The organism is Castellaniella sp. (genome assembly GCF_049651205.1).
In the GTDB taxonomy this organism is placed as follows: Bacteria; Pseudomonadota; Gammaproteobacteria; order Burkholderiales; family Burkholderiaceae_B; genus Castellaniella.
Genome location: NZ_JBASBR010000002.1, coordinates 1 through 57,671 on the forward strand (window position 1 = coordinate 1; position 57,671 = coordinate 57,671).

Annotated in this window: 48 protein-coding genes (1 of these 48 running past the window's edge); 20 read left to right on the forward strand and 28 right to left on the reverse strand. The window is 60.5% G+C overall.

Translation table 11 applies throughout. The features are described from left to right. Positions 1–93: 93 nt before the first annotated feature. A complete protein-coding gene (locus WA928_RS00220) occupies positions 94–873 on the reverse strand; it encodes a Nif3-like dinuclear metal center hexameric protein (protein WP_424298132.1) in 780 nt (259 codons plus the stop codon). A gap of 44 nt (positions 874–917) precedes the next feature. Here WA928_RS00220 and WA928_RS00225 point away from each other — a divergent pair, with 44 nt between their 5' ends. Beyond that, positions 918–2,072 (forward strand): trypsin-like peptidase domain-containing protein, encoded by a 1,155-nt coding sequence (locus tag WA928_RS00225; protein ID WP_424298134.1) that lies wholly within the window; start codon positions 918–920, stop codon positions 2,070–2,072. A 95-nt stretch (positions 2,073–2,167) separates the two neighbouring features. Here WA928_RS00225 and hemB read toward each other — a convergent pair whose 3' ends face one another. Together hemB and yihA are read right to left on the reverse strand one after the other, a co-directional pair. Continuing rightward, positions 2,168–3,181, reverse strand: coding sequence for a porphobilinogen synthase (gene hemB, locus WA928_RS00230; RefSeq protein ID WP_424298136.1), 1,014 nt, complete (start codon positions 3,179–3,181; stop codon positions 2,168–2,170). An 83-nt stretch (positions 3,182–3,264) separates the two neighbouring features. Continuing rightward, entirely contained in the window at positions 3,265–3,888 is a 624-nt protein-coding gene (gene yihA / locus WA928_RS00235) for a ribosome biogenesis GTP-binding protein YihA/YsxC (protein WP_417277179.1), read from the reverse strand. A gap of 156 nt (positions 3,889–4,044) precedes the next feature. Between yihA and WA928_RS00240 the strand changes: the two genes are divergently transcribed. The 3 genes from WA928_RS00240 (at position 4,045) to ccsB (ending at position 8,256) form a co-directional block, all read left to right on the forward strand. Next, a complete protein-coding gene (locus WA928_RS00240; RefSeq protein ID WP_424298139.1) occupies positions 4,045–4,734 on the forward strand; it encodes a c-type cytochrome in 690 nt (229 codons plus the stop codon). Positions 4,735–4,919: 185 nt separating this feature from the next. Beyond that, entirely contained in the window at positions 4,920–6,905 is a 1,986-nt protein-coding gene (locus WA928_RS00245; protein ID WP_424298230.1) for a cytochrome c biogenesis protein ResB, read from the forward strand. Beyond that, complete coding sequence (ccsB, locus tag WA928_RS00250; RefSeq protein ID WP_417277177.1) at positions 6,895–8,256, forward strand: c-type cytochrome biogenesis protein CcsB; 1,362 nt, start codon at positions 6,895–6,897, stop codon at positions 8,254–8,256. Before WA928_RS00245 ends, ccsB begins: the two co-directional genes overlap by 11 nt. Before the next feature lie 138 nt (positions 8,257–8,394). On the opposite strand, the gene WA928_RS00255 is transcribed toward ccsB, so the two are convergent. The 4 genes from WA928_RS00255 to WA928_RS00270 all read right to left on the reverse strand — a co-directional run bounded on the left by WA928_RS00255 (position 8,395) and on the right by WA928_RS00270 (position 15,368). Further along, positions 8,395–11,283, reverse strand: coding sequence for a putative bifunctional diguanylate cyclase/phosphodiesterase (locus WA928_RS00255; protein WP_424298141.1), 2,889 nt, complete (start codon positions 11,281–11,283; stop codon positions 8,395–8,397). A gap of 155 nt (positions 11,284–11,438) precedes the next feature. Then, a complete protein-coding gene (lysA, locus tag WA928_RS00260; protein WP_424298143.1) occupies positions 11,439–12,710 on the reverse strand; it encodes a diaminopimelate decarboxylase in 1,272 nt (423 codons plus the stop codon). A 7-nt stretch (positions 12,711–12,717) separates the two neighbouring features. Then, entirely contained in the window at positions 12,718–12,921 is a 204-nt protein-coding gene (locus WA928_RS00265; protein ID WP_424298145.1) for a lipoprotein, read from the reverse strand. Then, positions 12,921–15,368, reverse strand: coding sequence for a penicillin-binding protein 1A (locus WA928_RS00270; protein WP_424298147.1), 2,448 nt, complete (start codon positions 15,366–15,368; stop codon positions 12,921–12,923). The genes WA928_RS00265 and WA928_RS00270 overlap by 1 nt, the downstream gene beginning before the upstream one ends. 177 nt (positions 15,369–15,545) lie before the next feature. Here WA928_RS00270 and WA928_RS00275 point away from each other — a divergent pair, with 177 nt between their 5' ends. The 4 genes from WA928_RS00275 to WA928_RS00290 are packed head-to-tail and all read left to right on the forward strand — an operon-like array spanning position 15,546 to position 19,878. Beyond that, on the forward strand, positions 15,546–16,124 hold the full coding sequence (locus WA928_RS00275) for a shikimate kinase (RefSeq protein ID WP_424298149.1): 579 nt from the start codon (positions 15,546–15,548) through the stop codon (positions 16,122–16,124). 12 nt (positions 16,125–16,136) lie between these two features. Continuing rightward, a complete protein-coding gene (gene aroB / locus WA928_RS00280) occupies positions 16,137–17,216 on the forward strand; it encodes a 3-dehydroquinate synthase (protein ID WP_424298151.1) in 1,080 nt (359 codons plus the stop codon). 2 nt (positions 17,217–17,218) lie between these two features. Further along, positions 17,219–18,346: a deoxyguanosinetriphosphate triphosphohydrolase gene (locus WA928_RS00285; protein WP_424298153.1), complete on the forward strand. Its 1,128-nt coding sequence runs from the start codon at positions 17,219–17,221 to the stop codon at positions 18,344–18,346. Positions 18,347–18,348: 2 nt separating this feature from the next. Further along, positions 18,349–19,878, forward strand: coding sequence for a CoA transferase (locus WA928_RS00290; protein WP_424298155.1), 1,530 nt, complete (start codon positions 18,349–18,351; stop codon positions 19,876–19,878). On the opposite strand, the gene WA928_RS00295 is transcribed toward WA928_RS00290, so the two are convergent. The 6 genes from WA928_RS00295 to uvrA all read right to left on the reverse strand — a co-directional run bounded on the left by WA928_RS00295 (position 19,879) and on the right by uvrA (position 28,115). Further along, complete coding sequence (locus tag WA928_RS00295) at positions 19,879–21,423, reverse strand: tripartite tricarboxylate transporter permease (RefSeq protein WP_424298157.1); 1,545 nt, start codon at positions 21,421–21,423, stop codon at positions 19,879–19,881. After that, positions 21,420–21,857: a tripartite tricarboxylate transporter TctB family protein gene (locus tag WA928_RS00300; protein WP_424298159.1), complete on the reverse strand. Its 438-nt coding sequence runs from the start codon at positions 21,855–21,857 to the stop codon at positions 21,420–21,422. Before WA928_RS00300 ends, WA928_RS00295 begins: the two co-directional genes overlap by 4 nt. Positions 21,858–21,879: 22 nt before the next feature. After that, positions 21,880–22,860, reverse strand: coding sequence for a Bug family tripartite tricarboxylate transporter substrate binding protein (locus WA928_RS00305; protein ID WP_424298161.1), 981 nt, complete (start codon positions 22,858–22,860; stop codon positions 21,880–21,882). Positions 22,861–23,068: 208 nt separating this feature from the next. Then, positions 23,069–24,490, reverse strand: a complete 1,422-nt coding sequence (locus tag WA928_RS00310) for a sensor histidine kinase (protein WP_424298163.1) — start codon at positions 24,488–24,490, stop codon at positions 23,069–23,071. Continuing rightward, complete coding sequence (locus WA928_RS00315; protein WP_424298165.1) at positions 24,477–25,160, reverse strand: response regulator; 684 nt, start codon at positions 25,158–25,160, stop codon at positions 24,477–24,479. The genes WA928_RS00310 and WA928_RS00315 overlap by 14 nt, the downstream gene beginning before the upstream one ends. 33 nt (positions 25,161–25,193) lie before the next feature. After that, positions 25,194–28,115, reverse strand: coding sequence for an excinuclease ABC subunit UvrA (gene uvrA / locus WA928_RS00320; protein WP_424298167.1), 2,922 nt, complete (start codon positions 28,113–28,115; stop codon positions 25,194–25,196). Positions 28,116–28,193: 78 nt separating this feature from the next. Here uvrA and WA928_RS00325 point away from each other — a divergent pair, with 78 nt between their 5' ends. After that, positions 28,194–29,399 carry an MFS transporter gene (locus tag WA928_RS00325; RefSeq protein WP_424298169.1) on the forward strand — a complete coding sequence of 402 codons (1,206 nt, stop codon included), beginning with the start codon at positions 28,194–28,196 and terminating at the stop codon, positions 29,397–29,399. A 36-nt stretch (positions 29,400–29,435) separates the two neighbouring features. On the opposite strand, the gene WA928_RS00330 is transcribed toward WA928_RS00325, so the two are convergent. From WA928_RS00330 to WA928_RS00375, 10 genes are read right to left on the reverse strand one after another with little or no spacing between them, the layout of a single operon-like run. Then, on the reverse strand, positions 29,436–30,161 hold the full coding sequence (locus WA928_RS00330) for a 2-phosphosulfolactate phosphatase (protein ID WP_424298171.1): 726 nt from the start codon (positions 30,159–30,161) through the stop codon (positions 29,436–29,438). Beyond that, on the reverse strand, positions 30,158–31,648 hold the full coding sequence (locus tag WA928_RS00335) for a phosphotransferase (protein ID WP_424298173.1): 1,491 nt from the start codon (positions 31,646–31,648) through the stop codon (positions 30,158–30,160). The genes WA928_RS00330 and WA928_RS00335 overlap by 4 nt, the downstream gene beginning before the upstream one ends. A gap of 31 nt (positions 31,649–31,679) precedes the next feature. After that, the gene (locus WA928_RS00340; RefSeq protein ID WP_424298175.1) at positions 31,680–32,453 is read right to left on the reverse strand and encodes an SDR family NAD(P)-dependent oxidoreductase; all 774 of its coding nucleotides are present in this window, start codon (positions 32,451–32,453) and stop codon (positions 31,680–31,682) included. 9 nt (positions 32,454–32,462) lie between these two features. Then, positions 32,463–33,677: an acyl-CoA dehydrogenase family protein gene (locus WA928_RS00345; RefSeq protein ID WP_424298177.1), complete on the reverse strand. Its 1,215-nt coding sequence runs from the start codon at positions 33,675–33,677 to the stop codon at positions 32,463–32,465. 20 nt (positions 33,678–33,697) lie between these two features. Continuing rightward, positions 33,698–34,954, reverse strand: coding sequence for an acetyl-CoA acetyltransferase (locus WA928_RS00350; protein WP_424298179.1), 1,257 nt, complete (start codon positions 34,952–34,954; stop codon positions 33,698–33,700). Position 34,955: 1 nt separating this feature from the next. Then, a complete protein-coding gene (locus WA928_RS00355) occupies positions 34,956–35,699 on the reverse strand; it encodes an ABC transporter ATP-binding protein (RefSeq protein WP_424298181.1) in 744 nt (247 codons plus the stop codon). After that, complete coding sequence (locus WA928_RS00360; RefSeq protein WP_424298232.1) at positions 35,690–36,451, reverse strand: ABC transporter ATP-binding protein; 762 nt, start codon at positions 36,449–36,451, stop codon at positions 35,690–35,692. The genes WA928_RS00355 and WA928_RS00360 overlap by 10 nt, the downstream gene beginning before the upstream one ends. A gap of 11 nt (positions 36,452–36,462) precedes the next feature. Further along, on the reverse strand, positions 36,463–37,704 hold the full coding sequence (locus WA928_RS00365) for a branched-chain amino acid ABC transporter permease (RefSeq protein ID WP_424298183.1): 1,242 nt from the start codon (positions 37,702–37,704) through the stop codon (positions 36,463–36,465). A gap of 1 nt (position 37,705) precedes the next feature. Next, complete coding sequence (locus WA928_RS00370) at positions 37,706–38,650, reverse strand: branched-chain amino acid ABC transporter permease (protein WP_424298185.1); 945 nt, start codon at positions 38,648–38,650, stop codon at positions 37,706–37,708. 37 nt (positions 38,651–38,687) lie between these two features. Beyond that, positions 38,688–39,929 (reverse strand): branched-chain amino acid ABC transporter substrate-binding protein, encoded by a 1,242-nt coding sequence (locus tag WA928_RS00375; protein ID WP_424298187.1) that lies wholly within the window; start codon positions 39,927–39,929, stop codon positions 38,688–38,690. A 233-nt stretch (positions 39,930–40,162) separates the two neighbouring features. On the opposite strand from WA928_RS00375, the gene WA928_RS00380 reads away from it, so the two are divergent. The 3 genes from WA928_RS00380 to WA928_RS00390 are packed head-to-tail and all read left to right on the forward strand — an operon-like array spanning position 40,163 to position 43,312. Then, a complete protein-coding gene (locus WA928_RS00380; protein WP_424298189.1) occupies positions 40,163–40,954 on the forward strand; it encodes an SDR family NAD(P)-dependent oxidoreductase in 792 nt (263 codons plus the stop codon). A gap of 7 nt (positions 40,955–40,961) precedes the next feature. Beyond that, complete coding sequence (locus tag WA928_RS00385) at positions 40,962–42,626, forward strand: class I adenylate-forming enzyme family protein (protein WP_424298191.1); 1,665 nt, start codon at positions 40,962–40,964, stop codon at positions 42,624–42,626. Continuing rightward, positions 42,623–43,312 (forward strand): TetR/AcrR family transcriptional regulator, encoded by a 690-nt coding sequence (locus tag WA928_RS00390; protein ID WP_350380991.1) that lies wholly within the window; start codon positions 42,623–42,625, stop codon positions 43,310–43,312. Before WA928_RS00385 ends, WA928_RS00390 begins: the two co-directional genes overlap by 4 nt. 16 nt (positions 43,313–43,328) lie before the next feature. On the opposite strand, the gene WA928_RS00395 is transcribed toward WA928_RS00390, so the two are convergent. The 5 genes from WA928_RS00395 to WA928_RS00415 form a co-directional block, all read right to left on the reverse strand. Further along, on the reverse strand, positions 43,329–44,405 hold the full coding sequence (locus WA928_RS00395; RefSeq protein WP_424298194.1) for a peptide ABC transporter ATP-binding protein: 1,077 nt from the start codon (positions 44,403–44,405) through the stop codon (positions 43,329–43,331). Further along, the gene (gene dppD, locus WA928_RS00400; protein WP_424298196.1) at positions 44,402–45,415 is read right to left on the reverse strand and encodes a dipeptide ABC transporter ATP-binding protein; all 1,014 of its coding nucleotides are present in this window, start codon (positions 45,413–45,415) and stop codon (positions 44,402–44,404) included. The genes WA928_RS00395 and dppD overlap by 4 nt, the downstream gene beginning before the upstream one ends. Continuing rightward, a complete protein-coding gene (gene dppC / locus WA928_RS00405) occupies positions 45,412–46,302 on the reverse strand; it encodes a dipeptide ABC transporter permease DppC (RefSeq protein WP_424298198.1) in 891 nt (296 codons plus the stop codon). The genes dppD and dppC overlap by 4 nt, the downstream gene beginning before the upstream one ends. Continuing rightward, positions 46,299–47,327 carry a dipeptide ABC transporter permease DppB gene (gene dppB, locus WA928_RS00410; protein WP_424298200.1) on the reverse strand — a complete coding sequence of 343 codons (1,029 nt, stop codon included), beginning with the start codon at positions 47,325–47,327 and terminating at the stop codon, positions 46,299–46,301. The genes dppC and dppB overlap by 4 nt, the downstream gene beginning before the upstream one ends. A gap of 81 nt (positions 47,328–47,408) precedes the next feature. After that, the gene (locus tag WA928_RS00415; protein WP_424298202.1) at positions 47,409–49,007 is read right to left on the reverse strand and encodes an ABC transporter substrate-binding protein; all 1,599 of its coding nucleotides are present in this window, start codon (positions 49,005–49,007) and stop codon (positions 47,409–47,411) included. Between the two features lie 353 nt (positions 49,008–49,360). Here WA928_RS00415 and ssb point away from each other — a divergent pair, with 353 nt between their 5' ends. The 8 genes from ssb to WA928_RS00455 all read left to right on the forward strand — a co-directional run. Next, complete coding sequence (ssb, locus tag WA928_RS00420; protein ID WP_424298204.1) at positions 49,361–49,849, forward strand: single-stranded DNA-binding protein; 489 nt, start codon at positions 49,361–49,363, stop codon at positions 49,847–49,849. A 202-nt stretch (positions 49,850–50,051) separates the two neighbouring features. Further along, positions 50,052–50,906: a tyrosine-type recombinase/integrase gene (locus tag WA928_RS00425; RefSeq protein ID WP_424298206.1), complete on the forward strand. Its 855-nt coding sequence runs from the start codon at positions 50,052–50,054 to the stop codon at positions 50,904–50,906. 30 nt (positions 50,907–50,936) lie between these two features. Continuing rightward, positions 50,937–51,308 carry a hypothetical protein gene (locus WA928_RS00430; RefSeq protein ID WP_424298208.1) on the forward strand — a complete coding sequence of 124 codons (372 nt, stop codon included), beginning with the start codon at positions 50,937–50,939 and terminating at the stop codon, positions 51,306–51,308. Continuing rightward, positions 51,298–51,693 carry a hypothetical protein gene (locus tag WA928_RS00435; RefSeq protein WP_424298210.1) on the forward strand — a complete coding sequence of 132 codons (396 nt, stop codon included), beginning with the start codon at positions 51,298–51,300 and terminating at the stop codon, positions 51,691–51,693. Before WA928_RS00430 ends, WA928_RS00435 begins: the two co-directional genes overlap by 11 nt. A gap of 229 nt (positions 51,694–51,922) precedes the next feature. Next, entirely contained in the window at positions 51,923–53,593 is a 1,671-nt protein-coding gene (locus WA928_RS00440) for an ATP-dependent nuclease (protein WP_424298212.1), read from the forward strand. 152 nt (positions 53,594–53,745) lie between these two features. Further along, entirely contained in the window at positions 53,746–55,083 is a 1,338-nt protein-coding gene (locus tag WA928_RS00445) for a hypothetical protein (RefSeq protein WP_424298214.1), read from the forward strand. A gap of 60 nt (positions 55,084–55,143) precedes the next feature. Then, positions 55,144–55,995 (forward strand): DNA adenine methylase, encoded by an 852-nt coding sequence (locus WA928_RS00450; RefSeq protein ID WP_424298216.1) that lies wholly within the window; start codon positions 55,144–55,146, stop codon positions 55,993–55,995. A 1,228-nt stretch (positions 55,996–57,223) separates the two neighbouring features. Then, positions 57,224–57,671 carry the 5' portion of a translesion DNA synthesis-associated protein ImuA gene (locus tag WA928_RS00455; protein WP_424298218.1) on the forward strand. Its footprint extends 392 nt past the window's final position, so only the first 448 of its 840 coding nucleotides appear in the window; its start codon is at positions 57,224–57,226; its stop codon lies beyond the right edge, outside the window.

A 57,671-nucleotide genomic window follows, 5' to 3' on the forward strand; every position in this document is an offset into this window, starting at 1 on the left:
CCCCAACACCTCCCCGCGAGGATGAGCTGCAGCCAAGAAAGCGCCCCAGCCAAGAAAGCGCTTCAGCCAAGAAGCAGGCGCGGCCAAGAACCCTCAAACCGGATTAAACACATCCACAAACGTCACCTCCACCCCAAACCGCGCCGCCACCCCCGCCCCCAGCGCCTGCACCCCATACCGCTCCGTCGCATGATGCCCCGCCGACACATACCCGCACCCGGACTCCCGTGCCAAATGCACCGTCGGCTCTGACACCTCCCCACTTACATAACAATCCACCCCCGCCGCCAGCGCCGCATCCATAAACCCCTGCGCAGCCCCCGTACACCACCCCAAACGCCGCACAGGGCGATCCAGATCGCCCACCACCAGCGGCTTGCGCCCCAAACGCTGCGCCACATCCATCGACAGCTCGCCCACCGTGCACTCAAACCCTGGCGTACCCAGCCATACCAGACCATCCGGCCCGCAACTTACCCGCGTCCCGTCCGCCCGCACCTCTGGTGTCCAATCCATCACCCGAGCCAACTGTGCGTTATTACCCCACTCCTCGTGCGCATCCAGTGGCAAATGGTAAGCAAACAAATTGATCCCAGCGCCCATCAACGCCGATAATCGTTGATGCTTGATCCCCCGGATGCAGGGATCCTCGTTTTTCCAGAACCACCCGTGATGCACCAGAATCGCATCTGCATTGCGCGCGATCGCTGCCTCGATCAACGCCTGCGACGCGGTTACCCCCGTCACAATGTGCCGGATCTCCTCCCGGCCCTCCACCTGCAGACCATTCGGGCAATAATCCCGAAAACGCTCTGGTTGCAGCGTAGCCGTCAGCCAGGATTCCAGATCCTTGCGTGAAATCTGTGGTTTCATTCAACATAGTCCTTAAAACAAATCATCAACAGAGAGCCCATCCAATGCAACGATTGTGGCTGATTTTTGCCCAGGCCGTCACCGTCTGCCTGGCTGTCCTGTTTCTTGTTTCCACACTGCGCCCCCAATGGCTGCCCGGTGGCGTCCCTGCAAACGCACCCGCCCATACCGCAACTGGCGGGCAGGCCTCCGGCACTGGTCAGGTCAGCAGCTACGCCCCGGCCGTTGCCCGTGCCGCGCCCTCTGTGGTTAATATTTACACCCGAAAGCACATTGATGTTCCGTTGGTGCCCATGCCTGCCGACCCAGGCCTGCAGCGCTTCTTGCGCAGCGTCCCCGGATTCACCCGGCGCCAGGACTCCACCAGTCTTGGCTCTGGCGTCATCGTCAGTGCCGACGGCTACATCCTTACCAACTACCACGTCATCGAGGCGGCGGACAGTATTGAAGTCAGCCTGAAAGATGGCCGTCACGCCAATGCGCAGATTGTCGGCGCCGATCCCGAAAGCGACCTCGCCGTCCTTAAAGTCAATCTCGACAAACTGCCCATCATCGTCTTCGACCCCAACCAGTCCGTGCAGGTGGGTGATGTCGTGCTGGCAATCGGCAACCCCTTTGGCGTGGGGCAAACCACCACCCAGGGGATCGTCTCTGCCCTGGGGCGCAACCGCCTGGGTATCAACACCTACGAAGATTTTATCCAGACGGATGCCGCCATCAACCCCGGTAACTCCGGAGGTGCTCTCATCGACACACAGGGCCGGCTGGTGGGCATCAATACCGCCATCTATTCAGAAACCGGCGGCTCGCTGGGCATCGGATTTGCCATCCCCTCCGGGCCCGCTCACGCCATCCTTGACCAGATCATCCAGACCGGCCATGTCCAGCGCGGCTGGCTGGGGCTCGAGCCCCAGGACATCACGCCGGATCTTGCCCGGGCCTTTCACCTGGACGACCTTCAGGGCGTGATTGTGGCGCGTGTCTTTGCCCATGGCCCGGCCGCACAGGCAGGGTTGCAGGTGGGGGATATCATCCGGACACTGAACGGTCAGCCCGTGCGCGACGCCATTGATCTGCTCAACCGGCTGGCTGGCATCAAGATTGGCAGCACCGCACAGCTGCAGATTGTGCGGGCGGGTAAATCATCCACTATCGATGTTGCTGTGGGTATCCGTCCGCAGGTGCGCCGCAGCCGATAGAGGCACCCGCAACTTGCCGGCACTGGGCTTGCCTGGCTGAGAGTGGGGTACCTGCAGGCACTGCTGCCGGCAGGTGATGGTGCTGTGGGTGTGGCTTACGCGCCACGCAGGATGCGCGCCGCAGCAATCGCGAAGTATGTCAGGATGCCGTCGCCGCCGGCCCGCTTGAATGCCAGCAGGGATTCCATCATCACCTTGTCGTGATCCAGCCAGCCATTGGCCGATGCCGCCTTGATCATCGCGTACTCGCCACTGACCTGATAAGCATAGGTGGGCATGACAAAGGCGTCTTTGACTTCGCGCAAGACATCCAGGTAGGGCAGGCCGGGTTTCACCATCACCATATCGGCACCCTCGCGGATGTCGGCAGCCACTTCGCGCAGGGCTTCCAGGCGATTGGCCGGATCCATCTGATAAGTAGCCTTGTTGGATGTACCCAGTTGTGCCGCCGAGCCGACGGCTTCACGGAAAGGCCCATAAAAGGCGCTGGCGTACTTGGCTGAATACGCCATGATGCGCGTATGGATGAGTTGCTGCGCATCCAGTGCCTGGCGCACCGCGCCGATACGCCCATCCATCATGTCGCTGGGGGCGACGATGTCCACACCGGCTTGTGCATGGGTAAGCGCCTGGCGCACCAGCATCTCTACCGTGGGCTCGTTAAGCACCTGGCCGTTGTCATCGATCAGGCCGTCTTGCCCGTGGCTGGTGTAGGGATCCAGCGCTACGTCGGTGAGTACGCCGAGTTCGGGGAAATGCTGTTTAAGTAGTGCCACCGTGCGAGGGATCAGGCCATCCGGGTTGGCCGCCTCGGCGCCGTCCGGGGTTTTCTGGGCAGGATCAATGTGCGGAAACAGCGCCAGCACCGGGATGCCCAGCGAGACGCAGGTTTCGGCCGTCTCCAGCAAGGTATCGGGCGAATGGCGCACCACGTCGGGCATCGAGGATACGGGCTCGCGCACCCGCTTGCCCTCTTGCACAAACACCGGGTAGATCAGGTCGTCTGCCGATAGGCGGTTCTCGCGCACCAGACGGCGAGAGAAGTCGTCGCGCCGGTTGCGGCGCAGACGGGCAGTGGGAAAATCAACGGGAGGCAGAAATTGGGTCATGGAGAACTCCTGGCAGCCTGCCCATGATGGCAGGCCAAGCAAAAACGATGGGCCAAACAGCGTGGCCGGGCGCAGGCGGGTATCTAAGGCACCTGCTGCGGCGAAATCCAGTTTTCGATATGCAACGCGGCTTCTTCGAGGCCGATGCGGTGCGTGGCCGAAAACGGCAGTGCGGTCAGCGTGCCGATCTCGGCAAGTTCTTTGCGTACCTGTTGGGTGGCGCGCACCCGCTGTCCATAAGGCAGTTTATCCGCCTTGGTCAGTAGCGCCAGCGTAGGCAGGCCGCGCAAGCCGATCCAGTGGGCCAGCCGGCGATCGAGATCAGTAACGCCACGACGGATATCGATGAGCAGCACCACACCGGCCAGGCTGCTGCGTTGGTGCAGATAGCCGCCCAGCACTTCGGCCCATTCGTCGCGTGCCGCGCGATCGACTGCCGCGTAGCCATAGCCCGGCAGATCCACCAGAAACCCCAGCCAGGCTTCGGGGGTGAGGGGGTCGGGAATGCCAAACAGGTTGATCAGTCGTGTGCGCCCGGGGGTTTTGCTGGAAAACGCCAGGCGGCGCTGATTGGTGAGCACATTGATGGCCGACGATTTGCCAGAATTGGACCGGCCTGCAAAGCAGACCTCGGCGGTGGTGGGGGCGGGCAGCTGATCCAGGCGGGCGGCTGACACCGTAAAGCGGGCGCGATGAAGTAGGGACACAATGGTGCGGCGCGAGCCGAAAGGATGCTGTCAATAACGCTATTGTATAATCCTCGCTTGTATCGAATACGGTGGCTGCCCCGCGCCCAGTGTGTGCGCGGCTTGGCGGCCTAAAAGCCGGCGCCTTTGGCGCCCCGACCCAACCTCGAGGATCTCATGAAGCGTGCGCTATCCAGTATGTTTATGGTCGGCAGCCTGGTGCTTGCCGGCGCCCTGCCCGGCCTTACTCACGCTCAGGATGTCACTACGCCCGACGCCAAAGCCGGCGAGCAATTGTTCGTCAAGGGCGATGCCACGCGCGGTGTACTAGCCTGTATTACCTGTCATGGCGACGGTGGCAACAGCACCATTCCGGCCAACCCCAATCTGGCCGCCATGCCCCACGAATACCTGGCCAAGCAGCTGCACGATTTTGTCCCGCAAGGCGACAAACCCGCTGTGCGCACAGGCGCCGACGGTGCACCGTCCATCATGTCCACCATCGCGCCCGCGCTCAGCGCCCAGGACATCCAGAACGTCGCCCTGTATCTGTCGCAGCAGCCGCTTAATCCGGATACCGCCGCCACCGCCACCCACGAAGCCACCACCGAGCGCGGCCAGCACATCTGGCGTGCCGGTATCGCCGATCGTCAGGTGCCTGCGTGTGCTGCATGCCATGGCGCCACCGGTGCCGGCCTGCCCGGCGAGTTCCCCCGGCTGTCCGGTCAGCACTCCGAATACCTGCTGGCACAGCTCAAGCTGTTCCGCTCGGGTGATCGTAAAAACACCATCATGTACGACATCACCAGCCGCATGACCGACCCCGACCTCGCTGCCGTGGCCGATTATGCCGCGGGCTTGCGCTAATTCCTCGTTGTTTCCGGGGTCTTCCGGGGCGCGCCCGGCAAAAACGGTGTAAGGTTCAACTTTAAAATAATACCAATAGGGGGGACGCTCAGGCGCACCCCCTTTTTTTCATTTTTTGGGCAGTCGTGACATCTTCCAGCAAACCTCGTGTCCGTGGTGCCGACATCATCGAGCTCTTCGGCTCGATGCGCTTCGCCATCAGTCTCCTGGTGTTCATCTGTGTCGCCAGCCTGATTGGTACCGTGCTGCCGCAAAATCAAGGTGCCAACGCCTATATCGATCAGTTCGGCCCGTTCTGGTTTTCCGTCTTCGACAAATTCTCCATCTGGCACATCTACAACAGTGCCTGGTTTTTGATGATCATGGGCTTTCTGGTGGTGTCCACCACCTTGTGCGTGATGCGCAATGCGCCCAAGATGATCCGCGACATGCGTACGTTTCGCGAGTACGTGCGCGGCTCCAGCCTCAAGGCGTTTCATCATAAGGTTGAGGTCGACAGTGCCCTCACCCCCGACCAGGCCGTAGATCAGGTGGGCCGGCTGCTGCGTAGCCGGGGTTTCCGCTTTCGGGTGCGCGAAGATGGCGAAAGCCGCATGGTGGCAGCCAAAAAAGGTGCGGCTAATCGTCTGGGCTACATTTTTGCGCACGTGGCCATTGTGGTGATCTGCCTGGGTGGCCTGCTCGATAGCGAGTTGCCGGTGCGGATGCAAACCTGGTTGTTCGACAAGCAGCCGGTCACCGGCAATATGCTCATCTCGGATGTGCCCGAATCCGGGCGTCTGTCGGCGCGCAACCCCAGTTTCCGCGCCAATATGTTTATACCCGACGGCAAGCAAAGCAGCGTGGGTATTGTGTCTGCGGGGCAGGGGGTGCTGTTGCAGCCATTGCCTTTCTCAGTGCGTCTAAAAAAGTTTTATGTCGAGTACTACCAAACCGGCATGCCCAGCGATTTTCGCAGCGACGTGGTCGTCACTGATCACGAAACCGGCAAGTCTTTCGAGCAGACCATCAAGGTCAACGAGCCCCTGCGTTACAAGGGCATCACCGTGTATCAGTCCAGCTTCGATGACGGCGGCAGCAGCCTCAGTCTGAAAGCCTGGCCGCTGTCGGGGGATGGCGCCCAGCCACTGGATCTTAAAGGCACGGTGGGCTCTGATGGCAAGCTGCCACCGGCATTGGGCGGGCAGACGGTCGATTTCACGGGCTTGAGGGTCATCAATGTCGAAAACCTCGGGTCTGATCCGGATCCACAGCCCACAGACATCATCCGTGATGTGGCTGCGGTTACCGGCAGTGCAGCGCGCCCGCACGACGAGAGCAAAAAAAATGTGGGTCCAAGCGTGCAGTACCGCCTGGTGGGGGCTGATGGGCAATCGCATGAGTTCACTCAGTACATGCTGCCCATCCAGATCGATGATTTTCCCCTGTTTTTGCTGGGCACGCGCAAAACCCCGGCCGATGCCTATCGCTATTTGCGCATCCCGGCAGATGATCAAGGCACCATGCAAGAATTCATGCAGCTGCGTGCGGCCCTGGCCAACCCCGCCATGCGAGAGGTCGCTGCACATCGCTTTGCCCAGCTGAACGCTCCCGAGGGCGAACAGCGCACCTTGATGTTCCAGGCGGCCCAGGGCGCCCTGCGCACGTTCTCTCAGCGCGGCTTCAATGGCATCATCGATTCGGCACCACCCGATCAGCGCGAGAAAATCCTCGATTTTGCGGTTCCCATGATTCAGCTCAGCTTGCAAGAGCTGCGTGGCCTGGTGCGTGTGCAACAGGGGTTACCCGCACTTGACCCCAGCGGCCCGCAGGCCGAACATGAAGCCCAGTGGTTGCGCCTGGCCGTCCTGGCGCTCGCTTCGCTGCCCGATTATCCGGCTCCCGTGGCCTTGCAGCTCACCAACTTCAATCAAGTCCAGGCCAGTGTCTTCCAGGTGGCGCGCAGCCCCGGCAAGATTACGGTCTATATTGGTTGTGTATTGCTCATCCTCGGAGTGTTTTCGATGTTTTACATTCGCGAGCGACGGGTCTGGGTATGGGTGCGTCCTGTACAAGGTGGCAGCCAATGGCTGGCCGCCATGACAACCCAACGGCGCAATCTGGATTTCAACCACGAATTTGAAAGGCTGCGGGACGCCCTGCGCAACCTCGGAGACACTCATGAGCACTGATACTGTAGCCCGGCAACCGATGGCCCTGTGGTCACCAGACATGAACACCAGCGGCGACCACCGTGGCCGGCGCGGTCGTCCCAACTGGACAGACCTTGGCTTTTTCCTGTTACTGGCAGTGGGGGCGGCACACGTCCTTACCTCCTATGGCCAGTTCATGGATTACTACGAAAAACTCATCCTCATTGGTGCCGTGGCGGTGTTCAGCTGGCTGGGCTGGCTGTGGCGCCCCCTGCGGGTGCTGATGATTGCGGCCGGCGCCTGTGCGCTACTGGCCATCTGGCTCTATAGCCCCACGGGCTCTTTGTTGCAGGGTGATCTTGCCCGCGCCGACACCAGCTTCCTGCTTAAGTACTTGCTGTCTTCGCAGTCGGCCATTTTGTGGATGTGCGCCTTGTTTGTGCTGGCTACGGTGTGCTACTGGATCGGATTTGCCAGCACGACAGCCGCCTGGCTGGGCACCGTTCTCACCTGGAGCGCTGTGTTTTTCGGGCTTACCGGCCTGCTGGTGCGCTGGCGCGAAGGCCACCTGATGGGCGACGGCATTGGCCATATCCCGGTTAGCAACCTCTATGAAGTCTTCGTGCTGATGTCGCTGATCACGGCACTGTTTTATCTCTACTACGAGCGCCGCTACGCCACTCGTGCCCTGGGCGGCTTTGTGCTGCTGGTCATCAGCTCTCTGGTGGTGTTTTTGCTGTGGTATTCGTTTACCCGCGATGCCTATCAGATCCAGCCGCTGGTGCCTGCGCTTAAAAGCTGGTGGATGAAGCTGCACGTGCCGGCCAACTTTATCGGTTATGGCACCTTCAGCCTGGCGGCTATGGTGGGTTTTGCCTACCTGGTCAAATCCCATGGCGAGACCCGCAACTGGAAGCCATTGATTCCTGTATTTGCGCTGGGTGCGGTGCTGTGCGCCGAGCCATTCGTCTTCGGTTCGCGCGAGCTCTCGGCCACCTGGATGCTGTATTTTGGCGTGGGTGCCCTGATCGTTGGCACCATCCTGGCCTTCCGTGCCCCCATTGCACAGCGCCTGCCCTCGCTCGAGCTCCTCGACGACATCATGTATCGCGCCATTGCCGTGGGCTTTGCCTTCTTTACCGTGGCCACCATTTTGGGTGCGTTGTGGGCGGCGGATGCCTGGGGCACCTACTGGCAGTGGGATCCCAAAGAAACCTGGGCGCTCATCGTCTGGCTTAACTATGCGGCCTGGTTGCACATGCGTCTCATGAAAGGCCTGCGCGGCTCCATGGCCGCCTACTGGGCGCTTAGCGGCCTGCTGGTTACCAGCTTTGCCTTCCTGGGGGTCAATATGTTCCTCTCAGGGCTGCACTCCTACGGAGAACTCTAAGCTCCAGATCGCAGCACAAAGCAAAGGCACCCTTCGGGGTGCCTTTGCTTTGTCTGGGTCTCTGTAGGGATGCCAGGTGGGGCGGGATACGGGAGGGCAGCCAAACGTCTAAGTCCTGGTGAAAGCCCGAAGGCGACATCAGGCGCGGCGGCCGCTGATTTCTTCGAGCAGGGTGCGCGTGGCGGGGTCGCTGATCAGGGTAAGGATGTTCTCGTGGGCCAGTAGTTCTGCAGGCTCGCAAGCGGGCGACACAACATAGCCTTGCACATAATCCACGCCCATCTCAGCCAGGGCGCGCAGCGTGGGTTCGTCTTCAACCCACTCGGCGATGCATTCCATGCCCAGGTTGTGTGCCAGATCCACGATGCTGTTCACGATGGCGATGTTGGCTTCGCTGGCCAGCATGTCGCGGATCAGGCTGCCGTCGATCTTGATGGTGTCGGCCGGCAGTTCTTTGAGGTATGAAAACGACGTATAACCTGCGCCAAAATCGTCCAGGGCCACGCGAGCGCCCATGCGCTGCAGGCGGCGCATAAACTGGCGGGTACGCTCGAGGTCCTGCAGGGCCACGCCCTCGGTGATCTCGATGCACAGCCGCCGGCTGAGCTGCGGTTGCAGGTTAAGCAGACTGAAGAGCGCATCCACAAATCGGTCGTCGTTAAGTGAGACACCGCTGAGGTTAAGGTTGACCAGCTGCGTGTGATGCAGCTTGTCATGATTTTTGATCATCCAGTCCAGGGTAGATGACACCACCCATTTGTCGATGGCGGTGATCATGCCGCTGTCTTCGGCTGCCTGGATGATCTTCTGGGTTTGCGGGACATGGCCGTTTTTGTGCCGCACGCGCAGCAAGACCTCGAAGTTGAGCATCTTGAGGGGATGGCGCAGCGACACGATGGGCTGCATCAGCAGATACAGGTCTTCGGGCGGGGTGCCTTGCTCGAGTTGCTCGAACACCCGCAGCTCGTTGATGTGATCAAACAATGCCTCGGTGTTTTCTTCGTAGAGCACGATGTCCTGGTGCTGCTTGCGGGCGTCCCGGCAGGCGCGGGTGCCCGCTGCCATGGCATCTTTGGGGCCCATGTCGGTGTTCAGGTCGATCAGGCCCATAGCGCTCTTTACCTGAAAAGACCGATCGCCCACGTAAAACGGCGCACCGTTCAGGCTGTCGACCATATCCTGGGCCAGAGGGCGGGCGTCGCGCGCCCGCATGTTGGGAAACAGGATAATGAATTCGTCAGTGCCGATGCGGCCCACCTTTTGCTGGTCGGTCAGCGAGTATCTCAGACGGTCGCAGGCCAGCTGCAGCAGCTGATCCCCGGCCGAGTGCCCGAAGAGATCGTTGACGCGCTTTAAATGATCCAGGCTGAGGTAGGACATCGCACAGGGTGTGCCGTTTTGTTGCAAGTCTTCGATGGCGGCTGTCATGGCGGACTCTATCCCACGCCGGTTAAGCGTGTTGGTCAGTGCGTCGTGGTCGGTCATCAGTCGCAGATTGCGCAAGGTTTCAGATCGGGCGGTGACATCCTGCAAAGAGCCTTCGATGCGGCTGCCTGCCAACGTGGCACGCAACAGAAAACTGCGTATCGAACTGCCGCCGCTGCCACGATGAGCCAGCTGGATCTCGGTGTCGCGGCCTTGTTCGGTGGCCAGTGACACCTCTACCCAATCGATTTCTTCGAAGTAATCTCGCCACTTGAGCGCAGGCACCTGCAGGCCGTCTTCTATGGCCAGCATCTCGCGCGCGTTGGGGTTTAGGTGCTCGAAGTGGCGTGTCGCGCTTAACGTAAACAGGCCCAGGGGTGAGAGCGAATCATGCACGATGAGCTCGTTGCGCTGCCGTAGCCGTAACTGGCGATCTTCGCGGGTGCGGTTGGCGGTGGCCAGCGCCACCAGCAGGTTGCAGCCCAGAAACAGGGTGACACCCATCGCGCTGTCGATATCGTTAAGGCGGTTCAAGGCCAGCAGGACCAGGCCGATGACGATGAGCAGTACGGCCAGGCACACGGCCAGCGTGTGCCAAAACAGGGTGCGGGTGCTTACCCGGAACAAGGCGTGAACCAGGATGGTGGCCACCAGGGCGCTATTGGCCCAGGCGGCAAAAAAGGCAATGGTTTGCAGTGCCTGGGCAGAGCCCAGCAAAACACCCGCCAGCAGCAGCACAGACCCCGCCAGCCCCAGCAGCTGCAGGTGACGGCAAAGGCGTGCACCCAGGCTGTGCCGGAACAGGCGGCTGAACAAGAGCCAGGTGAGGGTAAAGGCAAACAGCACCACCAGCTTGCGCGAAGCAATCAGGTTGGGTGGCGATAGGGTGTGCTCGAGCCAGAAGTGATCCCAGCCCAGCGCCCACGCGCCCAGGCGCACATTGCACAGCATCCACGCGGCCAACAGCACATACAGGTGGTCGCGTGTGGTGATCGACACCATGGCAATAAAGGCGATAAGGAGCAGCAGGCCGCCGGTAAGCATGCCCATGGCGTGCGCGTGCTGCCCGCTGGTGAAGGAGAATGCCGGTAAAGACCACTGCTGGATAGTGAGCATGCCGGGGATGAATTGCTGTACTTCGCACAGCACCTGATTGGCAGCGGTTGGGCCGGGCAGGCCAGCCGAGTATCCCAGGATCCCCAACCGGAAAGCCAGCGGTGTGACTTGATCGGGGCGCTGCTGGTTAAGCAGCCAGCACACAGGGGATGCCGTAGTGGCAGTGGGTATCAGCAGCACCGACGCAGGGCTTGTGTCGGGCTGTGAGGGGGGGTGGAGTTCGGCCAGCAGCCAGTGGGGGCCAATCGGGATATTTTTAGCCAACCGAGTAGGCAAGGCTTGCAGATCTGTGACTGCCTGGCGGGGGGACTCAAACGGGCCGGAGGCAAACTGGGTGGCCAGGCCTTGGCCATGGGTGGGATAGGTGTGTGCAGGCAGTAGCCAGGCAGAGCCAATCGCAAGCAGACCGGCGATCAGCGGCAGTAAAAAATACACCAGAAAGGCGCGTGTACTACCCTGCCGATGAGACCGGGACGGGTCGATCAAGGAAACGGAACCCTTTAGTGCAGGCATACCACAGGCCGGAGATGACAAAAAACTACAAGACGTTTAACAGACACTTGCAGCCCCTGACGATTTACGACGGTAAGTGTCAAAACTTTAACGTACTTTTTGCGCGCCGGTTTTTGACTCGGGCGCGATTACGGGTTTTCTGGGATACGTTCTGTGGCAAAAAGATCACGCACCTCTTCTCGCGGCCGGATCTGCCAGTGCTGCTGGCCATCAACCAGGATTTCGGCTGCGCGCGGACGGGTGTTGTACTGGCTGGCCATCGAGAAGCCGTAGGCGCCGGCCGACAGAATGGCCAGCAAGTCTCCCTGCTGGATCGCCAAGAGGCGCTGGCGTGCCAGCCAGTCGCCGCTTTCGCAGATCGGCCCCACCACATCGTAGGTGACTTGGGGCGTGCCCCGGCGTGGCTGCACCTCCAGGACGTCGTGCCAGGCTTCGTAGAGAGCCGGGCGCATCAGGTCGTTCATGGCGGCGTCCACAATGGCAAAGTTGCGCGCCTCTGTGGGTTTCAGGTATTCGACACGGGTCAGCAGCACCCCGGCATTGCCCACCAGCGAGCGCCCGGGTTCTAGGATCACCTGCAAGGTATCCAGCCCATGCGCGTGCAGGGCCTCAAATACCGGGTTCAGCAAATCGGCTGGGTGCGGTGGGGTTTCGTCGGTATAGCGGATGCCCAGCCCGCCGCCCAGATCCAGGTGGCGCAGGCCAATGCCTTCGGCCGCCAGTGTGTCGATCAGGCGCAGCAGCTTATCCAGCGCATCCAGATAAGGGCTGATCTCGGTGATCTGCGAGCCGATGTGGCAATCGACACCGACAATTTCCAGCGCTGGGTACTGGCTGGCCTGGCGATACACCGCCGGTGCCTGCAGGATGTCGATACCAAACTTGTTGTCTTTCAGTCCGGTGGAAATATACGGATGGGTCTTGGCATCCACATCCGGGTTCACGCGCAGCGACACCGGCGCGCGCACGCCCATCTCCTGGGCGATGTCGGCCAGGCGTTCAAGCTCGGGGATGGATTCGACGTTAAAACACTTGATACCGGCGTTCAGTGCCGCACGCATCTCCCAAGCCTGTTTGCCCACGCCCGAGAACACGATGCGATTGGCCGGTGCGCCGGCGGCCAGCACACGCTCGAGTTCGCCCCCCGAGACGATATCGAACCCCGAACCTAGTTGTGCGAACTCGTGCAGCACGGCCAGGTTGGAGTTGGCTTTGACGCCATAGCACACCAGTGCGTCGCGCCCTTGGATGGCGCTGGCGTAACGGGCCCAGGCCGCGCGCAGCGCCGCGCGTGAGTACACGTACAGGGGTGTGCTGTATTGATCGGCCAGTTGGGGCAGCGGGATGTCTTCGGCGTGCAGGATGCCGTCCCGCAGAGGAAAGCAAGGGGCAGTCGTCATGAAGCGTTCAGGGGTGAGAAGAGGGAAGTGGAGTGGCGTTGGGTCTCTGCGCAGCCGGGCTGATGGCCGGCGGCTGAGTCAGGACGGGATCAACCGGCGGGGGCGGCGTTGCCGGCACCAGCGGACCTTTCATGCCGCAGCCTGCAAGCCCCAGAGCCAATGTCAGGGGGGCAACGCGGGCGGCCAGGCGGGCCACGGAGCAATTAATCATTAAAAGGGCACTCGGACAGGTTGGGGCACGGCCGCTTCGTTGTCGCTGCGGCTGTGCAGTTGATCCAGCAGGGCACCGATGCCGTCCTGGCCGCTGTCGGATGGGTTTCCGGAAAGCGGATCGCCAGGAGCGGGCAGGCCGACGCGTGCGATGGCCACCCCGGGGGGGTATTCGGAGAAATAAAAATCACCGTTGATACGTGACAGGCCACTGGGCATGGGGCCAGGCGGAATCTCGGGCTGGCCTTTAAGGGCCGTGCGCATATAGCCTACCCAGATGGGTAGTGCTGCGCCGCCGCCGGTTTCGCCCTGGCCCATCGATTTGGGCTGGTCGAAGCCCATCCAGGCCACGGCCACCTGCTTGGGCGTAAACCCGGCAAACCATGCGTCCTGAGAATCATTGGTGGTGCCGGTCTTGCCGCCGATATCGTTGCGTTTCAGTTCGCGGTGTGCGCGTGCGCCGGTGCCATAGGTGGCCACGCCGCGCAGCATGTCATCCATCACGTAGGCGGTGCGAGGGTCGATCACCCGGGCCAGCGTATCGCCGGCCACGGTGGGCCGTGCGCGCATGATGACTTTGCCACTGCTGTCCGTGACGTGATCAATCAGGTACGGTGGTACGCGATAGCCACCATTGGCAAAGACGGCAAAACCACCTGCCAGTTGTAGTGGTGTCACGCTGCCTGCGCCCAGGGCCAGCGGCAGCACCGCGGGCTGGCGCGAGCGGTCGAAACCGAAGCGGGTGACGTAATCCTGCACGTATTGCGGGCCCACTGCCTGCATGATGCGAATCGACACCATGTTCTTGGATTTGTACAGGCCCTGGCGCATGGTCAGCATGGGTTCGTAGGCCCGGCCGTAGTTTTTGGGGTTCCAGGCCTTGGAGCCGGTTTGCTCGGCGGTCAGCGAGAAGGGCTCGTCGGAGATCTGCGTGGCAGGGGTCAGGCCGCGCTCGAGTGCCGAGGCGTAGATAAACGGTTTGAAGGACGAGCCTGGTTGACGCCAGGCCTGGGTGACGCGGTTGAATTTGCCTTCTTCGAAGTCAAATCCGCCCACCATCGCCAGGATGCCGCCGTCTTGTGCGCGCACCGATACCAGTGCCGCCTGAATGCTGGGTTTGTTTAAAAGCTCCCAGACATCGTTATCCTGCTTGTGCACATACACCACAGATCCGCGTGAGATGCGTACGGAGTCTTTGGCTTTGGGCCCCAGGCCGCGGGCCACCACCCGCAAAGCGCTTTTGTCGGTGATGGTGATGATCTGTTTTGGGCTGCGTGCCACTTTGACTTCGGTAGGGCTGGCCGAAAGCACGATGCCGGTGAGGAGATCGCCGTTGTCCGGGTATTTTTCCTGGACGGTGTCCAGGATTTCGTTGAAGGCCTCGGGCTGGTTCTCGATGCCTTCGGGCAAATCGATGGTTTCTTCGGGGCCCGGGTAGTAGGCGCGCCGGGTGTAATCCAGCACGCCGTCACGCAGCGATTGGTAAGCGGCTTCCTGATCCACCGAATTGATCGTGGTGTAGATATTGAAGCCGCGCGAATAGATGTCGTCCTGATACACGCCGTACAGCAGCTGGCGGGCCAGTTCGGCCGGGTATTCGCCGTGCACTGCGTAGCGCCCGGTGGGGGTGCCGGCAGCCGATTGGATCACGATCTCTTGCGCCTTGGCCTTCTCGTACTCGGCGTCGTTCAGGTAGCCAAGCTCGTGCATCCGGCCCAATACATAGGCCTGGCGGGATTTGGCGCGATCAAAATTGGCAATCGGGTTAAACCGCGACGGCGCTTTGGGGATGCCGGCCAGCATTGCGGCCTCGGCGGGCGTGATGTCGGCCAGTTGCTTGCCAAAATACGTGCGGCTGGCCGCCGCAAAGCCATAAGCCCGGTGTCCCAGGAAGATCTGGTTCATGTACAGATCCAGAATCTGGTCTTTGCTGAGCGTGGCTTCGATCTTGAAGGTGAGTAGAAGTTCGTAGAACTTGCGCGTGTAAGTTTTTTCGGAGGACAGATAAAAATTACGCGCCACCTGCATGGTGATGGTGCTGGCGCCCTGTGTCTTGGACATGTGCACCACGTTGGCGACGGCTGCGCGCAGCACGCCCGCCCAATCGATGCCGCCATGCTGATAGAAGCGGTCGTCCTCGGCGGCCAGGATGGCCGATTTCATGACGTCCGGGATCTCGTTGAAGCGCAGCACATTGCGGCGCTCTTCGCCAAACTCGCCAATCAGCACGCGGTCGGCCGTGTAGATGCGCAGCGGCACGCGCGGCCGGTAGTCGGTCATCGCGTGGAGGTCGGGCAGATTGGGCCAGGCCAATGCCAGCGCCAGTGTCAGCAAGAGTGCGCCACAGATGCCCAGGCCGGCGCAGAGCACGAACGCCTTCAGGATCAGGCGCGAAAGCCAGGAGCGGGCGGGCGCCTTTTGCTTGGAGGTGGTTTTGGTGGTTCTCATCAGGGGCGATTGTAAGCCCTGGCAGGGGGCCGCCAGGGATGCGGTGTGAGGCGTATGTAACTGGATGCTGCTAAATAGGGGTAGAACCGCCTATGAAGCAGCCTGAAAGGCTGCTGGAAAAATGATTGGGCCAGCCAATGCGATAATACATGCAAACCATTTGTACACCTGTTGCGTATGCTGTCAGAAACCCCGCCTGCCGATGCTCAAGTTGCCCCAAAAGTGGTGCCCTGCCAGGCCTCGCCAATTTTTCTGGTGGGCATGATGGGGGTGGGCAAAACCACCATTGGCCGCCAGCTGGCTGTTGCCCTCAACCGCCAGTTTGTCGACCTGGATCATGCCATCATCGGGCGCTGCGGCGTGCCCGTGGCCACCATCTTCGACATCGAAGGCGAGGCCGGGTTCCGTCGTCGCGAAACCACGTTGCTGGATGAATACACCCGGATGCCCGGCCTGGTGCTGGCCACCGGAGGGGGCGCGGTGCTGGCCCCCGAAAACCGCGAGATGCTCAAACGCGGTTGTGTCATTTATTTGCGTGCCGGGGCACAAGAGCTCTATCGCCGGGTTGCCCGAGACCGCAGCCGGCCCCTGCTGCGTACGCAAGACCCCCGCCAACGCATCGCTCAGCTTCTCCAGCAGCGCGAACCCCTTTATGATGAAGTGGCTGACATCTGCCTGGACACGGCCGACCAACCCGTGCCGCAGTTGGTGCACACACTGGTGGCCCGGCTGGCCGAGCACTCCATCACTTTCTAATCCGGTATGGCCATGCAAACACTAGACGTCCGCACACCCGGCGGCAACTACCCCATCCACATTGCTCATGGCCGCCTCGATGCCCTTGCTCAGGTCATCCCGGCTGATGCCACTGCCATAGCCGTGGTAACCAATGTCACGGTGTCGGCCTTGTATGGCCCGCAGGTGCGTGCAGCGCTTGCGGCCACCGGCAAGGCCTTGCAGTGGATAGAGCTTGCCGACGGCGAAGACACCAAAACCTGGCAAACGCTTAATCAGATCTTTGATGCGCTGCTCGAAGCCGCGCTCGATCGCAAGGCGGTGCTGGTGGCCCTGGGGGGCGGCGTCATTGGCGACATGTGTGGCTTTGCAGCGGCCTGCTATATGCGTGGCGTGCGGTTCATCCAGGTGCCCACCACCTTGCTGGCACAGGTGGATTCCTCGGTGGGTGGCAAAACGGCCATCAACCACCCGCTGGGCAAGAACATGATTGGTGCGTTTTATCAGCCCCAGGCCGTCGAAATCGACCCCTCCGTGCTGTCCACCTTGCCGGCGCGCGAGATTTCCGCCGGCCTGGCGGAAACCATCAAGTACGGCATGATTGCCGATGCGCAGTTTTTCGACTGGTGCGAAACCAACGTGCAGGCGTTGCGCCAGCTGGACGAAGCCGCCATCATCTACGCCGTCCAGCGTTCGTGCCAGATCAAAGCCCAGGTGGTGTCGCAAGACGAGCGTGAATCCGGCCTGCGTGCCATCCTTAATTTTGGTCACACCTTCGCCCATGCTATTGAATCCGGCTTGGGATACGGCCAATGGCTGCATGGCGAGGCCGTGGGCTGCGGCATGGTGCTGGCCGCGCAATTGTCGGTACAGGTGTGTGGGCTGGATCCCACCGTGGCCGATCGTATCCGCGATTTGGTGGCTGCCATCGGCTGCCCCGTGCAGGCCCCCAAACTTGGGCCTGAGCGCTGGTTTGAGCTGATGCGGGTAGATAAAAAGACCGAAGGCAGCCATATCCGTTACGTGCTGCTGCCGCAGTTGGGGCAGGCCACCCTGCAAGCAGTGGACGATACCCTGGTGAGGCCGCTGCTGGCCCAAGAGATCAAGGTCTGATCATGGCAACCCTGGCACCTTACGCTTGTCATGCAGAGCACACCCGGGGCCGCCGTTACACCGAGGCCCCGCCCCAGGGGCGCAGCGCGTTTCAGCGCGACCGCGATCGCATTGTGCATTGTTCCGCGTTTCGGCGCCTCGAATACAAAACCCAGGTGTTTCTCAATCACGAAGGCGATCTTTTCCGCACGCGGCTTACCCACAGCATCGAAGTTGCCCAGATTGCCCGCAGCCTGGCACGCAATCTGGCTGTCAACGAAGACCTCATCGAGGCCATGGCGCTGGCCCACGACCTTGGCCACACGCCGTTTGGACATGCCGGCCAGGATGAGCTCAATGCCTGCATGCAATCGCTGGCGCCCCAGGCGGGTGGCTTCGAGCACAACCTGCAAAGCCTGCGGATTGTCGACGAGCTCGAAGAGCGTTACGCCGGTTTCAACGGCCTTAACCTGTGCTTTGAAACCCGCGAGGGTATCCTCAAGCATTGCTCGCGGCGCCATGCGCGCCTGTTGGGGCCGGTGGCGGCGCGGTTTCTGGATGGCACGCAGCCCTCGCTTGAGGCCCAGCTCACCAACCTGGCAGACGAAATCGCCTACAACAACCACGATATCGACGATGGCGTGCGCTCGGGCCTGATCACCGTGCAGCAGTTGCTGGAATTGCCCATTTTTGCGCAGCACCACCAGCAGGTATGCCATCAGTATCCCCAGGCCGAGGGCAAACGTCTGCTGTCTGAAGTCATCCGTGCGATGATCAACACCCTGGTGCAGGATCTCACCCGCACCACGGCTGCGCGCATTGCCGCCCTCAAGCCCGATTCGGCCGATGCCGTGCGGGCAGGCCCTTCGCTGGCGGCTTTTTCGAATGATCTGCGTGCCCAGGCAGATGCACTCAAGAAATTTTTGCTCGATAACCTGTATCGCCACGCCCAGGTGATGCGCATGACCAATAAAGCGCGGCGCATCGTCCGGGATCTCTTCACCGCATTTTTGGATGATCCTCGTCTGCTGGCCGGCGAATACCAGCGCGACGACCCCATCGAGCAAGCCCGCGCCATTGCCGACTACATCGCCGGGATGACCGACCGCTACGCCATCCGCGAGCACCACAACCTGTTTCGCATGGATTAACCATGAAAGCCCCCGCCTGTCCCAGCCTGCGCGATGCCTGGCTACAGGCGTTTCTGGATGCGCTGGGAGCCTCGCCTGCCGCGCATCAAGCGGCCTGCCACATTCAGTGGCACGGCCAGGGGGCGCTGGCTTCTGCTTATCCCGTCACCGATCTGGCCTGCGCCAGCATGGCGGCGGCAGCCTGTGTGCTGGCCGGCCACATGTCATCTTCGTTGGTATCGACTGGCCCGGCCGGTGGTACGCAGCCTGCGCCGCCCTCGGTGCAAGTGGATGTGGCCCTGGCCTCGGCGTGGTTTGGCTATACCTTGCAGCCCGTCGGCTGGCAGATCCCCAAAGTGCGTGATGCCGTCACCGGTGATTACCGCACCCGTGACGGCTGGATCCGCATCCATGCCAATGCCGCCCATCACCGGGCGCGTGCCTTGCAGGTGTTGGGCTTGGGTGCCGATGCTACCCGCCAGGCAGTGGCTGCACAGGTGCAGCGCTGGCAGGCCTTGGCACTCGAAGACGCCCTGGTGCAGGCAGATGCCTGCGCGGCCGCACTGCGCACGCCGCAGGCCTGGGCTCAACATCCACAGGGGCTGGCGGTGGCTGCCGAGCCCCTGGTGCATTATCTGCCAGGCTTGCCGCTGCCCGGATCATCCCCGTCGCCTGCTGCTGTGCGCTCCGTTCATGTCCCCCTGGATCCCTTGCGTCCGCTGGCGGGCTTGAGGGTACTGGATCTGACCCGCGTACTGGCCGGGCCCGTGTGCACCCGCTGGCTGGCGGCCTACGGTGCGCAGGTGCTGCGCCTGGATCCCGTCGGCTGGGAAGAACCCGGCATGGTGCCCGAAGTCACCGTGGGCAAGCGTTGTGCGGCGCTCAATCTACGCGATGCCGCTGGACGGGCGCAGTTTGTTCAGCTGCTGGCACAAGCCGATGTGCTGGTGCATGGGTATCGGCCGGATGCGCTGGAGCGCCTGGGGTTGGGGACGTCGGTGCGTCAGCGGATTCGCCCGGGTCTGGTGGATGTCAGCCTCAATGCCTGGGGCTGGACAGGGCCCTGGCGTGGCCGCCGAGGCTTTGACAGCCTGGTGCAAATGAGCACTGGTATTGCCTGGCCGGCAAGCGGCACGGCGGCCGCAGAGCCCCCGGCCGGGCATTTGGCACAGGCCATGGCCCAGGGCGATGGAGCGAGGCCTGATCCTGCGGGGTGCACGCCTGCCCCCCTGCCAGTACAGGCGCTGGATCAATCGGCGGGCTACTGGATGGCCGCCTGCGTGATGCAGGGCCTGCAGCAGCAGGCGGCTGGGCAGGGCAGCGTATGGCGCGTATCGCTGGCGCGCATGGCTGCCTTGTTGGCCAGTGGTCGTGTGGCCGAAAAAAAACCGGCCCTTGGGCCGGTGCCGCTGGATGCGGCGCACACGCGTGCAGAAGACACTGAATGGGGGCCGGCTCGCCGCCTTTTGCCCCCGTGTGTGGTGGGTGAGGCCACCTGGCACTGGGATGGGCCGGCTGGCCCGCTGCGCCGCCATCCGGCCTTGTTTCCCTGATTACTCTTCGCCTTCCAGCGCGGCTTGTGCGCTGGCCGACAGCTTGCCTTTGGACCGGCGGCGCATGATCGGCGGGATGATCACGATGGCCAGGGAGACGATCCACAGGCCGATGGCAATCGGGCTGCCCCACAGGATGGAGAGCTCGCCATTGGTGATGGACAAGGCCCGGCGCAGGTTTTGCTCCATCATATTGCCCAGCACCACGCCCAGTACCATCGGGGCCATCGGGATGCCGCCCTTGCGTAGCAGGTAGCCGATCAGGCCCAGTATCGCTGCCATGGTGAGATCAAACGTGCCGGCATTGATGGCATACACGCCGATGTAACTGATGCACAGGATGCCCGGTACCAGTAGCCAGTTGGGTAGCGCCAGCACTTTGGAGAACACCCGCACCATCGGGATGTTCATCAGGAACAACATCACGTTGGCGATAAAGAGCGATGCCACCAGGCCCCAGACCAACTCGGGCTTGGTGTCAAACAGCACGGGCCCAGGGGTGATGTTGTACAGCGTCAGGGCGCCCATCATCACGGCTGTGGTGCCCGAGCCCGGCACCCCCAGGGTAAGCATGGGCACAAAAGAGCCCACCGCCGCCGCCGTGGAGGCTGCCTCGGGGGCCGTCACACCGCGCAGATCGCCTTCGCCAAAACAGGCATTGGGATCGCGCCCTTCTTGGTAGCGCTTTTCGTTGGAGTAGGCCACCGCAGAGGCCACACTGGCGCCCGCGCCCGGCAGCACGCCAATAAAGAAGCCCAGCAAAGAACCGCGCAGCACCGTCCATTTGGTGTAGAGCAGCTCTGTCATGTTGAACAGCTTGCGCGTGCTGGGAGGCACATCCGGGTTTTCGCCGCGCACGGCGGATTCCAGCAGCTCAAGCAGCTCGGCAATGGCAAACAGGGCAATCACCACCACCACGAAGTCGATGCCGTCAAAGAGGTGCACGGAATCAAAGGTGTAGCGGTACACGCCCGAGTTGGCGTCCACCCCCACGGTGGCAATGGCCAGGCCCAGCATGGCCGACAACGTGCCCTTGACAGGTTGGCGCCCCAGCAGGCTGGTGAGACAGCAAAATGCAAATACGATCAGGACAAAGTACTCGGCCGGGCCAAAGGCCAGCGCCCAGCGTGCCAGCAAGGGGGCCAGCACAATCACACCGATGGTGGCTGCCAAAGAACCGCAAAACGCCGACCAGCCCGACAGCGACAGCGCCACATTGGCCAAACCTTTGCGTGCCAGCGGATAGCCGTCGAGCGTAGTCATGATGGCACTGGCTTCGCCTGGCACATTGATGAGGATGGCGCTGATGCGCCCGCCGTATTCGGCGCCCACATACACGGCCGCCAGCAAGATCAAGGCGGTTTCCGGGGGCAGGTTCAGGGCGTAGGCGATGGGGATCAGCATGGCTACGCCGTTGATGGGGCCCAGGCCCGGCAGCACACCCACCATGGTGCCCAAAAAGGCACCCAGGGCTGCCACCAGCAGGTTCATCCACGAAAACGCGACATCGAAACCGATGCTGAGATGATCAAAAATCTGGCTCATAGCAGAGACTCCAGCGGGCCCAGGGGCAGCACCACATCCAGGGCACGGTCGAACAAAAGGAAAAACAGCACACCCATCAGCACACCGCCAATCGCCAGTTTTCCCCAGGTGCCGCCAAACAGGCGGCCAATGAGCACGGTGACAATGGCCGTGGCGAAGATAAAGCCCAGCGTCTCGAACAGCATCGCGTAGCCAAAGATGTACACCATCATCAGCAGCAGGCGTGGCCAGTCGATGTGCTTGCCATGGCTGTGTTCGTGCCAGTGCTTGTACATCAGCCAGGCACCGCACAGGGCAATGATCAGGGCGATCAGCATGGGAAACGCCCGCGGCCCCACGGGTTCGTAGGAAAATGGGGCCTGCAGGTCGTGGCCGAACCACGCCATCAGGCCGGCAAAGATCAGGGCAAAAAAGCCCACAGTACGATCACTCATGGCGAAGTCCGGTATAGATGGTTTATTTACGAATCAGGCCAAACTCGTCGGCCAGCTTGGTGTAGTCGGCCACACGCTCTTTGATGTATTTATCCAGCTCGGCGCCCGACTTGTTGAACGGGAACAGGCCTTGCTTGTCGCGGATGGCCTCGAATGAGGGGTCGGCCTGCGTTTTATTGAAGGCATCCACCCACCATTGGTAATCGGCATCCGATACCTTGGGGCCTACGTAAAAGCCGCGGATGATGGGCCACTGGATGTCAAAGCCTTCTTCCTGTGCGGTGGGCACTGAAGACAGCTTGCCCGGCAGGCGGTGGTCGGCAAACACGGCCAGCACCCGGATGGGGGCGCCGCCTGCCAGCATCGTGAAGGCTTCGGCGGCATCACCCATATAGGCCTGGATATGGCCGCCACGCAGGGCGGTCAGGGCGTCGCCACCGCCTTCAAAGGCCACAAAGCGCATCTTGCGGTAATCCACCCCGGCTGCGCGCGCCGTCAGCGCGGCTTTCATCCAGTCTTGGCTGCCCACGGTACCGCCGGCGCCCAGCACAATCTTGGTGGGGTCCTGCTTGAAGGCCGCCATCAGTTCTTTCAGATCCTTGTAGGGGGCATCATCGCGCACCACGGCCACGCCGTAATCAGAGCCCACGGCTGCCAGCCAGCGCACATCATTCACGCTGTAGCGGCCAAACTTTTTCTGTGCCAGGTTCAGCAAAGAGCCGCCGGAAAACGCGATGATTGAATTGGGGTCGTCGGGTTTCTGGGCAATCACGTGGTTGTAGGCCACCGCGCCAATGCCACCGGGCATGTACACAATACGCATGGGCTCGGTCAGTGCACCGGAGGCTTTCAGGCCTTCCTGTGCAAGACGGCAGGTGAGGTCAAAGCCGCCGCCGGGGTTGGCCGGCGCAATGCATTCGGGTTTGGACGGGGCTGCCGAGACGGCCATGCCCAGCGACAGCAGGGCGCCGCCCAACAGCAACGTTACAGATCGGGGTGTCATGATGAAAGTCTCCTGTTTTAGGCTTGAAGTCACCGGTCGTCAGACACAGACACAACCGGATATCCTTCGCACCTTAAAGAGCCGAGGCTTTCCATTAGCTTTCAAAATTGCACAAATACGGGATAACCCCGATCTATCGCCCTTTTAAATGTATGGATTATCCTGGCGCGCCAAGAAGCGTGCCGTGGGCGTGCCGGGCGGGTTTGCGTCAGGCGCCGGTGCCGGGTTCTGGCAGCGGAAATACCAGTGCCACTTCGCACCCCGGGTGGGTGTTGCGGATGCGCAGCTGTCCGCGATGCTGCAGCAAAATCGTGTGCACGATGGCCAGGCCCAGGCCTGCGCCATGGCTGCCTTTACCCGCTTGCCCGCGCCTGAAACGGCGTCCGGCCTTGCGGATATCCGCCTCGCTCATGCCCGGGCCGGTGTCCTGCACGGCCAGGATCACGGCGTCAGCGGTGTGCTGGATGCGCAAAGTGATGGTGCCACCCACCGGTGTGTACTGGATGGCGTTGTCTGTCAGGTTTTGCAGGGCTTCGCGCAGCAACCAGTCGGCGCCCTTTACCTGGGCGTTCAGCTCGGCGCCTTCCAGCGCCAGGGTTTGATGTTTTTGGCGGGCCAGGCCGTACATCTGGCGGATCACATCCTGGGCCAAGGGCGTCAGCGCCACGGCCCGATGCGGCTCGGCCTGGGCCTCGGATTCTTGTGCGCGGGCCAGGGCCAGCAGCTGTGCCGCGGTGCGTTGTGCCTGGCTCAGCCCCCGGCGCATCGCCAGCAAGGCCGTGCGCGCCTCGGCGGGGTCGGATTCGCGCAGGGCGTAATCCAGCTGGGTGTTTAACACCGCCAGGGGCGTGCGCAGCTGATGCGAGGCATCATCCAGAAATTGTCTTTGGCGCCGGGCTTGTCGGGCGTGGCGCGCCACGTGCTGGTTTACCGCGTTGACCAACGGCTGCACTTCGCGCGGCAGTTCGGGGGCCAGGATGGGGCTCAGGTCGTCGCTGCGGCGGGTTTTCAGCTTGCGATACAGGCGTGTCAGGGGCCGCAGGCCAATCAGCACGCCAAAAAAGATCAGTGCAGAAGACACCAGCACCTCGACGACATCGCGCACCACGCTGCGCAGCATCGAGTCGCGGATCACCGCATCGCGCCCGGTGCGGTCTTCGCCCACCATCACGATCACCCGGCCGTCGGGCTGCCCGGCCAAGGGTGGGTTCATGGGCCGTGCCATGGCGGCAATGCGCACGCTGGTGCCCAGGTAGCTGCGGTCGTAAAACACCGGCACCCCCGACACCAGTGCCTCATCGGGCAGCGGCAGTTGCTGGTTGCCGATGTCGGCCAGCAGGTCTTCGGTGAGGATGCGGTAGTACACCGTGTTGTCGGCGGTCAGCTCAAAGAACTCCAGCATCAGGTATGGCAGTTCTACCGACAGCCCGCCGCTGTCCGTGGAAATATTGTGGTTGATGGCACGCAAGGCCCCCACCAGCGAGCGGTCGTAAGCCAGGTCGATCTGTGTATGCAATTGGTGGCTGGAATACCACAGGGCAAGGCTTAATACCGCCACTTGCGCCGGGATCAGAATCCACAGCAGCAGGGCCCGCAGGCTATGGGCGCGGGCCGGTTTAGTGGGGTGCATCGGATAGGGGCTCGAGGCAATAGCCCATGCCGCGCAGCGTCACAATCTGCACCTGGGTGTTGGCCAGTTTCTTGCGCAGGCGGTGGATCAGCACCTCGATGGCCTCAAGGTTGATGCTGGTGTCGTCCGGGCTGATGCGATCCAGCATTTGTTGCTTGGTCACTGGCTCTCCCGCCTTTTGCATCAGCACTTTCAGGGCCGAGAACTCGCGCGGCGACAAGCCCAGCGGCTGATCGTGGTGCAAAAACCGCTGGCTGCCGATATCCAGCACCAGGTCGCCCAGCATCCAGCGCGGGTGCTCGCGCCCTCGGCTGCGGCGAATCAGCGCGTGCAGACGGGCTTCAAGTTCTTCGATGGCGAAGGGTTTTTGCATGAAATCATCGGCGCCTTCGTGCAGCGAGTCGATGCGCTCGGACATCGCGTCGCGTGCCGTCAGCACCAGCACCGGGCAGCGGTTGTCGCGCGCCCGCAGACGGTGCAGGAACTCGTGGCCGTTCATGCCCGGCAAGCCCAGATCCAGGATGATGGCGTCAAATTCTTCTACCCGCAGGCGGCGTTCGGCCAGCTCGGCGTCGTCGGCCCAATCCACTATAAAGCCACCGTGGCGCGCCAGGCTGCGCGCCAGCCAGTTGGCCAGCTCGGATTCGTCTTCGATCAGGAGAATGCGCATGGTGACGATGATAGGGCGGTGCTGGGGCCTTGCCTAGTGATTGGCCTCGGGATGGGGGTCGTGCTTGTGGCCGGCGTGATGGGCTGTGTTGCCACCCATGTGGCCGGCCAGCAGGGGCTTTAACCAGGCCCCCGTGTAACTGCTGGCCGTGGCGGCGATAACTTCGGGCGTACCCTGGGCCACAATCTGGCCGCCACCCGCCCCGCCTTCGGGGCCCAGGTCGATCACCCAGTCGGCCGTTTTGATCACGTCCAGGTTGTGTTCGATGATCAGCACCGTGCTGCCGGTGTCCACCAGTTGCTGCAGCACATCCAGCAATACGGCAATGTCATGAAAGTGCAGGCCGGTGGTGGGTTCGTCCAGCACGTACAGGGTGCGATCCGAGCCGCGCCGCGAGAGTTCTTGGGATAGCTTGATGCGTTGGGCTTCGCCGCCCGAGAGGGTGGTGGCGCTTTGCCCCAGGCGGATATACGACAGCCCGACGTCCATCAGCGTTTGCAGCTTGCGCGCCACCGTGGGCACGGCCTGAAACAGGCCCAGCGCCTGGGCCACGGTGAGATCCAGGATATCGCTGATGGAGTGGCCCCGGTAGCGGATGTCCAGAGTTTCGCGGTTGTAGCGCTTGCCCTCGCATACCTCGCAGGGCACATACATATCGGGCAAAAAGTGCATCTCTACCCGCACCATGCCGTCGCCCTGGCAGGCCTCGCAGCGCCCGCCCTTCACGTTAAACGAGAAGCGCCCGGCATCGTAGCCGCGCAGGCGTGCCTCGGGCACTCCTGCAAAGAGCTCGCGGATCGGGGTGAACAGCCCCGTATAAGTGGCCGGATTGCTGCGCGGCGTGCGGCCAATCGGGTTCTGGTCGATGCTGATGATTTTTTCGAAGTGCTCCAGGCCCTGCAATTGATCGAATGGCGCCGCTTGTGTCTGGGCGCGATGCAGGCGTTGGCTGAGTGCCGCCACCAGGGTGTCGTTGATCAGGGTGGATTTACCCGAGCCCGACACGCCGGTGACGCAGCTCAGGCGCCCCACCGGAATGGCCAGATCCACGGATTTCAGGTTATGCCCGCGACAGCCCAGCAGACGCAGCCAGCGCTGCTCTGGCTCGTCGGCCACTGGCCGGCGCACGGGGATCTCGATACGGCGTGTGCCGGCCAGATACTGGCCGGTTAAAGAGTCGGGTTGTGCGGCAATTTGCGCCGGTGTGCCCTGGGCCACCACATAGCCGCCTTGCTCGCCTGCGCCCGGGCCCATGTCCAGTACGTGGTCGGCCGCGCGGATCATGTCCTCGTCGTGCTCGACCACAATCACGCTATTGCCCAGGTCGCGCAGCTGGTGCAGGGTGTCGATCAAGCGGCGGTTGTCGCGCTGATGCAGGCCAATCGAGGGCTCGTCCAGTACATACATCACCCCCGTCAGGCCCGAGCCAATCTGGCTGGCCAGACGGATGCGCTGGGATTCGCCGCCCGACAGCGTGTCGGCGCTGCGATCCAGCGATAAATACCCCAGGCCCACGTTATCCAGAAAATCCAGCCGGGCGCGGATTTCGTGCATGATGCGCTCGGCCACTTCGCGCCGCGCGCCGTCCATATTGGTACGCTGAAACCAGGCACGGCAATCGGCCAGCGACCAGGCTTCAATCTCGTAGATGGCCCGCCCGCGCCGCTCGCCGGGGCCTGGATCGTCGCCCACCAGCACGTGGCGTGCATCGCTGCACAACCGTGCGCCCTGGCACTCGGGGCAGCGGATGGTGTGGCGCAGGCGGTTCAGCTCGTCGCGCACTGCTGTGGAGTGCGTCTCGCGCCAGCGCCGCTCGAGATTGGGGATCACGCCTTCAAAGGTGTGGCGCCGTATCGTGGGTACTCCGCCTTCGCCCAGGTACTGGAACGCGATTTCTTCGTCGCCAGAGCCTTGCAAAATGCGTGTGCGTATCCCGGCATCCAGCGCCTGAAACGGTGTCTCCAGGCTGAAATGATAGTGTTGCCCCAAACTGGCCATCATGGCGTAGCTGAAGGCGTTGCGCCGATCCCAGCCATGGATGGCGCCGGCGGCCAGGCTGAGCTCTGGAAAAGCCACTACCCGTTCGGGGTCGAAGGCATCCACATGGCCCAGGCCGTTGCATGTGGGGCAGGCCCCCACCGGGTTGTTGAAGCTGAACAGGCGGGGTTCAAGCGTGCCCATGCCGCGGGCACACACCGGGCAGGCGTAAGCCGCCGAAAACCCTTGCTCTTTGTTTGAATCCAGATCCAGCACCAGGGCGCGTCCCTGGGCCAGATCCAGTGCAGTCTCAAAACTTTCGGCCAGGCGCTGGCGGCTGTCGGGGCGCACACGTATGCGGTCGACCACCACGTCCAGATCCCATGGCCCCTCCACGGGCTCAGGTACGGCGCTGCCGTCGATAACCTGCATATTGCCGTTGATGCGTACGCGCACAAAACCCAGGGCCTGCAGGCGCTGGCACTCGGCCGGCAGATTGTTGTCGCGCCCGCGTGCCAGCGGTGCCAAAATCGCCAGGCGCGTGCCCTCGGGGCGCGTCAGTACCTGATCCACCATCTGGCTGACGCTTTGCGCCTGCAAGGGCAGATGGTGGTCGGGACAGTAGGGCGTACCGGTGCGGGCATACAGCAGCCGCAGATAATCATGGATCTCGGTGATGGTGCCCACGGTGGATCGCGGATTGTGCCCGGCGGATTTTTGCTCGATGGCAATGGCCGGCGACAAGCCTGTGATGACATCGACGTCGGGCTTGTCCATCATCTGCAAAAACTGCCGGGCATAGGCCGACAGGCTTTCTACATAGCGACGCTGCCCCTCGGCGTATAAAGTATCAAACGCCAGAGACGACTTTCCCGAGCCCGACAGCCCCGTCACCACCACCAGTTGGCGGCGCGGGAGGTCGATCGAGATATTTTTCAGATTGTGGGTGCGTGCACCCCGGATACAGATGGCGTCCATGCCGATAGGGGAGTTCAGGTTCTTAAAAGGCCAACTTGCTACTATAACGCGCAGCCCCTGCTTCTTACGGATCCTCATATGGCCCGATCACCTCGATCTTCTGCTCCACCCCTCAAACTGACGCCCCTCGAGCGGCGCAGCAGCGTGGCTCTGGCCACCCTGTTTGCCGCGCGCATGCTGGGCCTGTTTTTGCTGACCCCCATTTTTGCCGTGGCTGCCCGCACCCTGGTGGGCGGTGATGATCCGGCCCGCGTGGGCCTGGCACTGGGCGCTTATGGGCTTACCCAGGCCGTCATGCAAATCCCCCTGGGCATGGCGTCCGATCGTTATGGCCGGCGGCCCATCATCGTGTTTGGCATGCTGCTGTTTGTGATTGGCGGCGTGATTTGTGCCCTCACCAATGATGTCGATTGGGTCACCGTGGGCCGCGTTATCCAGGGCCTGGGTGCGGTGTCGGCTGCCATCACCGCCTGGATTGCGGACGCCACACGCCCCGAGGTGCGCACCCGTGCCATGGCCATGGTGGGCGGTTCCATCGGGATCTCGTTTGCCTTGTCGCTGGTGCTCTCGCCCATGCTGGTGGGCGAGTTTGGCCTCTCGGGCCTGTTCTGGGCCATCAGCCTGCTGGGTTTTGTGTGTCTGCTGATCGCCATGTTCTTTGTGCCCGAGGTGCCCAAATCCGAAAACGACATCGTGCAGGCCACGCCGCACGATGTGCTGGCTCATCGCGATCTGCTGCGCCTTAACTTTGGTGTTTTTTGTCTGCACTTTATTTTGATGGCCCTGTTCATGGTGGCCCCCGGCCTGCTGGGACGTTTGGGCGGCTTTGATTCGGCCACGCTGTGGCAGGTGTATCTGCCCGTGATTCTGGCCTCGTTTGTGCTGATGGTGCCCGCCGTGTTTTATACCGAGACGCGCAAGGTCCATAAATACGCGCTCGAGTGGTCGGTGCTGGGCCTGGCCGTGGTGCTGGGCGCCTTGCCCTGGCTGATGGATTCGTTTGCCCTGGTGGTGGCCGCGCTCATTGGGTTTTTTGTCTGCTTCAATATCCTCGAGGCCCTGCAGCCGTCGCTGGTCTCGCGTGTGGCGCCACCGGCCTACAAAGGCCTGGCGCTGGGCTTTTACAACACCGCGCAATCGCTGGGTGTGTTTGCCGGCGGCCTTTTGGGCGGCATTTTGGTCGGCCGCAGTGGCCCCTCGATGGTGTTTTGGGTGTGTGCCATGCTGTCTGCGGTGTGGTTGTACACGGCGCGCGGCTTCAAGGATATCAAAGGCGGGCACTAAGGGCACCGGCGGCAGGCGTTGCCGCATGGGGGCTGCTTATCCGATGTCCCGCACTTCGCCGTCTATAAATTGGGGTACCACCGTGCTGCAGTCCAGCTGGCTGACGTAGTCCAGGCTTGCGGCCATGCCGCGCTCAAGCATCAACTGGCCCAGCCGCGCAGCGCGGATCACATCGCGCGGCGTGCGGTCATTCCATACCATTTCGGCCGCCAGCGCGGCGTCGCTGCATATAAAAGAATGGTTTGATGCTTCTTGCAGGCATTGGATCAAATACCCGGCGCCGTAAAAATCTTCCAGGCTGAAGCGCCCAAGCGACCCCGAGCAGATAAGAACGATATCCTCGGATTCGGTGTGCTTGATCACGTGGCGGGCGACGGCGCGGCCGTTTCTCAGGCTGGCCGCATAGACTTGCGAGAAGAACGCCGCCCGGCGCAGGGCCACCGTCCCGTTGCTGGTGGCGTACACCACGTCGCGCCCCCGCACCTGGGCCCCCGAGAGCGCCAGTGGGTCGTAGCTCAGGCACCCCGGAAAAGGATCAGCGTTTTTCTCGCCGGCAATCACCCACTGCCCCTCAGGCAGGCGTGCGCTGATCTGCTGGGCCTCGGCGAAGTCCAGTGCCGGCAGGATGCGCCGGGCACCGGCATCCAGTGCGGCGGTGATGGAGCTGCTGGCAAAAATAATGTCCAGCACAATGGCGCAGGCCTCGGCGTGGCGGCTGCCTTGCAGGGCTTCTTTGTGCAATACCACATGGATTTTTCTCATGAAGCAGCCTTGGCGCTTTGTGCGGATGGTACGCGCCGTGGATTGCTGAGCGACAGCTTCAGGTTCACCAGCGTATCCAGCATGTTCAGCAGTCCGGGTGTGCCGGCTGCCGTGTAGCGTCCGTCCCGGATATCCTGGACAAGGCGCCCGATACCCGCGTCGGGCTGTCCGCCTCCTTGTGCCTGGTAAAACGCCTGGATCGCGGCATGCTGTGCAGCAGCCGCCATGTCTCCGGTGGCCTGTTCGCGGATGGCAATGCCCAAGGCGTTGGCAATCATGAGGGCGTTGTAGTGCTGATCCTGCGGCAGTGCCGGCAACAGCTCGGCCAGCAAAAGCGCCCGGGCCACCTTGAGCAGCGCACCGGCATCCGGCTGGTCGCGATAAGGATCCAGGGGCTGTGGCCCGGTGGCAGGCGTACCCGTGGCAGTGCCCGGATCCACAGGCGTCGGGGTGTCTTTTGCGATACCCGTCAGCTCGCGCAATTGCAGGATCAGGTCTTGCTGGATCTCGGGCACCATGCGCCCGGTAAGAGCCAGCTCAAGGGATTCCTGTTGGCCCGACCGATGCCGGTAGGATTGCTCCAGTGCCAGCACCGCCCAGCGCACGATGGCCATGAGTTCCCAGTAGGCCAGGCGCCCCGGATCAATCTTGTGGCCGGATACGCTTTCGTAGCCGGCGAACAGGTCTTCCTTGCTGCCCACGCCGCCCGCTTCGCGGTCGGGCCGGCCAAAGCGCCAGCATCGCGCGCACATCCAGCCCAGGTCTTCGTAGGGGTCGCTCCAGGAGGCAAACTCCCAGTCGAGGATGGCCGTCAGGCGGCCCTCAGCCACCAGATAGTTGCCTGTCCGAAAGTCGGAGTGGCACAGCACCAGGTCTTGCTGCGCCGGGCGGTGGTCTGCCAGGTACTGCAGGCCAAGTTCAATGGCAGGGTGGGGTTCTTCAAACCGGTTCAGCAGCTGTCGGCATGCCTCGATCTGTGTCTGTGCGGGGTCTGGCCCGGGCGCTGCCAGAAACGGCAGGCGGCCAGGTGTGTACTGGATGGCATGCAGGCGGGCCAGGTTGCTGCCCAGGTCGTGCATCAGCTGTTGGCGCTGAGAGGCCGTCAGGGCATCGTCCTTGACCAAGGCCCTGGCGTTTGCGGTGCCTTCGGCCCAATCCATGATGTAAAAGGCGGGTCCCGCCGCGCTTTTGTCCGCGTTCAGCCACCGAGGCTGCGGTGCGCTGACGCCCACCTCGCAGGCCGCGCGCAGGATCTCGAATTCGTGCGCCCGGCTCAGGCTGACCGACAGCGCAACCGGGGCGTCGCTGCGCACCACAAAGCGATGCTCGCCGGGCAGGCTGCCGCCCGTCATCCGGACATGCAGCCCGTGGTTTTCCTGGACGGCACCGCCCGCCAGCGACCGGTATTCCAGTGTTTCGACGTGGTCGGCGCCGGTTTTTTGCCGGATGAAGTCCAGCAGGTGTTCGGGGGTGTCGATCTCTGACATGCGGCTGTGTTTCCTAAGGCGTGTTGCGAGACTACAAAGTGGATTGCAGGTGTCCCCCGTCCACGACGAGCGTGCTTCCCGTCATGAACGCGCTTTCGTCGCTGGCCAGCAGCAACAGGGGCGCCCGAAGGTCTTCGACCAGGCCCAGGCGCCGCATGGGAATCCGGCGCAGGATGGACTCGCCCTGAGGGGTCTCAAAGAAGCTTTCGTTCATGGGTGTCTGGATGTAGCCAGGTGCCAGGGCATTGACGCGGATGCCGTGCCGGGCCCATTCCAGTGCCAGGCAGCGGGTCATTTGCTCAAGCCCAGCCTTGGCCACGGCATAGGGCATCACGGCACCCGAGACGCGGTGCCCCAGGATGGACGTGATCTGAATGATCGAACCCGGCTTGCCCGCGGCCACCAGGCGCTTTGCGGCGGCCTGCGAGACCAGCCAGCATCCGGTGAGGTTGGTGCCCAGCACGTGATTCCAGTCTGACAGGCTGACATCCAGTGCCGCCTGGGTGGTGGCCACGCCTGCGTTGCAGACGACGATGTCGGCAAGCAGGCCCCAGCCGGCCATTTGTTCAAACGCGTCATGTACGCTTTGTTCTTGCGTCACGTCCATCACCAGCGCATGTGCGGTGCCGCCCTTTTGGGTGATCTCGTCGGCTATTGCTTGCAGGGGTTTCAACTGGCGGCTGGCCAGCACCACCGTGGCGCCGCACTCTGCAAGCATGTGGGCAAAGCCGCTGCCCAGGGCACCCGAGGCGCCGGTTACCAGGGCAGTGCGGCCGCGCAGGTTGTGGGAGTGGAGGTCGCTCATTTTTATCCTTTACTCAACGTTTGCAAGCTGCTTTTGCTGCTCGTGCCGTGCTTGCGTCGCCCGCTTGATCTTCTTGGCCAGCGACCACTTGTGCACTTCGGTTGGGCCATCGTAGACGCGAAAGGCGCGGGTCTCGCGAAAGATCTGCTCGACCACTGTATTTTGCGACAGGCCCAGGCCGCCCATGGTCTGCACGCAGCGATCGGCCACGCGAAAGAGCGTTTCTGCCACCGAGGCCTTGGTCATCGAGCTTTCGGTGGTGGCCATGCTGCCTGCGTCCAGCTCGCGTGCGCACCAGTCAATCATCAGTGCCGCCTGCTGCAGGTCGATCTGGTTATCCGCCAGCATAAACCCAACGCCTTCGTGGTCGATCAGCAGCTTCCCAAAGGCGCGTCGGGTGACTGCATAATCGCTGGCGATTTCATGTGCGCGCACCGCCGCGCCAAACCAGCGCATGCAGTGGGACAGCCGGGCCGGCGAAAGCCGCACCTGGGCGTAGCGAAACCCTTCGTGGATCTCGCCCAGGATGTTGTGGCTGGGGACTCGCAGCCCATTGATTTTCACCAGGGCGTGACCGCCCGGCATCGAGCTGTCCAAGGTATTGATGAGGCATTCGATCTGGATGGCGGGGTTGGGGAGATCCACCAGAAACATGGTGGCCCGGGTTTTGTCGCCACCGCCGGTGCGCGCCATGATGATGCCCACCTGGGCGCCATCGGCACCGGTAATAAAGGCCTTGCGCCCGTTGATGACCCAGTCATTGCCGTCCTGGACGGCTGTGGTCAGCAGCATCGAGGGGTCGGATCCGGCGCCGCCGTCCTCGGCGGGTTCGGTCATGAAAAATGCCGAGCGTGCATGCCCGGAAACAATGCGATCGAGGAAATGCTTCTTTTGCTCGGAATTGGCGACCTTGCCCAGCAGGAACATATTGCCTTCGTCGGGCGCCATGGTGTTCAGGGCAACCGGCCCCAGGGGCGAGAGCCCCGAGCGCTTCAGGATGGCCGCTGTCTCCAGCTGTGTCAGGTGCTGTCCATTGGTCAGAATATGCGGCGTCATGACGCCGGCCGCCCGGGCCTGCTCGCGAAGCTGCGAAACCAGGGCCTCCGCGGGCCCGTGCGAGGTGTTGCGCAATTCTTTCTCGCGGGGGATGACGATCTCGCGGACAAACGCCTCGACGCGCTCGCCAATCTGCTGGCTGCGCTCGCTCGGATAGGGTGTGAACATGATCGGTTTCCTTCTTCGGCTTAACTGCCTTGGGACACGACAAACGAGGCAATGGTGGTTGCCGAGCCGCCGATGTTCAGGATACCTGCGCGTTTGGCACCGGGTACCTGGCAATCACCGGCGCGGCCGGTGACCTGGGCCTGCGCGTCAAGCATCATGCGCACGCCGGTGGCGCCAACCGGATGGCCCAGCCCGATCAGACCGCCCGAGGGGTTGATGGGCAGGCGGCCATCGGCCGCGATGGTGCCGTCCTCGATTGCCTTCCAGCTTTCTCCTGGGGCGGTAATGCCAAAGCTGTCGATGGCGGCGTACTCGGTCATGGCAAAGCAGTCGTGGGTTTCGATGAGATCGAGGTCAAAGGGCGAGTGAATCCCGGCACGCCCGAAGCTGTCCTGAATGCATTGATGCACGTGGGGCAAGACAAAGGGGCTGTCTGCGCCTTCTGCAATCTTGGCCGAGAACCGCATGGGCGCCGTCCGGTGGCCCCAGCCGTCGATGCGTGCAAGCTCGCTGAGCGACTTGCCGTGGCGTTGTGCGTATTCGTGTGCACGTGCTTCCGAGGCAAGAAAGACAACCGCTGCGCCATCGGTCACCTGGCCACAATCGTTGCGGCGTACATGGCCTTCGATCACCGGGTTCAGCGTATCGTCGGTGGTAAAGGCGCCTGGCTCGAACGTCCACTTGCGCGTCTGCGCGTTGGGGTTGCGTTTGGCATTGGCGTAGTTGATGCGGGCGATTTCGCCCAGGTGGCGGTAATCGAGCTCGCCATAGCGCTGGGAGTACGTCTGGTAAAGATCCGAGAACGCCCGTGGCCACAGATATTTTGCGTCCGTCCACTCAACGCCTGCCACGGCGGCTGCACCCAGGTGTCGGGCGGCGTCTTCGCCCGACACATTGCGCATCATCTCCACGCCCAGCACGCAGATGAGGTCGTAGCGCCCCGCTTCGATTTCGGCCATGGCCGCCAGCATTGCCATGGATCCGGAGGCGCAGGCAGCTTCGTGGCGCATGGTGGGTATGCCCGAGAGCGCTGGATCCATTTCTGCCACCATGCCGCCCAGCTGGCCTTGCCCGCAAAAGAGTTCGGCCACAAAATTGCCCACATGCACGGATTCGATGTCGCGACACTCGAGCCCGGTGGCGTCCAGACCGGTGAAGAGGGCCTCCTTCATCATGTCCTCGATGCCGAGCCCCTCGCGATGCCAGTTGCGGGCGAAGTCCGTCTGGGCGCCTCCCAGGACATAGATGTTGCGTTTCTCTTGAGTCTGTGTAGACATATCAAACCTCCAACCAGGATTTCCGGATATCAGGGGCGTTGCGCAATGCCTCTGGTGTGCCTTCGAACATCACGCGGCCGTGGCCCATGACGTACACGCGGTGCGCAATGCGCATGGCAATCGTGAGTTTTTGTTCAACCAGCAGCACGGCAACGCCGCGATGTGCGATGGATTGCAGCAAGTCGCCCACTTGCTGGACGATCAGAGGGGCGAGGCCCTCCGTGGGCTCGTCCACGATCAGCAGATCCGGCCCGCTCATCAGTGCGCGGCAGATCGACAGCATCTGCTGTTCGCCGCCCGACAGAAGCTCTGCCGATGTATCCGCCCTGCGCTGCAGGGAGGGAAAGAGCTCGTAGGCGCCTTGTAACGTCCAGGGGTGTTGTGCCGCCCCGTGGACGCCAAGCAGCAGGTTCTGTTCAACCGTCAAGCCGGGAAACACCGCGCGTTCTTCGGGGACATAGCCAATCCCGGCATGGGCGATCTGATGGGGCTTGTTGGCCACGGATTCATGGCCGTTGATCCGGATGGAGCCGGAGCGGGTGGCAATCCCCATGATGGCCTTGCAGAGGGTGGATCGACCCACGCCGTTGCGGCCCAGCATGGCGACAATCTCGCCGCGCCGAACCGTCATGTCCACGCCGTCCAGGATGTGGCTCAGTCCGTACCAGGCGTGTACGCCTTTCAGTTCGAGCAGGGCAGGGCCGGGTACCGGGGCCTTGGTTGCCTGGGCGGTGGCTAGCTGCATGCTTCTGTCCCCAAGTAAGCTTCCTGCACCCGGACGTCGTTTCTGACGGCCTCGGGAGTGCCCGAGGCCAGGAGTTCTCCGTAGACCAGGACGGAGATGCGATCAGCCAGGCTGAAGACAACACCCATGTCGTGCTCTACCATGACAACCGTCCGGCCCTGGGCAATTGTTTGCAGAAAGTCTGAAAATTGTCCGATCTCGTTGTGGTTCATGCCTGCCATGGGCTCGTCGAGCAACAGCACCTTGGCGTCGCCGGCAATGGTCATCCCGACTTCCAGGGCGCGCTGCTCGGCATAGGATAGATTGCCGGCGATCTCGTCGCGCCGGTGTTTCAGCCCGATGTCGTGCAACAGGCCGTCGACCTTCTCGGTAATGGCCTGATAGTGGTCGGCGGGCCGCAAGAAGCGATAGCCCGCGCCCATCTTGCCCAGCACGGCACAGCGGAAATTCTCGAACACACTCATGCTGGGGAAAATGTTGGTGATCTGAAACGATCGGGACAGCCCAAGGCCGTTGATGATCCGTGGCGACAGGCCTGAGATATCACGCTCATCCAGCAAAATGCTGCCCGAGGTGGGGGCCACGCGCCCGGAAATCAGATTGAACAGGGTAGATTTGCCTGCGCCGTTGGGCCCGATGATGACGTGGAACTCGCCAGATGGTACGAATAGATCCACGCCCTTGATGATTTCGACGTTGCCGAAGGATTTCCGCACCTGCCGCAGGGTCAGGCTGGGGGGTGCGGACGTCATGGGATCAGGTTTCACGAGTGCGCCTCCTGGGTCATGGCCTGGATCTGCCGGGCGGCCTGGCGGCGCTTGGTTTGCCAGAGCATCCCCGCGCTGAGAGCCAACAGCGCCAGTGCCAGCAGCCAGTTGGCGGCAGAAAAGATGTCGAAGGGCAGGCCGGCAAGCATCAGCGGCTCGGTGGGGTCAAAGGCGTTGGCGTGATGATTGCTCATCTCGATGACCAGGATCCCGCCCAGACATCCTGGTAGCAACATCAGGAACCAGTATGCGCCGCGCAGCAGCGTGGGGCCCAGGCCGTTGCGCCGTACAGTTGGCGGGATGGCTGCGAAAAGGCTCCAGATGCCCTTGGGTGCAAACAGGACGATCACCACAAACAGCAGCCCGTAGTACGACAGCCAGGCTTCGGTGTAGCGCGACAGATTGGATTCGAGCAGCGTCACCAGCGCCGCACCCAGAACGGGGCCAAAGACAAATGAAGTGCCGCCCAGGTAGGTGGCAATCAGCACGTCGGCCGAGGTCCGCAGGCCAAAGATGTCCGAGTTTGAAATTTCGAATAGCAGGGCAAACAGGCCACCGGCCACCCCGGCGAATGCGCCGGAAAGGCAGAACTGCATGTAGCGGATACGGAACGGGCTGTAGCCCAGGAATACCACGCGTTCCTGGTTGTCGCGCACGGCATTGGCCAGCCGCCCCAACGGTGTGCGGGTCAGGTAGGCCATTGCCGCAATCGCCAGACAGGCCCAGACAAGAATCAGCCAGTACAGGTTTTCTGCGCGGCCATAGTTCAGGCCTGTGAGGGTCAGGTCGACCATCCGGTCGGTTGAGATGCCTTGTTCGCCGCCAAACGCGGACGGAAACACCATGGCGGCCACGGCGACCAGTTCTGCAATGCCCAGCGTAATCATGGCAAAAGCAATCTGGCCGCTCTTGACCGAGACCGGGCCCAGCACCAGCGCGGCAATCAGGCCGCCCAGCCCCGCGCCCAGCGGCACAAGCTCCAGGGGCAGGGGCAGGCCCCCGGATCCGATTCCATTGGTCATGTAAAGCGCGGTGAAGACACCGGCGCCAAAGTAGACGGCATGTCCAAAGGACAGGAGGCCCGTGTGCCCAAGCAGCATGTTGTAGGACATGGCAAAGCTGGCGGCCACCAGCACTTGCGCAACCATCAACACGGTGTATCGGGATCCGAAGATGGGCGGCAAAATCAGCAGCAGCAAGACGATTGCCAGCCCGATGAGAGGAAGAGTCCGTTTCATGTCATCCGCTCCGTTTACCCAGCAGGCCGCGTGGCCGGATCGTCATCAGCACAACCATCAAAAGATAGGGCATGACTGGTGCCAGGCGTGCTGGGGATAGTGTCCAGATCTCATGAAAGGGCCCGTCGTAGGCAGGGATGCCGCTGCTGAGCAGCACATCGGCCAGCGTAAAGTCGAACGACACCATCAGGGTTTGCAGCACACCAATCAGCAAAGAGGCCAGCAGCGCCCCCACCATGGAACCCAGGCCGCCCACCACCACGATGACAAACAGGATCACAACCATCTGGTGCGCCATGCCGGGTTCTGTGACAAGATAGTTGCCACCCACCACGCCGGCCAGGCCCGCCAGGGCAACCCCGCCGCCAAAGAAGAACATGAACAGGCGCGGCACGTTGTGGCCCAGCGCCCACAAGACATCAGGCTGGTTGAGTGCAGCCTGGATCAGAAGGCCGATCCGGGTGCGGCGCAGGACGTAGTACAGCGCCAGGAAAACCACCACGGCAACCATGAACATGAAGCCGCGATAGGCCGAGAATGCGGTGTTGCCGATCACAAAAAGCGGGAAATCCAGCGCAGCAGGGATGGTGTAGGGAACCGGCTGGCGCCCCCACACCATGCGCACGATTTCCTCAAGGAGATAGGCAAGTCCAAACGTAAACAGCAGCTCTGCAACGTGGCCGTGCTTATGCACCACGCGCAGGCCATAGCGTTCTACCAGCCCGCCCAGCACCGCCGTGAGTAGCGGCGCCACGAAAAGCGCCACCCAGAATGAGCTGTGCAGCCCGATCTGGAATGCAAAGTAGGCGCCCAGCATGTAGAAGCTGCCATGGGCGAAGTTAAGCACGCCCATGAGGCTGAAAATCAGCGTCAGCCCGCTGGCCAGCATGAACAGCAGCATGCCGTACAGCAGTCCGTTGATGATGGAGAACGCGAGAGTGTCCACCTTGGCTCCTTGAGACGATATCCGGGCGCAGCCCGATTCAGGCCGGTTGTTCCACCTTGCAGGTGGAGTCGTCCTTCAGGTCTTTGGCGAGTGTCTCGGACACGGTTTTCCAGCCGATTCCGGTGTTTTCGGAGTCGTAGCGGATGTCCTTGTCTGTGAATACCGAGACAAACAGCGGATGCATCAACTGGTGATCGGTGGAGCGCATGAACATGTCGCCGGTGACGCCGGAGAAGCGGGCATTGGCCAGCGCCTGTGCAACGTCGGCGGGTTTTGCCGACCCGGCCTGATTGATGGCCGCGCCAAGCATCTGCATCTGCACCACGATCTGGTAGTAGTAGAGATCATCGTCGTACTTTTGCTTGAACGTGGCAATCAGTTCCTCGGCCTTCTTTGAATGTTTCTCGACGGCGATTTCCGGGTGCCAGGGCGCTGCATCATAGATGCGCCCGATACCACCCTTGCCGATGGCCGTAGGTGTGCCGAAGGTGCCCGCGTACTGTGTAAAGAGCTTGGCCTTCAGGCCGGCGTCGTTGGCCGCTTTAACCAGTAGCGTCAGGTCGGAGCCAAAGTTGCCCGTGATCACAGCATCGGCCCCGGAGGCCTGGATCTTGGCGATGTAGGGGGTGAAATCCTTGACCTTGCCCACCGGGTGGAATTCATCGCCCACGATTTCGATGTCAGGGCGTTTGGCCGCCAGCATCTGCTTGGTGTACTTGCTGACTTCGTGCCCGTGGCCGTAGTCTTGCCCGATGATGTAGACCTTGTGGATGTCTTTGTCTGATGCGATGCGATCGGTGAGCGCGTCTTGCTTCATCCCCGAGTGCGCTTCGAAGCGAAACGTGTAGAAGTTGCAGTGGTCGCGTGTGATGGACGGATCTGCCGAGCCATAATTGAGATACAGCACCGGGTCGTCGGGATTGCGCCGGTTGTATTTCATCACCGCGTCTTCAACGGCCAGGGCAATACCCGAGTTGGTTGCCTGCGTAACGATGCGGATGCCTTGGTCGATGGCGTCCTGCAAGGCGGTTACGGCGTCTTTGGCGTTGGCCTTGTTATCAAAGCGGATGACTTCCAGTTGTGTGCCCTTGAGCACACCGCCGTCTGCATTGACGAGATCTGCCCCAAACTGGACGTGTTTGCCGTTAACGGCACCCACGTTGGCAAATGCGCCGGAAAACGGATCGATGTGTGCGATCCGGATGTTGTCAGCCTGGGATGCCGACCACGGCAAGAGGCTGGCGACCAGCGCGAGACTAAAAAATACGTGTTTTTTCATGATGCTCCTCCGGGTGTCTGGCGCACGGCGTGTGGCCAGGGACTGTGCTGCAGGATCCGACCTTCGCTCGTGGTCTTGTCTGGATTCTATCAAAATTTGTACGAGCGTTCAAAAACAGAAAGGCTATTAGGCCATATATTCCTGTGTAAATGTGTTAGTCATAGGGAAATTACCGATTTTTTGGCATAATAGTGCTGATACGGTAAAAATATGCCATAAAACGAGGAGTATTTATGAGACAGTCGTCCAATATTTCGGATGAGAAGGCCCAGCAGTCGTCTGTCAGCGCGGTGGTCACGGGGGCAGGTTCGGGCCTGGGATATGCCTGCTGCCAGTCGCTGCTGGCGCGCGGCTACCGGGTAACCGCAGTGGATTTGAACCTGGATGCCTGGGGCGATGGCGCAGAAAACCTGGTGTGCGAAGCAGCCGATGTGGCATCGGCTGCCGATGCCGAGCGCATCTTGCAAGAACATGCCGAGCGCTGGGGTGCGCCGGGTGTGCTGGTCAATTGCGCGGGTGTCGCGGCACCCGGCGCAACGCTTCGCCCGGATGGCCCCATGGCGTTGGATGAGTTTCGGCGCGTCCTCGAAATCAATACGGTGGGCACCTTCAATTATCTGCGGGTAGCGGCGCGGCACATGCAGGGCGGGCCCGCCGACGCAGACGGACAGCGTGGCGTGATCGTCAACACCAGCTCGGTGGCTGCCTTTGACGGCATGGTGGGCCAGGCTGCCTATTCGGCTTCAAAGGGCGCGGTGGCTGCGATGACCTTGCCACTTGCCCGGGAACTGGGAAAATACGGGATCCGGGTGGTTGCGATTGCGCCCGGGGTGTTCTCGACGCCCATGGTGCACGGAATGAAGGAAAAGGCACGCGACATCGTCAGCGCCTTGCGGCCACCCTTTCCAGATCGCCTCGGGCATCCGGACGAGTTCGCCGCCATGGTTCTTTCCATCGTCGACCAACATCTGCTCAATGGTGTGGTGATCCGCCTGGATGGCGGTATTCGCCTCCCTCCACGCTAAGGAAACCATGATGATTGAATCCCGCGAGTCCTACGCGCCCCGGATTGAAGGTGGGCGCTTCGTGGTGGACCCTGCCATCAACACCGTGAAATCCGAGCTGCACTTTGGCAACCAGGTGGTTCGCTGCCTGGCCCGCCGCCCGCAGCGCTTCGACGAACTGCTGCGCATCGCCTCGCGCGAGACGCCGGATCGCGAGGCCCTGAAATGCCAGGATGAAAGCCTTGATTACCGCGCTTTTGGTGACTGGGCCGACCGCATTGCGCATGGCCTGGAAAACGCGGGGATCGGCGTCGGCGACCGTGTGGGCGTGTTTCTGGGCAACGGGCTGCCGTTTCTCATCGCCATGATGGGCGTGGTGCGCCGAGGCGCCATCGCGGTGCCGCTGAGCGCAAAAATGAGTGCGGCCGAGCTGGCCTACGTGCTGAACCACTGCGAGGCAGCAGCGCTGATTTCGGAGACAGACCTGCAAAGCCGCATGCCATCTGCTGATGAGATCCCATCAGTGCGCAAGCATTGGTGCGTCAACAGCCCGGAAGGCCGGCTGGGTGATCTGGGGGAGCATTTTCCTGGGGTTAAGCAGCCGTTTCCGGAAACCGGCGAGGAAGACGACACCATCCTGCTGTTTTATACCTCGGGAACAACCGGGCGCCCCAAGGGGGCGTGCATCACCAACCTGAACATCGTGCATTCGGCCCTGCAGTATGCCTACGGCATCGACCTGCAAACCAACCAGAGGGGTTTGCTGGCGATTCCTGGATCCCATATTTCGGGCTTCATGGCGCTGTTCATCAATGTCCTGAGTTCTTGCGGGTGTACGGTGATTTTGCGCCGGTACGACACCACCACCGTGCTGCGTACCTTGCTTGAGGAACACATTACCTTTACCGTTTTTGTCCCGGCCATCTACCATCTGATCCTGATGCATCCCGACTTCCGCCCAGATCAGATGGGCGAGTGGCGTACCGGCATTTACGGTGGCGGTATCATGGCGCCGGCCACTGTCTCGCGCATGAGCGACCTTCTGCCGCAGTTGCAGTTGATCAACGCCTATGGCGCCACGGAAACCTCGTCCCCGGTCTCGATCATGCCGGCCTGGGCCAGCCGCGAGCGGCCGGCGTCAATCGGTTTGCTTGTCCAGTGTGGTGAAGCCCTGATCATGGATGAGGCGGGCGTGGAATTGCCCACCGGAGAGATTGGCGAGCTCTGGATCCGGGGGCCCATGGTGGTGCCCCGCTACTGGAACGACCCCGCCCAGACCGTGGCCAACTTCAAAAGCGGCTACTGGAAAACCGGGGATGTCGTCAGCATGGATGCGGAAGGCTATCTGTACATCCATGATCGCAAAAAGGACATGATCAATCGCGGCGGCTACAAGATCTTCAGTGCCGAGGTCGAGAACGCCGCCTTGTCGATCAAGGGCGTCATGGAAGCGGCGGCGGTGGCCGTGCCTGACGATGTCATGGGCGAGCGCGTCTGTCTTTGCCTGCGCACCGAGCCCGGAGAGGACAACGAGCAGCACATCAGGGGTGAACTTGCCCGCCTGCTTGCGGATTACAAACGGCCGGAGTTCTATATCATTGGCACTGAACCGCTGCCGCGCAACGCCAATGGAAAAATCACGAAGGCGCCGCTGGTTGAGGCGGCACGACAATTCGTAGGACAGCGGCAGTGACCCCTAAAGACGCTTCTGCAAATATCCAGACCCATACCAGCCCAGACGAGCCGCGTCAGCGGCGCAGTCTGGTGACGCGTGCAAAGATCATCGAGGCGGCCGAGCGCCTGTTTGCCCACCGCTCGTTCACTTCGGTGTCGATGCGCGAGATCACCAGCGAGGCCAATGTCGCCCTGGCGGCGGCCCACTACCATTTTGGCAACAAGGAAGACCTCTTCAAGGCGGTTTTTCTGCAGCGTGCGCGCGAACTCAACAAAGAGCGCTTCGAGTTGCTGAACCAGGCCACACTGGCGGCACAGGGCCGGGTAGTGCCCTTGCGGGCGGTGCTTGATGCCCTGCTGCGTCCGGGTGTGCGCTGGTCTTTCGATGCGGGCGGGCGTGGCCTGTTTGTGCAGTTTCTAGAGCGTGGACACCTGGATCGGGATTCACCGATCTACGATGTGCTGCACCATGACACCTCGCACCTGAAGCGCTTCATCCCTTATCTGCAAGCTGTCTTGCCCGAGCTCACCCTCGAGGAAATCTACTGGCGGCTGCATTTCTCGTTGGGTGCGCTGCATTACACCATCACCAGCCTGAGCCGGCTGAATTCTCTGTCCGAAGGCATCTGCCACACCGAGAGCTTCGAGGAAACCCTGGACCGCATGATCCAGTACGTCGAAGCCGGCTTTCGCCTGGCGCCCTGAGGCGGCAGGTTTTGGCTTACGGTGTCGCCAAATCCTGTTCAACCGCGTAGCAGGCCACCAGGCGGCCGTCCTGTGTTTTCAGTGCGGGCGGTTTCTCGTGGCACATCGGCATCACGCGCGGGCAGCGGCTGCTAAACGGGCAACCCGGCGGCGGGTTCAGCGGGCTGGGCAGCTCGCCTGTGATGCGGATGCGCTGTGCATGGCCCTCGGGGTTCAGACGTGGCGTGGCCGACAGCAATGCCTGCGTGTAGGGGTGGCGGGCATTGCCGAAGATGGCGTCTTTGCTGCCTTGTTCCACTACCTTGCCCAGGTACATCACCATCACTTCATCGGCCAGGTGTTCCACCACCGACAAATCGTGCGAGATGAACACATACGACAGGCCCAGTTCGGCCTGCAGGTCTTTCATCAGGTTCAGCACCTGTGCGCGCACTGACACATCCAGGGCGGAGACGGCTTCGTCGGCCACCAGGATTTCCGGATCCAGCATCAAGCCGCGTGCAATCGCGATGCGCTGGCGCTGGCCGCCGGAAAACATGTGCGGGTAGCGGCCGTAGTGCTCGGGGCGCAAGCCCACGCGTGCCATCATGGCCTGGCCGCGGGCACGGCGCTGGGCCGCATCCAGCGTGGTGTTGATCAGCAGGGGTTCTTCAAGGATGGCGCTGATGCGCTTGCGCGGATTCAGCGAGGCGTAGGGGTTCTGGAAAATAATCTGGATTTTCTGGCGCCGCAGGCGGGTGAGCTCTGGGGTGGTGTGCGACACATCCTGGCCGCGATACAGCAGCTGTCCCGCCGTGGGCGGCTCGATCATGGTGAGCACACGCGCCAGCGTGGATTTGCCACAGCCCGATTCGCCCACCACGGCCAGCGTCTTGCCGGCATGCAGCGAAAAAGAAACCCCGTCCAGCGCTTTTACCGAGCGCTTGGGCTTGAGAAAACCGCTCTCTACCGCGTAATGGCGCTTTAAATCGACGGCCTGCAAAACAACGTCGGTGGCGGCTGCGACTGAAGCAGTGCCCGCTGCGGTGTCTGCGGTGTCAGCCAGCGGGGAGGTGTCTGCCGTGGCGGCAGCAAGTGTGGAATCTGGGGTCATGCGGAAATCTCTTGCGACTGGCCGGCAGGCTGCCCGGTGGGCCGGCCTTCAGCGTCCAGCGGGTAATGGCATTTCACCTGGCGGTCTTCGGGGCCGGCCAGCGGTGGCTCGGCCTGGCGACAGTGCTCGGTGGCATAGGGGCAGCGCGGGCTGAGCAGGCACCCTTGCGGGCGGTCGTAGCGCCCCGGCACCACGCCGGGCAGCGACACCAGGCGGTCGCTGTCGTGGGAGAACTCGGGCAGGGCGCGCAGCAGTGCCTGCGTGTAGGGATGGCGCGGCCGCTTGAAAATCTCGCTGGCCGGGCCGGATTCGACAATCTGCCCGGCATACATCACCAAGATGCGGTGGGCGGCTTGCGCCACCAGTGCCAGATCGTGGGTGATCAGCACCAGGCCCAGGCCCTGCCGGCGTTGCAGATCCAGCAACAGATCCATGATCTGCGCCTGAATGGTGACATCCAGCGCCGTGGTGGGCTCGTCGGCAATCAGCAGGCGGGGCTTACAGGCAATGGCCATGGCAATCATCACCCGCTGGCTCATGCCGCCCGACAACTGGTGCGGATAGGCTTTCAGGCGCGAGGTGGGGTCGGGGATGCCCACCTGCTCCAGGAGCTCGAGCACCCGGGCCCGCAGCACCTTGCGGCTGCCGCCCTGGTGCACTTTCAGGGCCTCGGTGATTTGGTATTCCACCGTATAACAGGGATTCAGGCTGGTCATCGGATCCTGAAAGATCATCGACACCTGAGAACCCACAATGGCGCGGCGCTTGCGCTCGGGCAATGTCAGCAGATCCTGCCCCTCGAAGCGCAGGGCATCGGCCTGCACGCGGCCCGGAAAATCAATCAGGCCCATCAGTGCCAGGGAACTGACCGACTTGCCCGAGCCGGACTCACCCACCAGGCCGACGACTTCGCCGGCATTGACGTGATAGCTGATGCGGTCCACCGCCTTGAAGGGGGCGGCGGTATCGCCAAAATGCACCGAGAGGTTGCGAATTTCCAGCATGATCAAACCTTCAGGCGCGGATCCAGCGCATCGCGCAGGCCGTCGCCCATCAGATTAAAGGCCAGTACGGCCAACAAAATGGCCAGGCCCGGAAAAGTAACCACCCACCAGGCGCTTTGCGCAAACTGCAGCACATTGGCCAGCATCGTGCCCCATTCGGGGGTGGGGGGTTGCGCACCCATGCCCAAAAACCCCAGGGCCGCCATATCCAGGATGGCATTGGAGAAGCCCAGCGAAGCCTGCACAATCAGCGGTGCCACACAATTGGGCAGGATGTTGATGAACATCTGCCGCCAGGCCCCCGCGCCCACCACACGTGACGCCACCACGTAGTCGCGCGTCATTTCGCGCAGCACCGCCGCCCGGCTTAAGCGCACATAGTGCGGCAGGGCCACAAAGCTGAGCGCCAGCGAAGCATTGACGATGGACGGCCCAAAGATGGCCACCAGCACCAGCGCCAGCAGCAGGCTGGGCAAGGCCAGCATGATGTCCACCAGACGCATGATGGTGATGTCCACCACCCCGCCCGTGTAGCCGGCCAGCACGCCCAGAAAGATGCCCAGCACCAGCGAGATGCTGACCACCAGAAAGCCCACCAGCAACGACAGCCGTGCGCCGTGTATCAGGCGCGACAAAATATCGCGGCCGACATCATCGGTGCCCAAAATAAACTGCCAGCTGCCCTGGGTATCCCACACCGGGGGTTGCAGCAGGTGCTCGCGATATTGCATGGCGGGGTCGTGCGGCGCAATCAGCGGGGCGGCAATGGCCACCACCAGCATCAGCACGATGTAGCACAGCCCGATCAGCGCCCCGCGATTGCGCGAGAAGTCCTGCCAGAACGATTTAAGCGGGCCCGGGGGCGCCGGCATGGTTTGAGTGAGTTCGGTCATTTGCGCCCCTGTTGCTGGCGGATGCGGGGGTCGGCCAGGCCGTACAGGATATCCACGCACATGTTCACCAGGATGATCAGGGTGGCCACGATCAGCACGCCCCCTTGCACCACCGGATAGTCGCGTTGCTGCAGGCCGTAGATCAGCCAGCGGCCCACGCCCGGCCACGAGAAAATGGTTTCGGTCAGGATGGCCCCCACCATCAGCACGCCCACCTGCAGGCCAATCACGGTAATCACCGGCAGCAGTGCATTGCGCAAGGCGTGCACAATCACCACTCGCAGGCGCGACAACCCTTTGGCGCGTGCCGTGCGGATATAGTCTTCGTTAAGCACCTCCAGCATCGACGAGCGCGTCATGCGCACAATCACTGCCAGCGGGATGGTGCCCAGCACGAAGGCCGGCAACATGATGTGGTGCAGCGCATCCCAAAAATCGCCGGGCTCGCCAAACAGCAGGGTGTCGATCAGCATGAAGCCCGTGAGTGGCTGGCTGGGGTCTAGAAACAGGGCCGCACTGACGCGTCCGGACACCGGCATCAGATCCCACTGCACCGACACCAGCATGATCAGCATCAGCCCCCACCAGAACACCGGCATCGAGTAGCCCGTGAGGGCCGCCGTGATGGAGACATGATCAAACCAGGAGCCCCGCTTGACGGCTGCCAGCACGCCCACAGGGATGCCGATGGCCAGCGCAATCGCCATGGCGATGATGCTCAGTTCGAGGGTTGCCTGAAACCGCGGCACAAACTCCGACCAGATCGGCTGGCGCGTGGTTAATGATGTGCCCAGATCACCCTGCAACACATTGGCGATGTAGTGCCAGTATTGTGTCCACATGGGTTGATCCAGCCCCAGCTGCGCCATCATGGCCGCATGCTGCTCGGGAGACAGGCCGCGTTCGCCCGCCATGATCATCACCGGGTCGCCGGGGATCATGTGGATGAACGCAAAGGTAAGCAAGGTAATGCCGATAAACGTCGGGATGGCCAGGCCGACGCGCTTGAGAATAAAAGAAAACATGATGCAGAAAAGCCCCGCAATGGCGCCAGGCGCCGGATGATGTGACAGTGCCCCGGCAAGGTTGCCGGGGCACAGCGGGGTTTACTTATCCAGACTGACTTGGTCGAAGATGTGGCGCCCAACCGGCGACACCGTATAGCCCTTGACGTTTTTACGCAGGGGTTCAAACACCGTGGAGTGCGCGATCATCACCGCGGGGGCTTGCTCGTGCATCACCACCTGGGCCTGCTTGTAGAGTTCGACACGCTTGGCGTGATCGGACGTGGTGCGGGCCGGCTGGATGAGGTCTTCGAAGGGCTTGTAGCACCAGCGCGAGTAGTTGGAGCCATTATTGGCCGCTGCGCAGCTGAACAGCGTGGCCAGGAAGTTGTCCGGGTCTCCGTTGTCGCCCGTCCAGCCAATCAGCATGGTTTGGTGCTCGCCGCTCTTGGTGCGTTTCAGGTACTCGCCCCACTCGTAGGTAACAATTTTGGCCTTGACGCCGATCTTGGCCCAATCGGACTGGATCATCTCGGCCATGCGCCGGGCGTTGGGGTTGTAGGGGCGCTGCACCGGCATGGCCCACAGATCGGTTTCAAAGCCGTCGGGGTAGCCGGCCTCGGCCAGCAATGCCTTGGCTTTCTTTATGTCGTGGGGCCAGTCTTTTACCGCATCGTTATAGCTCCACATCGTGGGCGGCAGCAGGTTCTTGGCCGGCTGGCCGGCCCCCTGGAAGACCGCTTCGATGATGGCAGGCTTGTCGATGGCCATCGACAGGGCCTGACGCACTTTGACATCGGTAAACGGTTTTTTCTGGGTATTGAAAGATAGATAACCCACGTTCAGGCCGGCTTGCTCCAGCAGCTGAACATCCTTGTTTTTACGGATGGCATCCAGATCGGCCGGATTGGGGTAAGGCATCGACTGGCACTCATTTTTTTGCAGCTTGGCATAGCGCACCGAGGCGTCGGGGGTGATGGCAAACACCAGGCGATCAACCTTGGCCTTGTCGCCCCAGTAGGCGTCAAAGGCCTTGTACAGGATGCGGGCGTCTTTTTGATAGGTGACAAACTCGAAGGGGCCCGTGCCGATGGGCTTGGTATCCACCTGGCTGGGGGTGCCCGCTTTCATCATGGCATCGGCGTACTCGGCCGACTGGATCGAGGCAAAGTCCATGCCCAGATTGGCCAGGAAGGGGGCCTCGGGGCGGGTAAGCACAAAGCGCACGGTGTGGTCGTCTACTTTCTCGACCTTGTCGATCAGCTTGTCCATGCCCATGCCGGAAAAATACTGGTACGAGCCGTTGGACACCTTATGAAAGGGATGGTCGGCATTTTTTTGCCGCAAAAACGAGAACAGCACGTCGTCGGCGTTGAATTCGCGGCTGGGCTTGAACAACTTGCTGCTATGAAATTTGACGCCCGTGCGCAGATGGAAAGTATAGGTTTTGCCGTCTTCGCTGATATCCCACGATTTGGCCAAGCCGGGGATGACCTCGGTGGTGCCGGCCTTGAACTCAACCAAGCGGTTGAAGATCGGGTGGGTGGCGTCGTTGGTGGTGCCGGATGTAAAGAAGGCGGCGTTGAAGCCCTCGGGAGAGCCTTCTGAGCAGTACACGTAAGTGGTGGCGGCGTGGGCAGACCCCACGGCCATGGCCAGCGACACAAGTGACAGGGCCAATGTATGTTTGGTGAGCTTCATCTGATCCTCGATTATCCTCGTGGGAATGCGTGAATTTTCGAGAACATAGCACAGAACACTGTTTCAACCGTAGTCTTGGGGCACTAAGGATTACCCCAATGCAAAATTGCGCAATTTCCTTAAAAACGGCATATGGCGGGCCTGTGCAGCGATGGAGCCCCTGTGGGTGTTGCTGCAAAGATCCGGGGTGAGGCTGCGGGGTACGGCCCCTTTTATATTGCAACACCCCGGGGCAACGTCTTGTCGGTATATTCCCGACTGGGCGATAATGTCTGTTTTACAAGATCCGATGGCCTGCCCTTGGCCGATTTCTTCGATAATGGCAGCCACATCGTCTACACAGGATTTCCACCATGGCCTCCGTCAACAAAGTCATTCTCGTCGGCAACCTGGGGCGCGACCCCGAAGTTCGCTACAGCCCTGATGGTGCCGCCATCTGTAACGTGTCCATTGCCACCACCAGCCAATGGAAAGACAAAGCCTCCGGCGAGCGCCGCGAAGAAACCGAGTGGCACCGCGTAGTGTTCTACAACCGCCTGGCCGAGATCGCCGGCGAGTACCTGCGCAAGGGGCGCTCGGTGTACGTCGAAGGCCGCCTCAAGACCCGCAAGTGGCAAGACAAAGAAACCGGCGCTGATCGCTACAGCACCGACATCGTGGCCGACCAAATGCAGATGCTGGGCGGGCGCGACAGCGGCGATGCTGGCTCTGGCGCTGGCCCTGACAACGCCGGCTTCTCGCAAGCCCCGGCCCGCCGCGCGCCGCAACAACAGCGTCCTGCCGCCCCGGCGGCCAACCCGGCCAGCAACCTGGCCGATATGGATGACGATATTCCTTTTTAAGGTCTACCACTCTCTAGAGTGTCCACAAAACCCAGTAGCTCGTTGAAGCTACTGGGTTTTTCTTTTTGGTAGGTAAATTGGCTGCATCCTCAAAATCTTAGTAAGGCGTACTGTATTTGCGATGTAAACAACATATGTTTAGTGTTCTGTCTTATCGAAAGGACAACCCCTTAAGCATATGAAAGCAAGGTCGTATCGTGTCATGACTGTGGTTAAAGCAGATGGGGAGCGCCTCCCGCTGCTGACACGTGATGGCATACCCTTGTGGGCTACCACGCTATATAGCCTGACGGAGCTGCGCGCAAAAAATAGAGCCACCAAAACGCTTGAGGCGCATCTGCGGGCACTGATGCTTTTCTATGTATTCCTTGATCAGCACGAGATTGATCTTGATTACAGAATTTCTGAGGGCGAGACACTCCACATGCATGAGGTGGATGAGCTGGTTCAGAATTGCAGGCTGCAAATGCACGAGGCCTATCAAAACAATGCTGCTGCAGATTCTTTGTCTTCGGGATTTCGAATAAGTAATTTGGAACGGTTTAGAAAAAGCCCCGATATGCGTCGGCAGAAAAGCGTTGTTCCACATTTGGCGGCTACGCGTATACAGGCGATTTGCCACTATCTTGAGTGGCTGATGCTTGACAGAGTAGACCGAATGCGAGCTAATCCAACTTTACGGCTGGCGCTGGAAACTTCGTTTCAGCGGACGTTGAATGCGCTGAGAGCACGGAGTCCCAGAATTGATCTACGTGGGCGGGTTCTAGAGAGAGAGGGGCTTAGCCTGGAGGCGCAGCGGCGATTATTGGAGGTTGTTGATCCCTGGTTTTCAAGAAATCCTTGGCGCAACTTAGACGCGAAAGTGCGCAATCAGCTGATTATCGAATGGCTATATCATCTGGGGATACGTAGAGGTGAGCTACTGGGTATTCGCATTAGCGATATAGATTTCAGAAAGAGTCGGGTCACAATTCACAGGAGGGCTGATGACAAAATGGATCCCAGGAAGAATCAGCCAAATGTAAAAACGAAGGCCCGGGTACTTCGTGTTGATTAGGATTTATTAAAAAAAACGCAGAAATATATTATGGAATTTCGGCGCAGATTGGAGGGTGCGCGACGACATGATTTCTTATTTGTCACAGTGGATACAGGAAAACCAATTTCTATTCATGGGTTTGACAAAATTTTCAAGGTTCTGAGAGCCAGCGGGAACAATCTGCCTGAACCATTATTTGCTCATCTGCCTCGCCACACATGGAATGACAATTTTTCACGGCAAATGGATACAAATGGAGTGGCTGAGGACAAAGAGAAAAAATATCGCTCCTACCTCATGGGATGGTCTGAAACTTCTGGAACAGCGGCTACGTATACGAGACGGCATACAAGAAAAGCGGCAGAAAAAATATCCCTGTCGATGCAGGCTCGTGTGATCGGTGGAGGCCGTGATGCGTAGTACGGCGATATCTCACGTTAAAGATGTGGATTCTGGTCTCCTTCCTGAAATTGCGTATTCGCGTTCCGGTGTCGCATTCAATCCACGAGAGGATGTGTGGAGGTTCAGAGATGCCGTCACCAGCACCTTGAGGACTGACGGTATTGATTTCGACGTTCCTGCCAGCTACCTTCGTGAACGTCTGTCATGGTCTACAAGCGTCCATCTCATCGTCCCGCTAGAGGTGCGTGATGAGGCCGAACTCCGGGTCGTGGCTGATCTTGGCAAGCGGCTACTTCAGGGCAAAACGACGATTGAGCGGGAGTTTCCGGGGTATCGCTATGGTCGGGAGCAGTGGCTCGCGGAATGCCACACCATGGAAGAGGATTTGAGGCTGAAGGTTTGATACCAATGAAGCGGGCTCCAGGCAGTCCTAGGGGCCACGTGCAGAAGGACATCAAGTAGGTTAAGCAGGACATCACGGCTCGGCTGGGTGGTGTGGATCGTCATCAAAGCGGCTAGCCGGTGCCAAGGGCAAACATGTTTCTTGGTTGTGCTGTTCTGTAATAATATGTTTTATCGGCGCGTCATTTAGAGTACACGCGTCCACTCCAAACGCCTGTAAGCCTAAGCCCATGGACAGTCTTCCCAAAGGTAAACGTAAAGCCGAGCTCGGACTAGTAGACAACAAGGACATCACAATCCAGTCGATCCTTGGCATTCGGATTCATTGTTTCCGATCCCTAAGGGATCAGTCGTTGATTCTGGGGGAGAACGTCACAGTGCTCTCAGGCCGGAATGGGACGATGAAGACATCGTTAATGGGATTGTTGGCTCACCCCTTCTCTAGTGATGCGAAGGATGCCTTTGGTGCGGAACTGAAGACTCCTCTTAAAGAGGTATTCAAATTTTCCCCTCAGTTTGACAAGGACGACTATAGCTATGACATGAGGTTGCGGACCGACACTGGGGACGTTTTGAGTGAGCCCGTATCAATTTACAGGGTAGAGGACAATACTAATCGTCACCGGATTGTCGTGTCAGGTTCAGAGAAGGGGGACGGAAATTTCTACTACAACACGTCCTTTTTAAATTTGAAGAGATTATTTCCTTTGGTCGATACTAGGGCTAGCCCTACTGACCTCGCCGTCGGGCTCTCTCCGGACGAGGCAGCTGACCTCAAGGACTTCTACGAGACTATATTCCCTAGTTCTGAATACGAAGCTTTCGTGCCGGTTCATCAAAAGAAGGTTAAGACTACTTTTGCGGTATCTGGGGCTTCGGCGCGATACGATTGGCATTCTATATCCTCGGGCGAGGATAATCTTAGGGCGATATTCAATCGGTTAGTTGGCTTCCGGCGCAAGTTTAATGCAGGTCAGAGGGCTGGTAACGGTATTCTGTGCATTGACGAGTTCGAGAGCAGTCTTCATCCCGTTGCGCAGCTACGGCTTTTAGACTATCTCTACCGTTGGAGTGCAAAATACAAAGTTCAGATTGTTGTTTCAACACATTCTCTACATCTGATACAAGACTTGTATTTGAGACACGCCCCGAATCTGTCTGCAGGGCGGATCGTAGTCAACTTTATTAGCAAGTCTAGCGCCCGAGACGGGAATTTTCCAATTCTCCAGAATCCTGATTACGATCTTGCGTATAAGGAACTTACTCTTACGAATCCAGAAAAAGTGGTTTCTGCTCGTAAGGTTCGGATCTTCTGTGAGGACGAGTATGCGGTACATTTTGCTAAGCGGTTGATCAAATCTAGGGATATCCTCTCAGCGGTAGAATTTCACTCTTCATTGGATCCCGATGGTGGCAAGGTCGGAACGAGTTGGCCAGCACTCAAGAAACTGTGCATAGAATATCCTCTGCTACTTGAGGGTTCATTGGCACTATTTGATGCGGATGTAGGTTCCAGTGAGCTGAGAAAGATCAAGAATAAAGACCTTTATTTGGTATTGCCGGATGCTGATTCTCTTGCGATTGAGCGGCGAATAATTGCTTATATTATTGGCCTGGAAAATGATGATGCCTTCTTCGCTAGGTTTGGACAGGAGAGGGAAGCGTTTTTGATGGAATTTAAGGCTGCCAATATCAGGTCTCTTGCTTTGGCCGATATAGTTGATCCCGAAAAAACCTCAATCGACCGATGTAAGGCGTGGGCGGATACCAATAAGGCTAAGTTCAAGCAATACGTTACGTACTACTGCGATCAATCTGGACTGGCCGATGAATTTCGATCCAATTTTGTTAGTAGAGTGAATAAAATAAATCAAGAGCATGGCTTGCCGCTCATCGGATAGCCTGCGCCGGAAGATGCAGTGAGGGGCGAGGTTCGATGTCGGTGACTATTAACTAAAATGATATAAGGCTGAGCGCCCTTAATGCGCGGTAAATTTGGTTTGTTGTGCTCGGATTTTCCATGTGATTTATGAGTTGATAGAGGGGAGTGGCTTTGAAACCATTTACTCAAAAAACAGTGGCTTTATCGCGCCTTCATCTTGATTCACGTAATCCACGGCATGACGCTATTGAGGATGAGCCCTTAATTATTGCGCAATTAGTTAAGGGAGAACAGATATTGCCGCTTGCGGAGGATATTTGTAAACGCGGCCTCAGCCCATTAGAACGTCTTGCGGCGATCCCTCATCCGACGCTGAGTGACCATTTTGTGATGGTTGAAGGAAATCGCCGTCTCTGTTCCTTGAAGTTGCTACGCGATCCCGCTAAAGCCCCGGCATCTGATCGTAAGGCGTTCAAGAAGCTTGCCGATCACAAGCCGCCGTTGCCTCGAAGTCTAGAGGTGGCCGTTTTTCCTAGCCGTGATCTTGCAAATCAATGGATCGCTCTTAAGCATGGCGGTCAGCAAGGGGGGGTTGGCATCAAAAACTGGACAGCCTCTCAATCAAGTCGATTTAAGAGCGGCTTGGATAACATTTCGAAGCCTAATTCCTTAGCCTTAGCGGTTTTGGATTATGCCGTGGATGCCGGACTTCTAACCATTGATCAAAGAAATAACGTGGCATTAACGACAGTTACTCGCTATTTGACGAATCCGGTGGTTAGAAGTGCATTGGGTCTTGTCAGCCCGAGCGAGTTCCTTATCAATGTCCATAAATCAGATTTTGATTCGGCGATATCTCGATTTTTGGAGGATGTTCTATCTGGGCAGGTTCATTCTAGGTCGAAGGCATCTGAGCGAGCAGAGTATGGTCGCGGCCTAATTGCCTCAGGGATTTCTCCGGAAAGCACGCTGCCTGATTCTTATTCTCCGTTAGGTAATTTTTCGTCGCCTTCGCATGCGGCTTCTGAAAATAATTCAACAGATATCAATGACTCCGTGGTGCGAAGAAATAACAGAAGCCCTGATCTTGGCAAGACTGTTGTGCGGTCTGGTTACGCGGTCCATGTCAGTGACCGCAAGACTAAGCTAATCTTTGATGAGCTACGGCATATTGATGCCTCAAAATTCACATTTGCAGCTTCGGCTTTGTTACGGCTATTTATGGAGCGTGTATGCAGAGCGTACGCAAAGAGGCAAGGCCTTGGCGATACTGGTGATCTATCCGCTGTGATCGGGCGCTGTGCGAATTATATGGAGAGCAAGGCGGGTGCTTCAAAAAGCGTTTTTCAAGTTTGGCGTACTTTATCGAGCAACCCTACGCATTACCTTTCCCCCGGCACGCTTGGTACATACATCCACGGGGGAACAACCCCAGCTTTGGTTGATTTGCGCCGAGGGTGGGGCGATCTGGAAGATGGGTTCACGCTCATGCTGGAGGCCATTCGTTGATGGGCTGGCCAAGTTGGTGCTTTTTGGTTAGAGTCTCAGGTTCTTACAGATACTATCCATATGCCCGTTAATAACAGTCCTCTCCGCTATCCAGGCGGGAAGTCCCAGCTTGCGCCGTTCGTTATAGAACTGATGCGGACCAATGGCCTATTCGGTGGGGTCTACGTTGAGCCCTTCGCTGGGGGGGCGGGAATCGCGTGGAAACTCTTGTTTGATGGATACGCAAGCGAGGTTTGGATCAACGACATTGACCCTGCAATCCATGCGTTCTGGTACTGTGTGTTGAACCACACGGACGAACTGTGTGCAAAGATTGAGAGCACCGATGTCACGATTGATGAATGGCAGCGGCAGCGTAGTCTGCAGGCGTCTTCGCGCGAGCAATCCCTCGCTTTAGGCTTCTCTACATTCTTTTTAAATCGAACCAACCGTTCAGGAATCTTGAAAGCCGGAGTAATAGGTGGGCTTGCGCAGGCAGGGGAGTGGAAGCTCGACTGCAGGTTCAAAAAACAAGACCTGATCGACAAGATTCGCCGTATCGCCCTCTATAAGGACCAGGTGACGCTGACACGAGAGGATGCCAGTGTCTATCTGTCTTCGACCGTAAAGGCACTGCCACAGCATGCGCTCATTAACATTGATCCACCTTACTACCGGAAGGGTCCCGAACTGTATTGCAGCTTCTATGACCATGCAGATCATAAGCATTTGGCTCGGGTGATCCGAAAATTGCGACGACCGTGGATGCTGACGTACGACAATGCGTCGGAGATCAGGGCCTTATATGAGGGGCTCCCGATGGCAACCAAGGAGCTGACGTACTATGCGCAGGTAAAGCGCACTGGTGTAGAGCTATTAGTACTTAACCCGACACTGGTTACGCCAGAAGCCAGTGACCTCATCGTAGCTTGAACGATACCCAAGGTAAGGTCGCAGCTAGTGCAGTGCACCGTAAAAGATTCACGACTCACCCCGCCGTTCTTGCGCCCAGTCGCTGGCAAAAAATCCGACCAGTCCACCGCCGCCGTAGAAAACGGCCAGCGCGGTCAATAGGTAGATCGCTTGCTTGGGCTCGGGCTGTAGCCAAGCCATCACGCTCAGCGGTAGGGCTAGGCCTAGGCACCAGGCCAACAGTCCGCCAGTCGGGAATTTTGCTGTCATCGCTGCACTCTCCGTCGTTCGCCACATTGTTCGATTTTGTCGGCGGTAGCAATCAGCCACGTTCCTATCTGGCCGCCGTACTGGGCAACCAAAGCGCCGAGGGCCATCAGGCCCAGCACGAACCCCACTCCTACCGAGGAAATAGTCAAAGTCATTGGTCGGTAATCCCCATTATCGGCGTCTTGCTATCAAGCAGCAGCTCAGCCCATGTACACGGCCGTGTCCTTATTTTCCGGTCTCATCGCTGCGAGTGCAAGGGTCGCCATATAGCTGGATTTTTGTTATACCGCTCTTAAATTTTTTATCGCCAATACGGGCGGATGACTGGGGTGAGAGGAATAGGCAAATGGGGCGGCAGCGAAGAAGTTTGAAGGTAGCAGATCTTTTGGGGGATGATGGCGAGATGCTCGGTGAGCGGGGCGACCTTGGTCTTGCATTCGTCGCGGCACTGCATCGGGGACAGGAGGTCAGCGTGATAAGAAAGAGCCCGTTCCGTCGCCATGATGAGCGCGGATCAACGACTGTCGCGGAGGAGGACCAGGCGGCGGCGCGGCCCAGCGATGTCAACAACGTTCGCTCGCAGGCATGAGTTGTTGACAGTTTTTGTTGGGGTGCAGTGGAAAAGCTAGCAAAATAGCAGCTCATGCAATTGTTGACATAGCCCTGGTACGCATAACCGTTTTAAAACCTACTTTATTGGTTTTTGTTGATACCAAGCCCGCTATCCCTATGGGAGGCGGGCTTTTCTTTGGGTGCGCCCAGCATGGGCGTGCCGCGAATACCGGCTATAAATGCCGCTCCACATCTTGGCGTTGATGCAAGATGCGGATCACATCCAAGCGATCGACGTACATCAGGAAATAGATGACATGTGCGCCGCATAGACGCCAACAGGGCGCCATACACTGTGTTTAAATACAGTATATGGCGCCCTGTTTTATGTCTGCGGGGCCCGCATCAATCTTGATAGGGAATGCCCGTGGCCCGTACTGGCTTGCGCCCAGAAACCATCCATCCATCCTTGTGGCGGGCGTCGCAGGTGGCGCGTGGCCTAGTGCCGGGGGTGGATACAGGCCATCCGGATTTGTCGGCCCAGTTGCCTGGGGGCGGCTGGCCGCCTGGCAGCCTCACCGAGATCCTGCTGCCGCAGCCCGGCATTGGCGAGCTTCGTTTGTTGCAGCCGGTGCTGCGCCGCCCGATGGCGCGTGGCACGGTGGTGCTGGTGCAGCCGCCGCATATGTTGCAGCCTTTGGCGCTGTCCTGGTGGGGGGTGGATCCCGCTTGCGTGATCTGTGTGCGGGCCACCCGCCAGGCCGATGCCCTATGGGCTGCCGAGCAAGCCTTGCTGGCGGGCACGTGTCAGTTGGTGCTGCTGTGGCCGCCAACGGCCGGCGCCAGGTCAACCGGGCGGGCAAAAGGTGTGTCTG

Excerpts from the sequence above, each read along its gene's own strand:
- hemB (WP_424298136.1), bottom strand. The coding sequence starts at position 3,181 with ATGACCCAATTTCTGCCTCCCGTTGATTTTCCCACTGCCCGTCTGCGC.
- WA928_RS00365 (WP_424298183.1), bottom strand. The coding sequence starts at position 37,704 with ATGAAACGGACTCTTCCTCTCATCGGGCTGGCAATCGTCTTGCTGCTG.
- WA928_RS00340 (WP_424298175.1), bottom strand. The coding sequence starts at position 32,453 with ATGAGCGACCTCCACTCCCACAACCTGCGCGGCCGCACTGCCCTGGTA.
- WA928_RS00310 (WP_424298163.1), bottom strand. The coding sequence starts at position 24,490 with ATGCACCCCACTAAACCGGCCCGCGCCCATAGCCTGCGGGCCCTGCTG.
- WA928_RS00290 (WP_424298155.1), top strand. The coding sequence starts at position 18,349 with ATGAAAGCCCCCGCCTGTCCCAGCCTGCGCGATGCCTGGCTACAGGCG.
- WA928_RS00305 (WP_424298161.1), bottom strand. The coding sequence starts at position 22,860 with ATGACACCCCGATCTGTAACGTTGCTGTTGGGCGGCGCCCTGCTGTCG.
- ssb (WP_424298204.1), top strand. The coding sequence starts at position 49,361 with ATGGCCTCCGTCAACAAAGTCATTCTCGTCGGCAACCTGGGGCGCGAC.
- WA928_RS00300 (WP_424298159.1), bottom strand. The coding sequence starts at position 21,857 with ATGAGTGATCGTACTGTGGGCTTTTTTGCCCTGATCTTTGCCGGCCTG.
- WA928_RS00375 (WP_424298187.1), bottom strand. The coding sequence starts at position 39,929 with ATGAAAAAACACGTATTTTTTAGTCTCGCGCTGGTCGCCAGCCTCTTG.
- WA928_RS00395 (WP_424298194.1), bottom strand. The coding sequence starts at position 44,405 with ATGACCCCAGATTCCACACTTGCTGCCGCCACGGCAGACACCTCCCCG.
- WA928_RS00270 (WP_424298147.1), bottom strand. The coding sequence starts at position 15,368 with ATGAGAACCACCAAAACCACCTCCAAGCAAAAGGCGCCCGCCCGCTCC.
- WA928_RS00335 (WP_424298173.1), bottom strand. The coding sequence starts at position 31,648 with ATGTCAGAGATCGACACCCCCGAACACCTGCTGGACTTCATCCGGCAA.
- WA928_RS00325 (WP_424298169.1), top strand. The coding sequence starts at position 28,194 with ATGGCCCGATCACCTCGATCTTCTGCTCCACCCCTCAAACTGACGCCC.
- uvrA (WP_424298167.1), bottom strand. The coding sequence starts at position 28,115 with ATGGACGCCATCTGTATCCGGGGTGCACGCACCCACAATCTGAAAAAT.
- aroB (WP_424298151.1), top strand. The coding sequence starts at position 16,137 with ATGCAAACACTAGACGTCCGCACACCCGGCGGCAACTACCCCATCCAC.
- WA928_RS00360 (WP_424298232.1), bottom strand. The coding sequence starts at position 36,451 with ATGACGTCCGCACCCCCCAGCCTGACCCTGCGGCAGGTGCGGAAATCC.
- lysA (WP_424298143.1), bottom strand. The coding sequence starts at position 12,710 with ATGACGACTGCCCCTTGCTTTCCTCTGCGGGACGGCATCCTGCACGCC.
- WA928_RS00295 (WP_424298157.1), bottom strand. The coding sequence starts at position 21,423 with ATGAGCCAGATTTTTGATCATCTCAGCATCGGTTTCGATGTCGCGTTT.
- dppC (WP_424298198.1), bottom strand. The coding sequence starts at position 46,302 with ATGACCGAACTCACTCAAACCATGCCGGCGCCCCCGGGCCCGCTTAAA.
- WA928_RS00275 (WP_424298149.1), top strand. The coding sequence starts at position 15,546 with ATGCTGTCAGAAACCCCGCCTGCCGATGCTCAAGTTGCCCCAAAAGTG.
- dppB (WP_424298200.1), bottom strand. The coding sequence starts at position 47,327 with ATGTTTTCTTTTATTCTCAAGCGCGTCGGCCTGGCCATCCCGACGTTT.
- WA928_RS00385 (WP_424298191.1), top strand. The coding sequence starts at position 40,962 with ATGATGATTGAATCCCGCGAGTCCTACGCGCCCCGGATTGAAGGTGGG.
- WA928_RS00285 (WP_424298153.1), top strand. The coding sequence starts at position 17,219 with ATGGCAACCCTGGCACCTTACGCTTGTCATGCAGAGCACACCCGGGGC.
- WA928_RS00245 (WP_424298230.1), top strand. The coding sequence starts at position 4,920 with ATGCGCTTCGCCATCAGTCTCCTGGTGTTCATCTGTGTCGCCAGCCTG.
- WA928_RS00345 (WP_424298177.1), bottom strand. The coding sequence starts at position 33,677 with ATGTTCACACCCTATCCGAGCGAGCGCAGCCAGCAGATTGGCGAGCGC.
- WA928_RS00225 (WP_424298134.1), top strand. The coding sequence starts at position 918 with ATGCAACGATTGTGGCTGATTTTTGCCCAGGCCGTCACCGTCTGCCTG.
- WA928_RS00430 (WP_424298208.1), top strand. The coding sequence starts at position 50,937 with ATGGAATTTCGGCGCAGATTGGAGGGTGCGCGACGACATGATTTCTTA.
- WA928_RS00330 (WP_424298171.1), bottom strand. The coding sequence starts at position 30,161 with ATGAGAAAAATCCATGTGGTATTGCACAAAGAAGCCCTGCAAGGCAGC.
- WA928_RS00220 (WP_424298132.1), bottom strand. The coding sequence starts at position 873 with ATGAAACCACAGATTTCACGCAAGGATCTGGAATCCTGGCTGACGGCT.
- WA928_RS00450 (WP_424298216.1), top strand. The coding sequence starts at position 55,144 with ATGCCCGTTAATAACAGTCCTCTCCGCTATCCAGGCGGGAAGTCCCAG.
- WA928_RS00380 (WP_424298189.1), top strand. The coding sequence starts at position 40,163 with ATGAGACAGTCGTCCAATATTTCGGATGAGAAGGCCCAGCAGTCGTCT.
- WA928_RS00425 (WP_424298206.1), top strand. The coding sequence starts at position 50,052 with ATGACTGTGGTTAAAGCAGATGGGGAGCGCCTCCCGCTGCTGACACGT.
- WA928_RS00265 (WP_424298145.1), bottom strand. The coding sequence starts at position 12,921 with ATGATTAATTGCTCCGTGGCCCGCCTGGCCGCCCGCGTTGCCCCCCTG.
- WA928_RS00315 (WP_424298165.1), bottom strand. The coding sequence starts at position 25,160 with ATGCGCATTCTCCTGATCGAAGACGAATCCGAGCTGGCCAACTGGCTG.
- WA928_RS00355 (WP_424298181.1), bottom strand. The coding sequence starts at position 35,699 with ATGCAGCTAGCCACCGCCCAGGCAACCAAGGCCCCGGTACCCGGCCCT.
- WA928_RS00350 (WP_424298179.1), bottom strand. The coding sequence starts at position 34,954 with ATGTCTACACAGACTCAAGAGAAACGCAACATCTATGTCCTGGGAGGC.
- WA928_RS00440 (WP_424298212.1), top strand. The coding sequence starts at position 51,923 with ATGGACAGTCTTCCCAAAGGTAAACGTAAAGCCGAGCTCGGACTAGTA.
- WA928_RS00240 (WP_424298139.1), top strand. The coding sequence starts at position 4,045 with ATGAAGCGTGCGCTATCCAGTATGTTTATGGTCGGCAGCCTGGTGCTT.
- WA928_RS00415 (WP_424298202.1), bottom strand. The coding sequence starts at position 49,007 with ATGAAGCTCACCAAACATACATTGGCCCTGTCACTTGTGTCGCTGGCC.
- ccsB (WP_417277177.1), top strand. The coding sequence starts at position 6,895 with ATGAGCACTGATACTGTAGCCCGGCAACCGATGGCCCTGTGGTCACCA.